This window comes from Stappia sp. TSB10GB4 (assembly GCF_900185745.1).
GTDB lineage: Bacteria > Pseudomonadota > Alphaproteobacteria > Rhizobiales > Stappiaceae > Stappia.
Genome location: NZ_FYAV01000044.1, coordinates 1 through 54,229, shown reverse-complemented (window position 1 = coordinate 54,229; position 54,229 = coordinate 1). Strand labels below are relative to the sequence as shown.

General features: G+C 65.7%; 61 protein-coding genes and 1 tRNA gene (1 of these 62 cut by a window edge). 17 read left to right on the top strand and 45 right to left on the bottom strand.

All coding sequences use genetic code 11. The features are described from left to right. The 3 genes from kdpB to TSB10GB4_RS09655 form a co-directional block, all read right to left on the bottom strand. Window positions 1–273, bottom strand: the beginning of a protein-coding gene (gene kdpB, locus TSB10GB4_RS09665; protein ID WP_186395576.1) for a potassium-transporting ATPase subunit KdpB. It extends 1,800 nt beyond the left edge of the window; 273 of the gene's 2,073 nt are visible here — the first part of the coding sequence; the start codon lies at window positions 271–273; the stop codon falls past the left edge of the window. Between the two features lie 250 nt (window positions 274–523). Beyond that, window positions 524–613 carry a K(+)-transporting ATPase subunit F gene (kdpF, locus tag TSB10GB4_RS09660; protein WP_186395575.1) on the bottom strand — a complete coding sequence of 30 codons (90 nt, stop codon included), beginning with the start codon at window positions 611–613 and terminating at the stop codon, window positions 524–526. A 305-nt stretch (window positions 614–918) separates the two neighbouring features. Continuing rightward, a complete protein-coding gene (locus TSB10GB4_RS09655; protein ID WP_186395574.1) occupies window positions 919–1,173 on the bottom strand; it encodes a hypothetical protein in 255 nt (84 codons plus the stop codon). Between TSB10GB4_RS09655 and TSB10GB4_RS09650 the strand changes: the two genes are divergently transcribed. Beyond that, on the top strand, window positions 1,163–1,303 hold the full coding sequence (locus TSB10GB4_RS09650) for a hypothetical protein (protein WP_186395573.1): 141 nt from the start codon (window positions 1,163–1,165) through the stop codon (window positions 1,301–1,303). The two genes, TSB10GB4_RS09655 and TSB10GB4_RS09650, sit on opposite strands and share 11 nt — an antisense overlap. Window positions 1,304–1,335: 32 nt before the next feature. Here the strand turns inward: TSB10GB4_RS09650 and TSB10GB4_RS09645 are convergent, their stop codons facing one another. The 21 genes from TSB10GB4_RS09645 to TSB10GB4_RS09545 form a co-directional block, all read right to left on the bottom strand. Beyond that, window positions 1,336–2,010 (bottom strand): D-Ala-D-Ala carboxypeptidase family metallohydrolase, encoded by a 675-nt coding sequence (locus tag TSB10GB4_RS09645; protein WP_186395572.1) that lies wholly within the window; start codon window positions 2,008–2,010, stop codon window positions 1,336–1,338. 68 nt (window positions 2,011–2,078) lie between these two features. Further along, window positions 2,079–2,369 carry a DUF6127 family protein gene (locus tag TSB10GB4_RS09640; RefSeq protein ID WP_186395571.1) on the bottom strand — a complete coding sequence of 97 codons (291 nt, stop codon included), beginning with the start codon at window positions 2,367–2,369 and terminating at the stop codon, window positions 2,079–2,081. 23 nt (window positions 2,370–2,392) lie between these two features. Continuing rightward, window positions 2,393–3,691, bottom strand: coding sequence for a hypothetical protein (locus TSB10GB4_RS09635; RefSeq protein ID WP_186395570.1), 1,299 nt, complete (start codon window positions 3,689–3,691; stop codon window positions 2,393–2,395). Further along, on the bottom strand, window positions 3,691–6,990 hold the full coding sequence (locus tag TSB10GB4_RS09630) for a phage tail protein (RefSeq protein WP_186395569.1): 3,300 nt from the start codon (window positions 6,988–6,990) through the stop codon (window positions 3,691–3,693). The genes TSB10GB4_RS09635 and TSB10GB4_RS09630 overlap by 1 nt, the downstream gene beginning before the upstream one ends. Before the next feature lie 219 nt (window positions 6,991–7,209). Continuing rightward, window positions 7,210–7,644 carry a C40 family peptidase gene (locus tag TSB10GB4_RS09625; protein WP_186395568.1) on the bottom strand — a complete coding sequence of 145 codons (435 nt, stop codon included), beginning with the start codon at window positions 7,642–7,644 and terminating at the stop codon, window positions 7,210–7,212. Further along, window positions 7,634–9,214, bottom strand: a complete 1,581-nt coding sequence (locus tag TSB10GB4_RS09620) for a DUF2163 domain-containing protein (RefSeq protein ID WP_186395567.1) — start codon at window positions 9,212–9,214, stop codon at window positions 7,634–7,636. The genes TSB10GB4_RS09625 and TSB10GB4_RS09620 overlap by 11 nt, the downstream gene beginning before the upstream one ends. After that, a complete protein-coding gene (locus TSB10GB4_RS09615) occupies window positions 9,211–9,813 on the bottom strand; it encodes a DUF2460 domain-containing protein (RefSeq protein ID WP_186395566.1) in 603 nt (200 codons plus the stop codon). The genes TSB10GB4_RS09620 and TSB10GB4_RS09615 overlap by 4 nt, the downstream gene beginning before the upstream one ends. 12 nt (window positions 9,814–9,825) lie before the next feature. Continuing rightward, window positions 9,826–12,318 (bottom strand): phage tail tape measure C-terminal domain-containing protein, encoded by a 2,493-nt coding sequence (locus TSB10GB4_RS09610; protein ID WP_186395565.1) that lies wholly within the window; start codon window positions 12,316–12,318, stop codon window positions 9,826–9,828. Next, window positions 12,311–12,496: a hypothetical protein gene (locus TSB10GB4_RS09605; RefSeq protein ID WP_186395564.1), complete on the bottom strand. Its 186-nt coding sequence runs from the start codon at window positions 12,494–12,496 to the stop codon at window positions 12,311–12,313. The genes TSB10GB4_RS09610 and TSB10GB4_RS09605 overlap by 8 nt, the downstream gene beginning before the upstream one ends. Window positions 12,497–12,540: 44 nt before the next feature. After that, window positions 12,541–12,990: a hypothetical protein gene (locus TSB10GB4_RS09600; RefSeq protein ID WP_186395563.1), complete on the bottom strand. Its 450-nt coding sequence runs from the start codon at window positions 12,988–12,990 to the stop codon at window positions 12,541–12,543. 10 nt (window positions 12,991–13,000) lie between these two features. Further along, window positions 13,001–14,272, bottom strand: a complete 1,272-nt coding sequence (locus TSB10GB4_RS09595; protein ID WP_186395562.1) for a phage tail tube protein — start codon at window positions 14,270–14,272, stop codon at window positions 13,001–13,003. A 22-nt stretch (window positions 14,273–14,294) separates the two neighbouring features. After that, window positions 14,295–14,729 (bottom strand): acyl-CoA transferase, encoded by a 435-nt coding sequence (locus TSB10GB4_RS09590; RefSeq protein WP_186395561.1) that lies wholly within the window; start codon window positions 14,727–14,729, stop codon window positions 14,295–14,297. Window positions 14,730–14,823: 94 nt separating this feature from the next. After that, window positions 14,824–15,471: a DUF6441 family protein gene (locus TSB10GB4_RS09585; RefSeq protein ID WP_186395560.1), complete on the bottom strand. Its 648-nt coding sequence runs from the start codon at window positions 15,469–15,471 to the stop codon at window positions 14,824–14,826. Further along, on the bottom strand, window positions 15,468–15,782 hold the full coding sequence (locus TSB10GB4_RS09580) for a hypothetical protein (protein ID WP_186395559.1): 315 nt from the start codon (window positions 15,780–15,782) through the stop codon (window positions 15,468–15,470). Before TSB10GB4_RS09580 ends, TSB10GB4_RS09585 begins: the two co-directional genes overlap by 4 nt. Before the next feature lie 2 nt (window positions 15,783–15,784). Further along, window positions 15,785–16,807 carry a major capsid protein gene (locus TSB10GB4_RS09575; RefSeq protein ID WP_186395558.1) on the bottom strand — a complete coding sequence of 341 codons (1,023 nt, stop codon included), beginning with the start codon at window positions 16,805–16,807 and terminating at the stop codon, window positions 15,785–15,787. Between the two features lie 90 nt (window positions 16,808–16,897). Continuing rightward, entirely contained in the window at window positions 16,898–17,287 is a 390-nt protein-coding gene (locus tag TSB10GB4_RS09570) for a head decoration protein (RefSeq protein WP_186395557.1), read from the bottom strand. Between the two features lie 17 nt (window positions 17,288–17,304). Beyond that, window positions 17,305–18,624: a S49 family peptidase gene (locus tag TSB10GB4_RS09565; protein WP_186395556.1), complete on the bottom strand. Its 1,320-nt coding sequence runs from the start codon at window positions 18,622–18,624 to the stop codon at window positions 17,305–17,307. 7 nt (window positions 18,625–18,631) lie between these two features. Next, window positions 18,632–20,110 (bottom strand): phage portal protein, encoded by a 1,479-nt coding sequence (locus TSB10GB4_RS09560; RefSeq protein WP_186395555.1) that lies wholly within the window; start codon window positions 20,108–20,110, stop codon window positions 18,632–18,634. Between the two features lie 3 nt (window positions 20,111–20,113). Beyond that, window positions 20,114–20,326 carry a phage head-tail joining protein gene (locus TSB10GB4_RS09555; protein WP_041375667.1) on the bottom strand — a complete coding sequence of 71 codons (213 nt, stop codon included), beginning with the start codon at window positions 20,324–20,326 and terminating at the stop codon, window positions 20,114–20,116. A 10-nt stretch (window positions 20,327–20,336) separates the two neighbouring features. Further along, window positions 20,337–22,313 (bottom strand): phage terminase large subunit family protein, encoded by a 1,977-nt coding sequence (locus TSB10GB4_RS09550; RefSeq protein ID WP_186395554.1) that lies wholly within the window; start codon window positions 22,311–22,313, stop codon window positions 20,337–20,339. Further along, the gene (locus TSB10GB4_RS09545) at window positions 22,228–22,797 is read right to left on the bottom strand and encodes a terminase small subunit, Nu1 (protein ID WP_186395553.1); all 570 of its coding nucleotides are present in this window, start codon (window positions 22,795–22,797) and stop codon (window positions 22,228–22,230) included. The genes TSB10GB4_RS09550 and TSB10GB4_RS09545 overlap by 86 nt, the downstream gene beginning before the upstream one ends. A gap of 147 nt (window positions 22,798–22,944) precedes the next feature. Between TSB10GB4_RS09545 and TSB10GB4_RS09540 the strand changes: the two genes are divergently transcribed. The 3 genes from TSB10GB4_RS09540 (at window position 22,945) to TSB10GB4_RS09530 (ending at window position 24,064) form a co-directional block, all read left to right on the top strand. Further along, window positions 22,945–23,166, top strand: coding sequence for a hypothetical protein (locus TSB10GB4_RS09540; RefSeq protein WP_063185792.1), 222 nt, complete (start codon window positions 22,945–22,947; stop codon window positions 23,164–23,166). Between the two features lie 102 nt (window positions 23,167–23,268). Next, on the top strand, window positions 23,269–23,814 hold the full coding sequence (locus tag TSB10GB4_RS09535) for a DUF3489 domain-containing protein (RefSeq protein WP_186395552.1): 546 nt from the start codon (window positions 23,269–23,271) through the stop codon (window positions 23,812–23,814). A 4-nt stretch (window positions 23,815–23,818) separates the two neighbouring features. After that, a complete protein-coding gene (locus TSB10GB4_RS09530) occupies window positions 23,819–24,064 on the top strand; it encodes a hypothetical protein (protein ID WP_186395551.1) in 246 nt (81 codons plus the stop codon). Window positions 24,065–24,116: 52 nt separating this feature from the next. On the opposite strand, the gene TSB10GB4_RS09525 is transcribed toward TSB10GB4_RS09530, so the two are convergent. Together TSB10GB4_RS09525 and TSB10GB4_RS09520 are read right to left on the bottom strand one after the other, a co-directional pair. Then, window positions 24,117–24,338, bottom strand: a complete 222-nt coding sequence (locus TSB10GB4_RS09525) for a hypothetical protein (protein ID WP_186395550.1) — start codon at window positions 24,336–24,338, stop codon at window positions 24,117–24,119. Continuing rightward, window positions 24,335–25,657, bottom strand: coding sequence for a DNA modification methylase (locus TSB10GB4_RS09520; protein ID WP_186395549.1), 1,323 nt, complete (start codon window positions 25,655–25,657; stop codon window positions 24,335–24,337). Before TSB10GB4_RS09520 ends, TSB10GB4_RS09525 begins: the two co-directional genes overlap by 4 nt. Window positions 25,658–26,021: 364 nt before the next feature. On the opposite strand from TSB10GB4_RS09520, the gene TSB10GB4_RS09515 reads away from it, so the two are divergent. Then, window positions 26,022–26,303, top strand: coding sequence for a type II toxin-antitoxin system RelE/ParE family toxin (locus TSB10GB4_RS09515; RefSeq protein WP_186395548.1), 282 nt, complete (start codon window positions 26,022–26,024; stop codon window positions 26,301–26,303). A gap of 12 nt (window positions 26,304–26,315) precedes the next feature. After that, a complete protein-coding gene (locus TSB10GB4_RS09510) occupies window positions 26,316–26,672 on the top strand; it encodes a HigA family addiction module antitoxin (RefSeq protein ID WP_186395547.1) in 357 nt (118 codons plus the stop codon). A gap of 143 nt (window positions 26,673–26,815) precedes the next feature. Here TSB10GB4_RS09510 and TSB10GB4_RS09505 read toward each other — a convergent pair whose 3' ends face one another. The 18 genes from TSB10GB4_RS09505 to TSB10GB4_RS09420 all read right to left on the bottom strand — a co-directional run bounded on the left by TSB10GB4_RS09505 (window position 26,816) and on the right by TSB10GB4_RS09420 (window position 40,358). Continuing rightward, window positions 26,816–27,256 carry a DUF6362 family protein gene (locus tag TSB10GB4_RS09505; RefSeq protein ID WP_186395546.1) on the bottom strand — a complete coding sequence of 147 codons (441 nt, stop codon included), beginning with the start codon at window positions 27,254–27,256 and terminating at the stop codon, window positions 26,816–26,818. After that, entirely contained in the window at window positions 27,249–27,449 is a 201-nt protein-coding gene (locus tag TSB10GB4_RS09500; RefSeq protein WP_186395545.1) for a hypothetical protein, read from the bottom strand. The genes TSB10GB4_RS09505 and TSB10GB4_RS09500 overlap by 8 nt, the downstream gene beginning before the upstream one ends. Further along, window positions 27,446–27,703: a DUF6378 domain-containing protein gene (locus tag TSB10GB4_RS09495; RefSeq protein ID WP_186395544.1), complete on the bottom strand. Its 258-nt coding sequence runs from the start codon at window positions 27,701–27,703 to the stop codon at window positions 27,446–27,448. The genes TSB10GB4_RS09500 and TSB10GB4_RS09495 overlap by 4 nt, the downstream gene beginning before the upstream one ends. Beyond that, window positions 27,700–28,239: a hypothetical protein gene (locus TSB10GB4_RS09490; protein WP_186395543.1), complete on the bottom strand. Its 540-nt coding sequence runs from the start codon at window positions 28,237–28,239 to the stop codon at window positions 27,700–27,702. Before TSB10GB4_RS09490 ends, TSB10GB4_RS09495 begins: the two co-directional genes overlap by 4 nt. Window positions 28,240–28,346: 107 nt before the next feature. Continuing rightward, entirely contained in the window at window positions 28,347–31,274 is a 2,928-nt protein-coding gene (locus TSB10GB4_RS09485; RefSeq protein ID WP_186395542.1) for a toprim domain-containing protein, read from the bottom strand. Then, window positions 31,267–32,547 (bottom strand): ATP-dependent RecD-like DNA helicase, encoded by a 1,281-nt coding sequence (locus tag TSB10GB4_RS09480; protein ID WP_186395541.1) that lies wholly within the window; start codon window positions 32,545–32,547, stop codon window positions 31,267–31,269. The genes TSB10GB4_RS09485 and TSB10GB4_RS09480 overlap by 8 nt, the downstream gene beginning before the upstream one ends. Next, the gene (locus TSB10GB4_RS09475) at window positions 32,544–33,314 is read right to left on the bottom strand and encodes a hypothetical protein (RefSeq protein WP_186395540.1); all 771 of its coding nucleotides are present in this window, start codon (window positions 33,312–33,314) and stop codon (window positions 32,544–32,546) included. Before TSB10GB4_RS09475 ends, TSB10GB4_RS09480 begins: the two co-directional genes overlap by 4 nt. Window positions 33,315–33,322: 8 nt before the next feature. After that, window positions 33,323–33,538, bottom strand: coding sequence for a DUF6511 domain-containing protein (locus tag TSB10GB4_RS09470; RefSeq protein WP_206771947.1), 216 nt, complete (start codon window positions 33,536–33,538; stop codon window positions 33,323–33,325). 140 nt (window positions 33,539–33,678) lie between these two features. Further along, window positions 33,679–33,906: a hypothetical protein gene (locus tag TSB10GB4_RS09465; RefSeq protein WP_186395539.1), complete on the bottom strand. Its 228-nt coding sequence runs from the start codon at window positions 33,904–33,906 to the stop codon at window positions 33,679–33,681. 5 nt (window positions 33,907–33,911) lie between these two features. Further along, a complete protein-coding gene (locus tag TSB10GB4_RS09460) occupies window positions 33,912–34,655 on the bottom strand; it encodes a hypothetical protein (RefSeq protein WP_186395538.1) in 744 nt (247 codons plus the stop codon). 6 nt (window positions 34,656–34,661) lie between these two features. Beyond that, window positions 34,662–35,495, bottom strand: a complete 834-nt coding sequence (locus TSB10GB4_RS09455; RefSeq protein WP_186395537.1) for an ATP-binding protein — start codon at window positions 35,493–35,495, stop codon at window positions 34,662–34,664. After that, on the bottom strand, window positions 35,495–35,794 hold the full coding sequence (locus TSB10GB4_RS09450) for a hypothetical protein (protein WP_063185816.1): 300 nt from the start codon (window positions 35,792–35,794) through the stop codon (window positions 35,495–35,497). Before TSB10GB4_RS09450 ends, TSB10GB4_RS09455 begins: the two co-directional genes overlap by 1 nt. Continuing rightward, window positions 35,791–36,285: a hypothetical protein gene (locus TSB10GB4_RS09445; RefSeq protein WP_186395536.1), complete on the bottom strand. Its 495-nt coding sequence runs from the start codon at window positions 36,283–36,285 to the stop codon at window positions 35,791–35,793. Before TSB10GB4_RS09445 ends, TSB10GB4_RS09450 begins: the two co-directional genes overlap by 4 nt. Further along, window positions 36,285–36,626: a hypothetical protein gene (locus TSB10GB4_RS09440; protein WP_186395535.1), complete on the bottom strand. Its 342-nt coding sequence runs from the start codon at window positions 36,624–36,626 to the stop codon at window positions 36,285–36,287. Before TSB10GB4_RS09440 ends, TSB10GB4_RS09445 begins: the two co-directional genes overlap by 1 nt. A gap of 34 nt (window positions 36,627–36,660) precedes the next feature. Next, the gene (locus TSB10GB4_RS09435; protein WP_186395534.1) at window positions 36,661–37,236 is read right to left on the bottom strand and encodes a sigma factor; all 576 of its coding nucleotides are present in this window, start codon (window positions 37,234–37,236) and stop codon (window positions 36,661–36,663) included. Between the two features lie 192 nt (window positions 37,237–37,428). Further along, window positions 37,429–38,142 carry a hypothetical protein gene (locus tag TSB10GB4_RS09430; RefSeq protein ID WP_186395533.1) on the bottom strand — a complete coding sequence of 238 codons (714 nt, stop codon included), beginning with the start codon at window positions 38,140–38,142 and terminating at the stop codon, window positions 37,429–37,431. A 28-nt stretch (window positions 38,143–38,170) separates the two neighbouring features. Then, the gene (locus TSB10GB4_RS09425; protein ID WP_186395532.1) at window positions 38,171–39,151 is read right to left on the bottom strand and encodes a winged helix-turn-helix domain-containing protein; all 981 of its coding nucleotides are present in this window, start codon (window positions 39,149–39,151) and stop codon (window positions 38,171–38,173) included. Then, complete coding sequence (locus tag TSB10GB4_RS09420) at window positions 39,111–40,358, bottom strand: hypothetical protein (RefSeq protein WP_186395531.1); 1,248 nt, start codon at window positions 40,356–40,358, stop codon at window positions 39,111–39,113. Before TSB10GB4_RS09420 ends, TSB10GB4_RS09425 begins: the two co-directional genes overlap by 41 nt. A gap of 351 nt (window positions 40,359–40,709) precedes the next feature. Between TSB10GB4_RS09420 and TSB10GB4_RS09415 the strand changes: the two genes are divergently transcribed. From TSB10GB4_RS09415 to TSB10GB4_RS09375, 9 genes are all read left to right on the top strand, one after another. Beyond that, a complete protein-coding gene (locus TSB10GB4_RS09415; protein WP_186395530.1) occupies window positions 40,710–41,162 on the top strand; it encodes a DUF2924 domain-containing protein in 453 nt (150 codons plus the stop codon). Beyond that, a complete protein-coding gene (locus TSB10GB4_RS09410) occupies window positions 41,159–42,490 on the top strand; it encodes a recombinase family protein (protein ID WP_186395529.1) in 1,332 nt (443 codons plus the stop codon). The genes TSB10GB4_RS09415 and TSB10GB4_RS09410 overlap by 4 nt, the downstream gene beginning before the upstream one ends. Beyond that, window positions 42,487–42,894, top strand: a complete 408-nt coding sequence (locus TSB10GB4_RS09405; RefSeq protein WP_186395528.1) for a hypothetical protein — start codon at window positions 42,487–42,489, stop codon at window positions 42,892–42,894. The genes TSB10GB4_RS09410 and TSB10GB4_RS09405 overlap by 4 nt, the downstream gene beginning before the upstream one ends. A gap of 86 nt (window positions 42,895–42,980) precedes the next feature. Continuing rightward, on the top strand, window positions 42,981–43,169 hold the full coding sequence (locus tag TSB10GB4_RS09400) for a type II toxin-antitoxin system Phd/YefM family antitoxin (RefSeq protein ID WP_186395527.1): 189 nt from the start codon (window positions 42,981–42,983) through the stop codon (window positions 43,167–43,169). A gap of 1 nt (window position 43,170) precedes the next feature. Then, window positions 43,171–45,651 carry a class I SAM-dependent DNA methyltransferase gene (locus tag TSB10GB4_RS09395; RefSeq protein ID WP_186395526.1) on the top strand — a complete coding sequence of 827 codons (2,481 nt, stop codon included), beginning with the start codon at window positions 43,171–43,173 and terminating at the stop codon, window positions 45,649–45,651. After that, a complete protein-coding gene (locus tag TSB10GB4_RS09390) occupies window positions 45,642–46,940 on the top strand; it encodes a restriction endonuclease subunit S (protein ID WP_186395525.1) in 1,299 nt (432 codons plus the stop codon). The genes TSB10GB4_RS09395 and TSB10GB4_RS09390 overlap by 10 nt, the downstream gene beginning before the upstream one ends. Continuing rightward, window positions 46,933–50,028, top strand: coding sequence for a type I restriction endonuclease subunit R (locus tag TSB10GB4_RS09385; RefSeq protein ID WP_186395524.1), 3,096 nt, complete (start codon window positions 46,933–46,935; stop codon window positions 50,026–50,028). The genes TSB10GB4_RS09390 and TSB10GB4_RS09385 overlap by 8 nt, the downstream gene beginning before the upstream one ends. Beyond that, window positions 50,028–50,744: a M48 family metallopeptidase gene (locus TSB10GB4_RS09380; protein WP_186395523.1), complete on the top strand. Its 717-nt coding sequence runs from the start codon at window positions 50,028–50,030 to the stop codon at window positions 50,742–50,744. The genes TSB10GB4_RS09385 and TSB10GB4_RS09380 overlap by 1 nt, the downstream gene beginning before the upstream one ends. Before the next feature lie 229 nt (window positions 50,745–50,973). Then, window positions 50,974–51,942 (top strand): GIY-YIG nuclease family protein, encoded by a 969-nt coding sequence (locus TSB10GB4_RS09375; protein ID WP_186395522.1) that lies wholly within the window; start codon window positions 50,974–50,976, stop codon window positions 51,940–51,942. A gap of 268 nt (window positions 51,943–52,210) precedes the next feature. On the opposite strand, the gene TSB10GB4_RS09370 is transcribed toward TSB10GB4_RS09375, so the two are convergent. Then, window positions 52,211–52,300: transfer RNA gene (locus tag TSB10GB4_RS09370), tRNA-Ser, on the bottom strand. Window positions 52,301–52,794: 494 nt separating this feature from the next. Here TSB10GB4_RS09370 and TSB10GB4_RS09365 point away from each other — a divergent pair. Beyond that, window positions 52,795–53,118, top strand: a complete 324-nt coding sequence (locus TSB10GB4_RS09365) for a hypothetical protein (protein ID WP_186395521.1) — start codon at window positions 52,795–52,797, stop codon at window positions 53,116–53,118. Window positions 53,119–53,186: 68 nt separating this feature from the next. Further along, the gene (gene msrA, locus TSB10GB4_RS09360) at window positions 53,187–53,849 is read left to right on the top strand and encodes a peptide-methionine (S)-S-oxide reductase MsrA (RefSeq protein ID WP_186395520.1); all 663 of its coding nucleotides are present in this window, start codon (window positions 53,187–53,189) and stop codon (window positions 53,847–53,849) included. The last annotated feature ends 380 nt before the right edge of the window (window positions 53,850–54,229 follow it).

Here is a 54,229-nt window from a genome sequence, read left to right as displayed (position 1 = left end):
CTTGCCGCGCCCTTCGGCGACTGCTTCGGCGAAGTTCGCGAACAAGACCGTGAACCATAGCCAAAGGATGATCTGGAAGGAAAAGCCGAGATCGCCTGCGCTGGTTGCGACGTCCTTGAGAAAGAGGACGGTCGTCAGCACAGAGACGACGGCGACGACGAACATCACCGGGTTCTTCACCAGCGTACCCGGATCGAGTTTTCTGAATGCGCCCCCAATGGCGGGAACGAGGATGCGAGTATCGAAGATGCTCGCCGACTTAGACTGGCTCATGAGAGACTCCAGCGTTGATATTCTCAATGTCGACCAAAGCTTGTTCGCCCCGAGGGAAGAACTGAGTCAGTAGCCAGACGACGAGTACGATCGACAGCATCACCAGCGTCATGGCGAGGAGAATGTCCGACGCTCGAAGAGGCCTTGCGGCCGTCATGTGCTCTGACATGAAGCCGGAGGACTTGCGGAGTTCACCAATGCGCCGACAGAGGGCCCACACCGAATTCCATCGGACCGACCCTTGGCCACTTCAGAAGCGCTCAGGGCGCAGCAGCGCGTAGATGAGGTAGGCCGCGATGAACAACGTCACCGTACCGCCCAGCACGTAGTCGATGGTCATTTCCGCACCTCTTGTTTCCCAGGAAGGCTCCAGATCAGCCCCATCCTGTGCCCGTTCGCCCGTCGTATGTTCAAGTAAATGGCAAGGATCACGCCCGTCTGTCCTCGAAGTGTTTCGGGAACGGTTACTGATGTGACCAAGAATATGACGCTAAACCGCATAAAGGTTCGAGAGAGGCGGGAAGGCAAAGAAATAAAAATCCTATATAGATTTTGCCTTGGGGATGAGCGGCAGGCATCTCCGCCTCGGGCGGCGCCCGGTTGGCCCGCGCGCAGTTCAAGAATTCTTGCCGATCCGGCAACAGATCATGAAACGCAGAGCCGAGCCTGATCGCGCATGACGCTGTAGTCGGCGAGCATTTCGGCAATGGCCGATCTCTCCGGAAGCATCCCAAGTTCCTCGGCCGCGCGCGCCTCGAATTTTTGGTTGTATTCCGCCACGGCGGGACAAGCGGCAACGATGCGTGGCTCAGAACCGACCGTCGCGCAGCCGGTCAGCGAGATCGTCGCGATCGCGAGGGCGGCGAGCCGCAGCGTCGAGCATCTGGCGTTGGACATCATTGACATTCTCCGTGGTTTCAAGGCGTTCGGCGAGGCGGCCAGCGCGCTCGCCGGAACGCCGGAGCGCGAGCAGGAACAGAAGCACCGCAAGTGCGATGGCGCCGTAGCGCAGGGCGGCTCGGCTCCATGAGCTAGCGGCGATCCCGGTGAACAGAGCGGCGATCATCGCTGCCCCCTCTTCCAGTCATCGATGCGGGCGTAGATCGCGACCGCGATGCCGGCGAGGGCCACGGCGATGAACACCCAGCGCAGCGTGTCGAGGTATGGCACGAGCGGCAGGACAGCGGACTGGGTCTCGGCCAGGACGTTCTGCGCGACCTCGGTTCCAGCCGCGCCCACAGTCGCAACACCGGCTGCACCGCTGCCCTTTAACGTGCGACTCTCAGACAGCACCTCGCGCGCGGGCGGCGTCTCCATGGCGAAGGCCGCCTCGCGGACTGGGAACCGCTCACCCCACTGCCGAGCGGGCCCAAGGTCGATATGCATGAAGCCTGACCGCGGATAGAAGCCGAAGCCCCTGAAGCCGACCGCACGGGCCGCCTCTTCGAAGGCGGCCGGGTCATGGTTGGTCATGGCGATGTCGAAGGCCATGCCGTCGAGATGCTTCGAGTGCGGCGCGCCGCCGACGGCGCGGTTGTGCGCCGGGCTGCGGTAGGCCGAGCGAACGATCAGCGGCTTGCCCAGCCGATCGCGAAGGGCTTGCAGCTTGTCGAGCGCCTCCTCGTGGATGCGCAAGCTACCGCTGCCCCGACAGGCGATCTCCGCCGGAGAGAAGTTCTTCCAGCGCCAGGCGCCCTCGGGCACGTCGCGCCAGTGGTTGAAGGTGGTTGTCGTCATAAGTGATCTCCGGGCACAAAAAAACCCGCCGAACGGCGGGTTGGTGGGTTGAGAATCGGAAGCGGCGGTCAGGGACCGTTGCCAAACAGCTTCAGCTTGATGGCGATGCCGGCCATGAGGGCGAGCAGGACGCCGGTGGTGATGATGCGAACGGCAGTCTGCACGGCCGTCTGCCTGGCCAGCCGAAACCCGGCCAGTAGCGATCGCAGATCGCGGATGTCCTCGGCGGCGTCCGTCCCGTCGAGCCCGACCTCATGCAGAGCGCGACGCGCGCCGGTCTCGGCGGCACGTTCGAGCAGCGCCTCGAACTCGTCGCTCGGTAGGCTGATCAGTCTGCCGATGTCGCGTTTTCGGTCCATGGGTGCGGTCCTCGGCTGGTGCTTCAGACGACCAGCGTGCCGGCAAGCGTAAAGCCGATATCGGCAAGGGTTGCGTCCGGCGTTGCGGGGGCGACGACGCTGAGAACGTCACCCGGCTCCAGCACGGTTTCGGTGGCGGCAATGAGATCGGCGACGGTTCCTGCCGCGGCGAAGCGCATGGTGGCGAAGCTCGTTCCGTTGCGCCGGATGTCGAAGTCCGTCTGCGCAGTGGCCGCCACTCCCGCGACGCCCTGACTGCCGGCAAGATCGACCTTCATCCGCGTGCGCCGGGCGATCGGTACCCGCATGAGGATCTCATCGGCGCTCGGCTGACCCATCTTGAACCCGGTCAGATCGGCTGGTGGGTCGGCGGCATCCTGGGTTTCGACCACCTCAATGGCGAACCAGGTACGCGCCCCGGCGAGGATGGAGTTCCAGTTGTTGTTGGTGAAGTTCACCCGAAGCTGGAAATAGTCTCCTTCGACCACGGGCAGGACCGCGGAGAAGGTCGAGAAGTCGTTGTTGGTGTAGCCGGACGAGCCCTGGCGCACGGTGTAGGGCGCGGCTCCGATCGGCTCTCCGGCGCCGTTCTTGTCGAAGGTCAGATAAACGCCACCGGTGGTGGCGCTCGCCTTCATGGCGATAGAGCCGAGAAGCCTAACCTTGGTGATGCCGGAGCCAGCGGGGATCGTCAGACGCTCGGGCGTCCCTCCGGCCCAGAAGCCTTCGCTGTCATAGACGGCCGCCTGCCACGGGATCTGGATCGGCGGGCTGACAGTGGCGATGTCGGTCGTGCGCTGCACGAGAGCGCCCCGAAACGGCAACAGCGCCCGCTGGAAGATGCCGACGCCCGTCGCACCCCAGAGCGCGCCATCGAACTGGAGAACGTCGCTGGCGACAGCGCCGCCGGCGGCCACATCGGTCAGGTCATTAAGTGCGCCAGCGCCGCCGCCGACCCCGAAGAGATCGCTGCCATTGCCCTGCACCAGCACGGTGGCGCCGGGCACGATGATGACCTCCGCGCCCGAACCCGGGTACTTGGCCCGGACCTCCTGACCGCCGCCGGTCGCGTTCCTGATCGCGAGCCGGCGATGGTTGGCCGGCAGCGTCAGGACGCGCGCCGCCGTCAGAGTGCCGGTGAGTGCGATCAGGCCGTTGCGGTTCGCCTGCGTGCTGGTCAGCGCCACGTTGGCGTCGGCCATGGCCAGCGACAGAGCCCGGTTCATGGCATTGTCGAGGGCATCGACCGCATCGTTGATCGTGACTTCTTTCTGGTTCTGGGCGGCGGCGACATGGGTCACGGCCAGATTGGGGCTGGGCATCAGGCAATCTCCGAGGTGACAGCGCGCGGGAAGCCACGACCCGCGACCGCGCTCAGTTGATAGACGGCTACGGACAGAGCAGCCGGCACGACGCCGAAGTCGGCCAGGATGTCGGCATTGGCGTAGACGACGCTGGGGCTCGCCGAGGCGAGCGTACGCTTCACCGCACCGCCGGGACCATCGAGGATGTCGACCTCATAGGCCTCGCTCGCCTCACCGAGGGGAACAAGACCGGTCCCGTCCTTCAGCTCACCGCCAATGCGCGTGCGGCGAACCCAGGACAGGGTGATGTTCGCTGGGGCGCCGCTCGGGGTCGCGCGCACATTCCACGGCGCATAGGGTTTGAGGTCGCGGCCGCCGTGGCTCTGGACGAGCGTCTCGGCATCCTCGAACAGTGTGCCGAAGCCGACGGCGCGCCAGGATCGCGGCAGCCCAAGATCACCGAGCGCCGTGACCAGCGTCTCGACATCGTCGGGATCAAGCAGCGCGAAGACCTCACCTGCCGCATGGCCATCGACGAAGACGTCCGTGCCGCGTCGGCCGCGCAGCAAGCCGGTGAGCGTGTAGGAGCCATCAGGGTTCAGCGTGACCTGGCGGAACTGGATGATCTCCGGCTCGCCATTGGTTTTCAGCACGAGGGCCGCGTTGGCGCCGTTGACGAGGGCCTCCTGCGTGACGCTCTCCAGCCGCTCGCCGCCGGTGGTCATGAAGACGGTGAGGCTATTTTCCTCATCGGTGCTGAAGGACGAGCGCGGCGCTCCCAGCGCATTCGCCGTGGCGCCCCAGGCGGCCTCGCTCAAGGCCCGCCCGGCTTGCGCCCAGGCCGATCCGTCAGCGCTGCGATAGAGGGCAGCGCCCGGCCAGCCCGGACCGCCGAACCCCGCCATCAGATAGTAAACCCGCGAGCCCGCACCGCCCGCATCATCGACATCGCGCAGAAGCGGCAGGTCGGGCAGGATAAGCCGCGTGGCGGCGTTCGCGCCCACCAGCTGGGCGGGTTTGCCCGAGCCGCCATCGGCGATGACAGACGATACATAGGTGGCGGCGGTCTCCGAGACGCCCTTCACCGCGAGCGAGAAATCCGCGCCGACATCGAGCCGGTTGATCCGCGTCCGGAAGGTCGAACCAGTGGCGAACACCACATCCACCACATCGGTCGGATCGAGCCGGAGCCAGTCTGGCGGCAGCTCTGCTTCGTAGGCGCTGCGCTCGATCCAGGCGCTGTAGAGCGTCTTGGCGGCGATGCGCTTGGCCGTTGTGGCGTCGATGGCGAGCGCCAGCTCGAGGCTCGCCTGATTGCGCGAATGCATGGTGGGCAGCGGCAGTGATCCGCGTTTCTCGCTCTGCGTGCCCTGTTGATAGTCGGCGTCCCGGTCCATGTAGATGACGGCGACGCGCTCGGGCAGCTCGACCTCCTGCGTGCGGCGCTCGCGCCAGCTTTCGCCCGTCTGGCTGTCGAGCGGCACGAGATATTCGGCCGGGATCGTTGCGACCGGCGTGCGCCCGCGGTTGCGGAACTGCAGGGTGTCATCGCTCTCGGCCGCATCGAAGAAATAGGCCTGCGCCAGAGGCTCGATCGATCCGCGCACGGTGGTCTGCCGGCCAATCACATAGCCGGGCACGGATGGCGTGAGCTCGGCGACGTCAATGTCGGCGAGCCCGAGGCCGGCGCGTCCGCAGAGATCGGCGACGATGGATGACAGCGCCTCGCCCTCGCCACCGCCGCGATTGAGGAACAGCCGGGCCCAGCCGCTACTGCCGCGCACCAGATGGGTGTCGGTGACGGCGTCGTAGACCTGTGCGCCCTGTTCACTGACCGCACCCGGCCAGATTTCATTGAGCACGATGGCGCCCGTCGCCGTGTCGAGCTGGACGACGCGCGTCGAGCGCATCAGCGTCCAGCGCTGGCCCCGCAAGCGGCTCTGGCCGAAGAACGGGCCCTCGTAGTTGATCTTGTGCGGGACGGCCGTCTTCCAGACGATGCCGGTGTCGGCGCGCCACTTGATCGCATAGATCGTACCGGCCGAGCTGCCGTTCGACATCGTGATCTGGAAGATGACGCTGTCGTCGGTGGCGTCGTAGGTCAGTCCGCCCGCATCGCTGTAGAACCCGGTCGCGCCAGCTTCGATCTGCGCAGGCGTGAAGCTCGCCACTTTTTCAAACGTGACGCCGAGCGATTGGCCGGTGAGACTGTCATACTGCGCGAAGGCCGAAACCCGGATGCGGTAGAGCCCGAGGCTGGTGTGGTTCAGACTGCTCGACGTCGCGCTCGCCAGGATCCAGCCATCGCCGTAACCCTCGCCGACGGCGCCGCCGATTGCGCCCCGAACGCGAGATTCCGTCACCGTCTGGCCGGCGCCCCAGACGTAGCCCATGCTGTCGGCGCGCAAGAGTCCGATGTCGTTGAACAGCGAGCCGGTCAGCAGGAAATCGACGCGACCGGACGGCCCATAGGCCGAGATCATTCCCAGCCAGGTCGTCGTCACGAAGCGGGTCGTGGTGTTGGACAGGCCGGTGCTGGTGAAGCCGAAGCGGCCGACTTCCTTCAGCGCGTTCGGCTCGACCCGGATGATCGGCCGCGAGTTGCCTGAGCCGACGGTCAGGTAGAGGTGACCGTCCTCGCCGCAGAACAGCGTGCTCGGGAAATTGTTGGGCGTGACGGCGGCAACGTCCGTCATCCGCGCCTGACGGTCCTCCGCCATGGTGCGCAGATTGAAACGCCGGATGCCGGCGGCTTCGGCGTTGCTGCTCGACGAGACGAAGTAGCCGTAGCCGCGTCGCCAATCGATCGCGAGGTCGCTGATCTGGTAGGACCCGAAATAGCCGCCTTCGCCCGTCGTGATGAAGTCCAGGAGCTGATAGGGCTGCTGCGCGGCGCGCCGATAGGTGATCTCCGCCGTGATGTTCGGGATGCGATTGCCGAAGTCTGCGAGCGCCAGATCCTCGAAGACGATGACGCAGAGCCCGCGATGGGCCGGTGCGCGACCGGCGCCCACATCAGCTTCGATCAGCGGATCCGGCAATTGGCTCTCGCTGCCGCGATGAAAACGGAAGCGCAGGTTTTGCTTGGCGACGTCCGGGCTCGATCCAGTCTTGTCGTAGATCAGCTTGCCGTCGGCCCAGATGCGCAGCACGTCCTCGGCCGGGCCCTCGCCGAAGCTGAGCGCGAAAGACGCGAAATAGGAATAGCTGATCGAGGTCTGGGTGCTGCGCCCGCCGCCGCCTTTGCCGCCGGAGCGAGTGCGGGTGACGTTCTGCTGTTCGCGGATCCCGGACGACCAGATCATGTTGCCGGCCATGCGCAGCGTGCCGAAGCCGATCGGGATCGATGCGCCATAGGCGGAGGACGAGACGGTCAGATCGCCGAGCCGCGGACCCTCGGTGGTGACGTTCTGGCCCTTGGCGGGAAACAAGAGGCTGCCTACGACGGAGCCCACCAGCCAGCCGGCCTGCCAGCCGAGACCGACGGCGGAGCCGAGCGCGGCGCCACCTACTGCGACGAGGATGGCCATGAGAAATCAGGATCCGGATTGGCGAAAGCGAAAGGCGAATTTGATTTTTGCCGGCCATTCGCCGGCATAGGGCTCTTCGATCACCTGCCTGCGGGTCGCATGGGCGTGCAGCAGATGAGGATGGCCGAGCCGCTCGGTCAGGAAGCCGCAGTGACAGGGATAGGCCTGATCGGCGAAGACGAGCACGTCACCGGGCTGGGCCTCAGGGATGGAGACGCCGTCCATGTTGCCCCGGAAATGTTCGACGAAACCCTGTCCCTGAGCGCGGCGGCTGTAGCCGGTACTGTCATAGTCAGACAGGTGCAGCGCATGTGCGACGCAAACCACCAACCCGACGCAGTCGATGCCGGAGTGCGTCCGCCCCTGATGCCGCCAGGGCACGCCGAGCCAGCCGCGCGCTTCTGCGATGATCCTCTCGGGCGTGATGATCTCAACGGGCATCGGGATAGCTCATCATGGCGTCCTGCCCCGGCACGTAAGGCTCGCCGCGGAAGTTGAGGACGTTGGCAAAGCGGGCGATGCAGGTGTCGAGGCGCTTGTCGCAGCCGGGATGGATGCGGAAGAGGTCGCCGACCCGGATCGCATAGCCCATGGGCAGGAACAGCTCGACGCGGCCCGTCGCTTGGGTCCACGCCTTCACCTCGATCGAGCGTGCGGCATTGGGCCCGCTCTCCCAGGTCAGCACGCCGCCGGCGAACCAGCCGTCACTCGCGCGCGGCTCGTCGATCGTAGCCGTGAACACCGCCCGGTCGACGACATCGGTGACGATGCCGGCCCGACTCCAGGACTCCATGGCCTCAAACACGGCCGTTCCGTCGGTGGTCTGCTGGCCGACGGAAGTGTCATAGGCTGTCTGGTCAGCAGCCGTCGTACCCGCACCGACGCAGCGGTAGACGCGATTCTCAAACACGGTCGCTGTGCCGACGCCTGTCGTCGTGTCGGTGAAGAAGCCGCTGACGGCGTCGAGCGCGACATTGCACACCGAGCCGCTGACCCTCGTACCGTTGAAGATCACGCGCAGCTGCCGCGTGCCCGAGGGAACCAGCGCGTCGGCGACCTGGCGGAGCGTCCAGACGCCGGTCATCGCCTCATTGCCGGTGTCGAGCGGTGTGGCCAGCACAGCGCCCAATTCATCGAGCAACTGCACGCGCAGCCGTCCCTGATCGACGGTGTTGCCGCCGCCATTGGCCCGCCAGCCGCCCACGGTCAGGCGGTAGTCGCCGGCATCGAGGATGGGCTCATCGAGAACATGGGAGAGATCGACGGTCTGACGCAGCTCGAAGCCGGCGACATTGCCGCCTTCAAGAAAATGCGTGCCGGTCTTCGGCCCGAGCGCGCCGCTCGTGGTCTTGGCGGCTGCCGAACCGGAGGCGACGGTCCAGCCGGAGAGATTGCCTGCGTCGAAGCCAGGATTGACGAAGGGAATGCCGATCGTCGTGAGCGCCGATGAGGTTCGTACTCGGACGGTATCGCCGACGGCGTAGGACGTCGATCGCTGGATCTCGGGCGGGTGGATCGGCACCTTGCAACGCGGGTCGCCGAGATCGGCGCGGCATTCCGGGCTGTAAAGCTCGCCGAGGCGCTGGGAGAGCGCCTGCGTCATGCCGCGCAGCTCTGTGCGGAAAACGCCTTGCTCGGTCAGCACCACCTCGCCAAACCAGCCGCGGCGCATGCGAAGCGCCCCCATCGACGGATCGGCCCAGTTGACGAGGAAGATGCGCACCTCCGCCTGATCAAAGAGACCCGCGCGCAGCTCCTCCTCGGTGATGGCCTCGTCATCGAACACGCCCTCTACGTCGAGATTGTCGACGCTGAGGCTCGCATCATTGGCGATCGCCGTGCGCGAATAGCCGGAGCTCGCCTTATAAACATCGCCATCGAAGACGAGGTCGCGGTCGTGATCGGTAAAGAAGAACTCGCGCCCGTCGATGCGCGTGATGCGCCAGCAGGTGGCGAGCGTGGTCACCGGCCCCGCCAGGTGGGTGGCGAGCGCTGTCGATGTTGACTTCATGGGCGGATCTCCAGCACCGGGATCTGGCCCCAGCTGCCGAGCTGATAGGTCTCGATGGTGATGTCCATCTGATCGCTGTCGAAGCGAACCGGCACGTCGAACTCGAAATCCGCCGTCACCTGAACGCCGGACGCCGGCGCGGTCGTGAAGGTCACGAGCCCTGTCGCCGTGTTCACCGTCCAGCCCGTGACCGCCTCGACGCCGTCGCGGTAGATCTTGACCGTGCCAGGAACCGGCTTGGCGATGATGCGGCTCTCGATCTCGCCGCCGCTCGCATAGCGCCTGACGAGCTGGAAGGTCTTGTTGGCGCCATCGCCGATGCCCAGCACCTGCGCGAACGCCTGGTAGTCGGTCCAGTCCTTGAAGCGGAAGCCATAGGCGCGGCCCTTGCGGGCGCGGAAGAAGGCGATCAGCGCCGCGACCTGCTCGCGCTTCTTGAGGCCATGCGCGACGTTCCATTTGCCTCGCGCGGCGGCCCAGTTGGCATTGCGGCGCTCGTGCCCCGACACGGTCGTCACCACGGTCGTCGAATATCCCGGTCCGCCCGACGCCCCGTAGGAGATGTCGGGCGGGAACTGCACCTCGTGAAATCCGCTCATCGCTCATGTCCGTCAAAGATTGCGCCGCGCCCGTTCCATGGCGCGGGCGGCGTCGGCGGCGATCTGGCCTTGCGCATAGCGGAAGCTGTTGGCGTCAGGCGTCGAGATGTTCATCACCACATTGACGGGCGGGCGCGTCTCGCGGGCCGAACCCATCGCTGCGAGCTGGGAGCGCGACAGCACCATCTCGCCCCGCTGCAGGATGGCGGGCACCTCGTCGGGACGAAGACCCGCCATGCCGCCGCCATGCAGGCGCGGCGCACCGGCAAAAGCGAACGCCGGGACGAGCCGCTGCGGCGCAGGAGCGCCGACGATGCCGCCCGCGTGGAAGATGCCCGACAGGATGCCGCCGCCCCCGCCGAACAGATTGCCGAAGAGCCCGCCGCCGCTCCCCATGCCGCCGAGCGCGTTGGCGAGGGGCCCAAGGATCGCCGAGCGCAGCGCAATGCGCGTGATATCGGCCAGAATGCTGTCGGCGAGCGCCTTGAAGTCGAACTTGCCGGTGGTCACGAACTTGGCGACGGCGTCCTCGGCCGACCGGAAAGCGCTGGTGAGCGCATTGCCGAGGCCCTTGCCCCAGTTCGCGGCTTCTTCTGCATAGCGTGCGAGCTCGTCCCTGACGGCGGCCCAGCCCGTTGCAGCTTCGTCAGCCGCCGCCTTGATTTCCCGGCCGGCCTCGCGACTTGCCGCGGCGGCGCGCCCTGCCGAGCCTCTGCCGCCCGCTCCATCACCTGCCTCATCGCCACTGTCACCAATCGCGCCGAACGCCGTGTCAAGCCGCTCCGTCGCCGCAGCAGCCTCATCGATCTCGGAGTTCGCCCCGGCCATCGCCTCGCGGAGCGCAGCGACCGACTCCAGCGGCGCACCGGCAAGTTCACCAAGTGCACTCGCGGTTTCACGGGCGCTTGTCGCGGCGCGACGGGCATCCTCCGCGAAGGCGGAAAATCCGAGATCCGGAACGCGAAATGCATCGGTCTCGAAGGCGGCCGCGAAGGCGTCGCGCGCAGCCGCGCCAGCGCCTTCGGCCGCGCCCGCAAATTGGTTTTCGATCCGGCCGAGATCGATATCCGGAACGAGTCTGATTTCGGTCTCGATGCCGATCGCTGAAAGCGCGGCGCCAATTCCCTGCACCAGGCCGTTGATGCCGCGCGTGGCTCCGTTCAGCATCCATTCGACGGCGGCGATCAGCGCATTGGCCGCCCGGATGGCAAAGTCGCCGATCGCTGCCGGGAGTCGGCTCCAGATCGCCACCATGGCGTCGAACGCGCCCTGGAAGACGTTGACGGTCCGATTGCCGAATGCGACGACGGCATCGAGGGCGCCTTGCAGCGCGTCGGCGACGTTCGCCTGAATGCCGAGCCAGGCTGCGGCGATCCGGTTCTTCAGCACCTCGACGAGCAGACCGATCCGGTCCCACACTTCACGCGCCACATCGCCCAGCAGATTGAGCGCCGCGCCGAAGCCGCCAGTCGCCTGCACGAGCCGCCCGAACTGATAGATCAGCTCACCCGCCGCCACGACCAGCACGCCGATGCCGGTGCGAATGATCGCGCCGCGCAGGAAAACGAGCGCAGTGGCAAGACCACGCACCGAGACGGCGGCCACCACCATGCTGGCGACGAAGCGCCCCGCCATGAGCCCGACGAAGGCGGCGGCGATCGAGGCTAGCCGTCCAAGATTGTCGAACAGAAGCCGAATGGCCTGCCCGAGCGGCCCGGTGGCGCGCGCCATGGCAGCGAGCGCGTCGGCGACGGCTTCGAGCGCCGGGGCCGCCGCCACCGCGAGCTGGTTGGACACCCCGCGCCAGATCAGACCGAGGCGAGAGATAGCGTCATTGGTGCGCTCGATCTGGGCCGCGTCCTGTTGCGACACCACGACCCCGAAGTCCCGCACGTCCTGCGTCGCCGTCCTGAGCGTCGCCGTGTCGATGCGCAGGAAGGTGAGCGCGGCGCGATCGCCGAAGAGCTGGGAGGCGACCGCCGCACGCTCGGCCTCGGGCACGTAGCGGGCGAGAGCCTCCTGGATGGCGGCGATGCGCTGGTCGAGGGGAAGGCGCTGCAGTTCCTGAGAGGTGAGCCTCAGACGTTCGAGCGCGCCGACCGCGGCTCCGGTTCCGGCTGCTGCCTGGCTCAGGCGCCGGGTCAGTTGGATGGTCGCCTGTTCGATCTCGCCCATGGAGACGCCGGCAAGATCACCGGCGCGCTCCAGCACCTGGATACTCTCGACCGTCGTGCCGAGTGAGGCGGCAAGCTTGGCCTGATTGTCGATGACCTGCAGGCCGGGGCGGATCATCGCCGCTGCGCCCGCTGCAAACGCTGCTGCAGCCGCAGCGGCGGCGATCTGTACCCGCCGATAGAAAGCAGCGACCCGCGTGTTCGCCGCATCCATCTCGCGCGACAGGCGCCGCATGCCCTGTTCGCCCGCATCGCCGATGCCCTGCAGCTCGGCGCGCACCTCGCGGCCGCCGACGACGGCAAGGCGCACGGACACCCTTTTCTCAGCCATCGTGTTCAGCCTTCAATTGCGCATTGAGGCCGCGCACCATCATTGCCTCGATGTCCGGCAAGAGCTCCGCGCAGATAAGTGTGTTGAGCCCGAGCGCCTCGGCCATCGCGAGGGCGGCGCTCATGTCGAGCCCCAGGACCGCGCCGGGTATGGCGCGCAGCTGGCCGGTGAGCCGCAAGGCGAGATCCCAGACCTGCCAGCCCTCGATCGTGACGGGGCGGTTCAGGACGGCTGGGCACTCGCCGCAGGTGCGTCCGCGGCTGACATGGCAGGATCGGCAATACTGGTCACCCCCGCTGAAATGCCATTCGGCAAGGGCGCGGAGCCGTTTTTTTCTTCATCCAGCAGCAGACCCTTCGAGACGTAGCGCAGCTGGAAGGCTTCAAAGAGCGGCAGGATATCAAGCAGCGCATCGATCCCTTCCGGATTGACCGGAACGGGATTTCCGTCTGCATCGCCGACGCCCTCCCAGTCTTCGACAACAAGCCGCGCGAGCGCCTTGGCCATCACAACCGCGATGGTTTCGTTCGATGCCCCCTCCGGCAGGCTGGTGACGGCCGGATCGCTGCGTGCGGCCGCCATGAGTGCGGTGGTCAGTGGCCCCACGCGCAGGCGCACGCCGTGGCCGAGGTCGAGCCAGCGCGGCTCGCGCGAGAGATCAAGACGGATCATGGGATTTTCCTCATGCGTAGCTAGTGACGTCGTTAAGGAGATGCGCGCGCAGCATCGTGCCCTCGCTGTCGTCGAAGGCGGCGCGCCAGTCGAAACTCGCCTCGACCCCGCCGGGGCCGGAGACGGCGTATTTGGGTTTGGGCAGGAAGACGCGCGGCAGCTCGAAGCGGAGCGCATAGTCCTCGGGGAAAGTGAAGCCGTAATCGAGTGTGACGGGATCGCCATTGGCGGCCTCGGCGACCAGCGTCGCGCCGTCGAAGCGCACCGACATCGAGCCTTCGGCGGACGCGAAGGTCGGATCGGCCGCCTCGATCTTGCCGTCCTCGCGGATCACCCGCACCCGTTCGAGATTATTCGAGAAGGTGAGACTGCCGCCGGTGACACCCGCCAGCGCAGATCCGCCACGCCGGATGAACCCACGCCCCTGACTGAAGCGGCGCAGCGAGAAAGCGTCAGGACTACCGTCGACCGTCGCGGAGAAACGCTCCTCGCCCTGCGCCACCAGCTGCAGACGGGCATTGGCCGGTCCCTCCTGGCCCATCTCGAAATTGAGGCTCTCCATCACCGTGCCGAGATGGCGGAAGAAGACCGGGGTCGTCAGCTTCGGGTGGCCGATCTCGATCGTGTAGCTCGGGATGTCGTCGGCGCCGCTCTCCCAGACATGGGCATAGCCGCCACCGGTCAGCGTCGGGCCGGACACGCTCGCCGCGGATGCTGCAAAGGTGAAGCTGTTGCCAGTCGGGCCGGCCGTGTCGAACACGATCACGAGCGTCTGGGTGCTCGTCGGCCGGGACCAGGTGCATTTGGCGATCTCGGCATCGGCCGAGGCGTTGAGATCGTCGACCAGTTGATCGAGGGTCTGAGTGACCGTCGTCTGGATTTCCGTCTCGTCGCCCGATGGCGTCCCGGAGACGAAAGTCCAGACGGTACTATTGAGCGTGATCGTGTCGCCGGGCGACGGATTGGCCGCGAAGGAAATCGAGCCAGAGGCATTGACCGGCGTCGTCACGGGGTCGCCGAACATGCCGGTCAGCCAGAAGCCGGTGCCGCGCAGGTCGAACGGGATATCGATCTGCCCCTCGTCGGTGATGAGGCCGCGATAAGGATCCTGCGCGTTTCGCCCCCGTCCCAGCAGCGGGTCGTCACCGAGCGGCTGGGCCGAGGAGAGATCGGTCGATTTGAAGTCGAGGCTTCGATAGCCGGTAAGCGGCGCCACCCCATAGCTTGCCTCCCGGCAAGCCTTGAGCGTGGCGTCCGCGCCGTAAGCGCGTACCTTGGGCATGGATAACTCCTGTTCCTGAAGATCAGTCGCTGAGCGGATCGCTCACCAGGTATTCGACCGTGACGACGAGCCGGGCGGTCAGGACCGGGGCCGCCCCCTCGATCGCCAGCGCTCCGGTTTCCGGCGCCGACGGCGTCAGGTTCTCGGCGAAACCGCCGAGGGAGGGATCGATCCTGAGCGCCGCACCGATCGATCCGAGCAACGTGTCGAGCGCCGCTTCGCCTCCGCCCGTCGGATCGCGGGGCACATAGACCTCGATCTCGACCCGGTGGGCGTAGAACTCCGTGCGCGGATTGAGCGTCACGTCCGGCTCGCCCGGATCGCCGTCGCGCAGGATGACGAGACCGGCTGCCAGCACCTTCTCGGGAAGGACCTCATTTCGACGCACGTTCCCGGCCAACGCGTTGTCGAGCGTCTGGAAGAGGGCTCCGAGGATGGCTTCACGGCGGCTGGACACTGGTTCTCCTCAGGCTTGCGGGCAATGCATGTGATCGCTCCGCACGCGGTGCGGCGCGCACATGCACCGGGATGCGAAGAAGGCGAAGACGGGGCTACCGCCCGTCGACCCAGTTGCGGACGACCAGGCCGGGCAGCCGCTCCTGCCAGGTGTTCGCTGCGGAGGCGACATCGAGCCGCTTCCTGAATGTCACCTGCGGCACCAGAATGAAGATCGGCACGGTCACCAAACCGCGCCCGCTGCGCACAGCGGCGGCACTGGCTCTGGCGTATCCGCCCCGCTTGCCTGTTCGCGCCCGCATGTTGTCGGCGACGAGCAGAGACGCAGCGTTGCGCCGGTAGACAAAGCGTAGCCGCTGCCCGGTACGCCGTTCCCATCCGCCGGGCGTAATCTTGAGGCCACCGTCGCCGAAGCGTCCGGCAGCAGCGGTCGGAATGGCCAGGAAGAAACCCTTGGTCGACCGGATGGTGGCGCCGTCTTCGTAAATGCGAATGATGCCCGGCGCCTTCGACCAGACGAGCCCCGCCGCCCGGATGCTGTTCTGGCCCTTTGGGAAGGTCTCGGACCGCCAGGTGCGCGCCAGCCGAGGGCCGAGCCCCGCATTGGTGATCTGCGTTCTGAGCTCGGTCTTGAGTCCCTCCGCCGCCTCACCGACACCGGCCGTGACAGCCTTTTCGGCCGCCTTGACCTCCTCGGCCATGATGCGGCCGAGGTCGCCGATGATGGTCGCGGACAGCCTCATGCCGGTCTCAGCTCCACGGTCCAGACAAGGCGTTCGCTGTCGCGCACGGGCTCTCCCTGGACGACGTAGATCGCGCCGTCGATTTCGAACCCATCCGCTTCCGCCAGGCTCAGGGCGTCGCGCGTTCGTACATCACCAATGACGCTTTCGCTCCAGATGCGCGTCTCGCCGAAGCTCTCGACACGATCCGGCTGTCGCAAGACAATCCGGACGGTCACCGGCGCGCCCGTGCCACCTGCCCGCCAGATGGCATCCCGCGCGAGATTGGGATCGGCGAAGAGGTCGTCGATCGCCTCTGCGAAGATGCTCATGCTCAGTTGCTGGAGAAGATGCGCACGGCGAGACGCGGACGCTTGTTGATCGGCAGGATCGAGGCCTCGGTCTTGACCTCGATGGCGCTGCCGTCGGGTCGGGCGATCTGCCGCGCGTAGATCGGAAGTCCGACCGTGTTGACCGTCTCGATCAGGTTAGCAGGCGCGCCGTGGGTGACGAAGGTGTCGAGCGTGCCCAGCGGGAAGGCGATACCCTCGCCGGAGGGGATCAGCGTTTCCGTTGCGCCGGTCGAGAGCGTGACGGTGGCGTTGTACTCCTCGAACAGGATGCCGGCGAAGGGGAAGCGCCGGCGGGTGTCCTCGCGCAGCGGCTGCGCCCCGGTCGAGGAATAGTACTTGTAGGCCTCCTCGACCTTGGCGTGGCCGATCAGCTTGTCGAAGAACTCCGGGCTCACCATCGCCAGCACACCGGTCATGGTCTCGCCCTTGAGCTCGGTCTCAACCTTGCGGAGCACGTCGCGCACCTTGCCCTGGACCTGGGTGCCGGCAGTGCCGAGCACGAAGTCCGTTTCGAGCTGCGTGAGGCCGAACTCGGTGAAGTAGTTGTAGAGCGTGGTGCCGGCGCCGTCCTTGACGATGCCGCGCAGCGCGTTGACCTCCATGTACTCGCGCGTCTGGGCGTGCTTGACCCGCATGCGGGTGAGCTTGCGCTCCATGACGGTGGCGAGCGGGTCGGCGGCGTCGGCCACGCCGAAGCCGCGCACGCCCTGGATGTCCTGAGGCGTGATCACGTCGTCGTGGGGGATCCACGGCACCGTGAAGGAGCGCATGGAGCGCGCATCGCGGTTGGCGACAGTGGCCGGGCCGCCGAGCGGCACGGTCGGCAGGAGGTTCAGAACGCCCTCCGCCTGCTCGATGACGACGGAGCGCTGGGTCACGCCCTCGAAGCGGAAGAGGCCCATCTCGCCGAGGCGCGTATAGACGTTGGGCAGGATGTTGATGGCTTGGGTCATCTCGGCGAGCGAGTAGCCGCCCGCATCGAACGGATTGATCATGGCGACCATGGGGTCGGGTCTCCTTGGGCTGGAACGGGCATCAAAAAGGCCCCGAAAGCGGACGCCTCGGAGCCGGTCGTGGGTTGGCAGAAGCTAGGATCAGGCGGTGTCGCGCGGCACGATGCCCGCAGAGCTGAGCTCGGCGTGCTTGGCGGCCGTCTTGGCCGCGTCATCGACGGAGGCGTCGAAGACGAGCGCCGCCTTGGACACGATCGCGGGCCCGCGGGCGACGACGAGGCCAGTCCTGTCGCCGGCCGTAGCGTCGACCGCTTCGATCAGAACGGCCGTCGCGACCTCCGCACCCTCGTCTCCGACGATCTCGCCGTCCGGCGACAGGCGGTACTTGCCCGACGCGGTGATCCGGCCGAGGACGGAGCCGAGCGCGTAGCTCGTTCCCGCCTTGAGCGTGACGGTCTCGCGGGAGTAGCTCGCATTGAGCTCGTATTTGAGCAGGTCGCCGAGGGTCGGCGACATGGTGAGAACAGTCATGATGATCCTCCTTGTCGTCAGCTGCGGTTGGCCGAGGCGCGCTCACGCGCACGACGCACGATGGGGCTTTCGCCGCCGTTCGAGGCCGGCGAGCCGGCCGGTGACGGCGCCACGGCGACGACAGAGCTCGCCTCGGCGCGTGCCGCGAGGGCGTCGAGGATGGAGCTTCGCAGCGCATGCGGCGCAACCCCCTTCGCCATGGCGTCGGCGGCATCGATGGCGACGCCCAGCCGGGCCCCTTGGGCGGCGATGGCGGCGATCTCCGCATATTCGGCGCGCAGCCGCTCGGCCGCTTGATCGGTATTGGGCGTGTCGGTTGCTTCCGGTGCGCCAGCAGGCGGTGCCGACAGCCGAGCCTCGGGCGTTTCCGGATCGGGTGCGCAGGTCTCGCTGACGGCGGCGTCTTCGGCAGCCGGGTTGAGGTCGGGTTCTACTGTCATTGCGGTCTTTCTCCTTGAAGGTTGATGAGTGCGGGCACGTTGCGATGCGCCCGTAATGAGGCGTGGCGGGTCCAGCGCCCGGGCGAGATCCACAAGAGCGAGATCGACAGTGCCGAGCTTGTCGGCCAGGCCGGCGTCTATGCCGCGCTGACCCCGATAGATCGCGGCTTCGGTGGCGCGCACGGCGTCGGGACTCATGTTCCGATTGCGCGCCACCAGGGTGACAAGGTCGGCATGGAGCGCGTCGACATCCGCCTGGATCGCCGACAACGCCGTATCCGAGAGCGGCTCGTGGGCATTGCCATCTATCTTGCGGTCGCCCGCGTGAACGAGCGTCCATTTGAGGCCGGCCATGACGTCGGCGACGCTCTCGTCGATATGGATGGCCACGACGCCGATGGATCCGACCTCCGCCGTCCGGGTGACGTAGAGGCGGTCCGCCACGCTGGCGATGGCAAAGGCAGCCGACAGCGCGCTTTCGCTCGCGACAGCCCAGAGCGGCTTCTGCGCGGCTTCGCGCAACGACACGAGGCGATCGACCAGGTCGAAGAGACTGCCGACCTCGCCGCCCGGCGAGTCGATCTCCAACAACACGGCCCGCACAGAAGGATCGGCCAGCGCGGCTTCCACGGCGGAGGCGACCTCGCCATAGTCGCTGGCGCCCAGAAGACTGGTGAGCCAGTCGCCACGCGTCACCAACGGTCCGAGGATCGGCACCACGGCTATGCCGGGACCGGTAACGGAATGGCTCGCCACCGGCGGCGCATCGCGGGCCGGAAGCATGGCTTGGCGTGTATCGAGCATTGGGCCGGCGGCGAGCAGGCCGTCGAGCGCCCGCGGGGCGATCGCCAAGGGCCGGCCGCCGAGCCGGGTAAGCAGCGGATTCAATCGTGTCATGGAAACCTCAGTCGGCGGCGACGTTCGCCTGGTTGTCCGCTGGTGCTGCCTCTTGAGCATCGGTCAGCAGCCTCGGGTCGGATGAGGCGCTGCCGAAGGAGAGGCCAAGCTGACGCTCTCGCGCACGGTCCGCAGCAATCTCGGCATCGACCTGATCGGCGTCATAGCCGCGCTCGGCGAGCGCCTGCGTCCGGCTCTTCAGCCCCGCCTCGATCTGTTCGATCTCGGCGCGGGCGTCCTTCAGCGGATCGACCCAGTCCCATTTGGGCGGCAGCCAGGAACAGCCGAGATAAACGCGCCTCTGCTGTTCGTAATCGGGCAAGGCAATCGCGCCCGCCATGACCGCCGTATCGAGCCATCGCGCCCAGACCCGTCGACAGATTTGCCAGACCATGACCGAGTGCTGATAGGCCTCAATGCGGCGGCGAAACTCAAGGAGCGCGAGCCGCGAGTTCGAGTAGTTTGCCTTCAGCATGTCATTCGACAGATACGCATACGGGATGCCGAGCGCCGCCGAGACCTGCAGCAACGTGCGGTACTGGAACGGCTCGTAGGTCTGGCCGACATCGGCAGGCGCCGAGGTCTGCACCTCCTCGCCCGGCTCCAGCATCACGATCTGGCCGGGCTGCAGATCCATCGTCCGCTCGCCCGCCTCGTCGCTCTCGGCAATGTCGAAGGGCTCCGCCGGCGCCGGTGTGGTGATGAAGAGCGCGTGCATCGCCGCGACCTTCTTCCGGTCGAGCTCGGCATCGTCGTATTGGTCGAGCAGGAACAGCTTCACGATGCCCGGTGCAAAGCGGGAAATCCCGCGCAACTGCCCCGCATCGACCGGATCGATCACGTGGATGACCTCGGACGCCGGCACCCGCACCGTCTCGCCGGAGAGGCCCGGATCGGTCACGTCGCCCGGATGGCGGCGCAGGAAGTGGTAGGCGACACGCCTGCCGATACGGTCGAATTCGATGCCCTGGCGAATGACATTGCCGCCCGCCACCTGCTCATTGCGCGAGAGCGGCAGCATCTCGGAGGGGATCATCTGCAGCTGCAGCGGCACCATGAGCCCGTCCTCGGGCCGGCGCGGACGGAAGCGGAAGAACACCTCGCCGGCGATGAACACCTCGCGCGCGGCGCGCCGCTGCTGACCATAGAAATCGGTAAAGCCTTCGGCGTCGCTGTCGTCGGTCCAGTCGAGCCAGAGGCGCTGCACGCGCGCCTTGAGATCGGCATCGGCGATCAGGGACGACGGCTTGATGCCGTCGCCCACCACATTGCCGGCCCAACTCTCGATGGCGTTCGCCGCATAGCCGTTGTTGCGCACGAGCCAGCGGGCGCGCGCGGTGATGTCGGCGCCGGCAGCGGCAATCAGCGTGTTGAGATGCGCCCGGCTCGGCTGGAAGTGCCGCAGCCTTCGGCTTCCCTGTCCCGCTTCAAAGCCGCCCACCAGAGCGCCGATGCGGCGGCGCCACCGTGTGATCGATTCCAGCACGGGTCAGAGTCCCTTGCTTGCGGTCGTGCGAACGATGCGGCGGCGCGCGCCGGTTTGCTCCTCGGCGATCCGCCGTTCGAGGTCGCCGAGGGCGGCCGCCATTTCGGCATCGCTCGCATAGGTGATGCGGCGCCCCTCGACCTCGACGGTGCGCACGCCGCGCCATCGGGCTGCGAGCAGCGCATCGCGGCGCGCGATCATGTCCTCAAGCGTCATGGTCTTGGTCTCAACTCAGATAGCTGGGCGTGAACACCCGTCGGCCGCGCCCGGCTGGTGCTCGGCGCACCAGACCCGCGGAGGCGATCTCTGGCGTGCCGGGGTCAGAGGCCGTCGTCTCTGGCGCCGCTGTGTCGCGTCGATCGAGCGAGCCGACCTGGCGTTCGAGATCACGCCATTTCTCCTCGCCCCAGCGGTCGGCGCCGGCGATCCAGGCGGCGGCACGGGCATAGACCCGGCAATCCAGCGCCTCGTTACGCTCGCGCAGCTTCTGCCATTCGAGCCGCTGAAACCCGCGCCTGGTCTTCACCGTTACCAGCTGCTCGGCGACGAACTGCTTGCACCACTCGCTGTCGGCCCAAGCCGGCAGGTGGATGGTCCCTGCGGGGAAGCGCGCGCCTCCGGCACGCTTCTCGTCGGTCGGCCGTTCGAGCCGGAGGAAGCGATAGGTCTCGGCCTTGAAGGTCGACACCGCCACCGTCCATAGCCGCGCGCCGCGCCGCAATCGCTTGCCGCCGGCGGTCGCATCGACATAGGTCGGGCCGGAGACCGGGCTCGCCCGATTGAAACCCTCGACGCCTTTGACCGGCGCCACCTGCGCGAAGCCGGCGCGCCGGGCCCAGCCGTAGACCGACGGCGCCTCGAAACCGGTATCGATCGCGAGGCGCGACAGGCCCATCGCCACCCCAGAGGCGTGCGGCCAGCTGCGGCCCAAGAGACCGTCCAACGCGGACCAGGCGGCGGCATGTTCGGGGCCGCCCTCGATGACAATGTGGTCGACGAGCCAGCTCTCCAGCCCGCGCCCCCATGCCCAGACATCGACTTCGATGCGATCCTTCTGGACGTCGGCGCCGGCGGTGAGAAACAAGCCGCCCATCGGCACCGTGCCGGCCGGCCAGCTCTCCCTGCGATCGTAGAGCCGCTGCCAGTCCGGCGCTTCGCCCGTCTCGACCCATGTCTCGCCCAGCGATGTATTGACGAAGGTCTTCATCGCCTCGTCGCCGTGATCCTTCGCCGACAGAAAGGTGCGCACCATGGCTTCCAGGCGGACCCAGGAGGAATAGACCTCGTTCAGATGGAAGCCGGCGATGCCGTCGAACGGGGCCTCGGCCCGCCATTCGCCCCGGCGCACGGCCGCCCAGCGTTCGGCGTCGCTCCAAAGCGCACCACAATGGCGGCATTGGTATCGCGCGGTCTCCGGCCGGTGGGCGCCGTCCGCCTCGCGGTCCCAGCGAACCTGCTCCCAGACCAGCGTCTGATGCTCGCCGCATTCCGGGCACGGCACGAAGAAGCGGCGCCTGTCGCTTTCGGCATAGGCGGTCTCGATCCGGCTCGCGCCACGGATGGTCGGCGTCGAGACCAGCACGATCTTGCGGTTCCAGAAGGTGACGGTGCGCTTCTTCGCCAGATTGACCGGATCGCCCTCGGCGCCGGCGCTGAACGGATAGCGGTCGACCTCGTCGCACAGGAGGATGCGGATCGGCCGGCTGGCCAGGCCCGAGGGTGCATTGGCGCCGACGATGGTCAGATGCCCGCCGGGAAACTTCTTGTGCAGGATCTTGTTCGACCCGTCCCGCGACTTCGGATCCGAGATTCGCCCATGCAGACAGGGCGTATCGCGCGCCATCGGCGAGAAACGGTCCTTCGACCAGGTCTCCGCATCGCGTTCCGTCGGCATCACCACCATCACCGGCGCCGGGTCCTGGTCGATGTGGAATGCAACGGTGTTGAGCAGCACCTCCGTTTTGCCGGTCTGGCTCGACGACATCACGACGACGCTTTCGACCGCCGGATCGGAGATCGCGTCCATGATGCCGCGCTGGTAGATGGCCCGCTCGGTGCGCCAGCGGCCGGGCTCGGCGCTGGCTTCGGAACTCAGGCGGCGCTTGGCGTCGGCCCACTCACTGATCGTCAGGGTCGGCGGCGGCGCCAGGATCGTCAGCGCCTTGCGCGTCGCCTGCGCCAGCCGCGCCGGCCCCTTCAGCATCAACGGCGATGGCCGGGAGGCTGGCGAGTTCCGCGAGCGCTTCGGTGATCGCGTCGCGGATCTGCGCGCGCGTGCCGGCAATGGTGGACTCCTCATGGACCAGCGGCGCCAGCCTGTCGGGCAGGACCAGCAAACGCGCGCGCAGGCGAGCCAGCACGGCGATCCACGCCTCCTCGACCTGAGCGGCCGGCAAGAGATCGCCGCGCCGGACAGCTGCGTCCATTTCGGCGAGATCGGCCTTGGCCTTGATCAGCCGGGCGCGCTCGACACCGAAGTCCGCGGCGCCCGTCTGCGACCGCGTCGCCAGCTCGCGCAGGTAGCGCACATAGCCGCGCACCGTGCCGACGAGGTCGTAGCGCCCGCGTTCGGGGCCGGTGCGAGCTGACGCCGGGATGATCCCGTCGCGCGCCAGCTGCTGGACCCGCCTTTCGGTCAGGTCCAGGAGCCGGGCGATGACCGCGATGGGTTGGGTATTGGTCGCCATGAACGGGGGCCGCTCCCGGGCAAGATCAGGTCATGTCGGGAGCCTCGCCATCACTGCAGAAAAAGCAATGAAATGATGCACTTATCGACTTGATGAGGGTGTCGATCAGAGCCTGTATGGGGTCACCATCAAGCGCTGGAGACCGCCATGACCAAGTCCCGAAACACCGCTTCCGCCCTCGACGCATTCATCGCCAAGAAGGCGGAAATCGACACGATGCTGGAGCGCATCAAGGTGCTGAGCGACGACCATTTCGACACCAACCCCGACGAGATCAACTGGGGCCACGTTGGAACCCTCGCGCACTACGCCGAACTCCTGAAGCGCATCACCGACGCAGCCTTCAAGGAGGGCGAGCACGCCGATTAGGCGCGCCGCTTCCCGCCTTCGCCCCGATGGGCTCGCCCTCGGGGCTCGGGGCAGTAGAAGGTCCGCGATGGTCGCGCGCCTCTCCTGAAGAAGGATTGCCCCATGACCAAACTCTCCGACACACAGACGATCGTCCTCAGCGCCGCCGCGCAGCGCGCGAACATGCTGGCTCTACCGCTCCCGAAGAACCTCAAGGGCGGCGCAGCGCAGAAAGTGATCGCTTCGCTCCTCAAGCAGGGCCTGCTCGAAGAGATCGATGCCGACACGCGCATCGGCGAACACGTCTGGCGCGAGACCGGCGACGGCCACGGCGTCACACTCGCGATCACCGAGCATGGGCTCGCCGCCATCGGCATCGAGCCGGAGGCCTCGCGCGACGCTGCGGAGCCGACGCAAAGCGATCACGCTGCCGTCAAGACGCCAACGAAGCCAAATGCCCGCGAAGGCAGCAAGCAGGCCCAGCTGATCGCCATGCTGCAGGGCGCCGACGGAGCAACCGTCGCCGAGATCGCCGCCGCATTCGGGTGGCAGCCGCACACCGTGCGCGGCGCCATCGCCGGGGCGCTCAAGAAGAAGCTCGGGCTCGACGTGACCTCCGAGAAGGTCGACGGACGCGGTCGGGTCTACCGCCTCAGCCGGGAGGGCTGAGGCTATGGCGAGGATCACCATCCACGACCGTCTCGTCGCCGCCCTGCAGCACCGAGGCGAAGCGACCATCGCTGATGCACGCTCGACCCGCTACACGGTCCTCACGCGAACGCGCCGGGAAACCGGCGAGCAGGTCGGCTTCTATTTCGTCGGCCGTGCCGGCGCGCTCCGTGCCGGCCGCACCGTGGGCGAGAGCCGGCCGGTGGGCGTCGACTTCCGGGCGAAGCTGCTCGGCATAACGACCAGCTGACACGTCATCCTCACTGAGCCGCCGCTGCCCGCCATGGGCGGCGGCGTTTCGCTTATGCAGTCCAAGAGCGCATCCTCTCGAACATGCGCCGCACGGCATAGCTGCGCGCCACGGATACCAGCGTGAATAGAGCGCCGATCAACAGATTGTCGCTCAGGGGCACCTGCAGACCGAACAGCGGGAAGACCGCGATCTGGGTCAGCACGGCCACGCCGTAACCGATCGCGACATTGCTCAACGCCTCGATCAGGGACATTCGGCGCGACTGCATCATGCGGCATCCTGATCGCTGTCACGAGCGCCGACGCGCTCGGTCTTCACCTCGTCGAAGCTACGATTCTCGCCCTCCAGCCTTGCCGATTTCCCGGTGAAGGCCTGCCAGCGGTTGACGATCACGTCACAAAAGGTCTCGGAGAGCTCAAGCCCGAAGACGCGTCTCCCCGTCCGCTCACCTGCGATGAGTTGCGAGCCTGAGCCGGAGAACGGCTCGTAGCAGATTTCGCCTGGCACCGTGTGCAGTTCCATCGGCAGTGTGAATACGCGGACCGGTTTCGAGGTCGGGTGCTCGCGCGTCTCGATCTCGCTCGACGGGATGGACCACACCGTCGTCGGCCAGTTCTCGAAGCCTTCGCGGTTGACGCGCGGCTTGTTGCCCGAGCGCCAGCCAAACAGGCAGGGCTCGTGCGCCCACAGCATGATCGAGCGCGTGAGCACCGGACGGCTCTTGGCCCAGATGATCTGCTGGTGATGCAGAACATCGAACTTCGACCAGCAGGCTTCCAGCATCGCCTGGCGCCGCGAGGCATGCCAACAATACCAGGCCGCGTCCTCCTTGATGGCGCAGTCGATGGCGACCTGCATGAAGGCCTCATAGAACTGCGGCCCCTGGGATGAATCGTCCCAGTGCTTCTGCTCGATGTAGTCGTCGGACCAGTCCTTGTTTGCGATCTTCTTGGCGCGAGCGGACGCGTTCTTCTTCGTCGGATGGTTGGTGCCGTCATAGTCGACGAGATAGGGCGGATCGGTCGCGAACAGTGCGGCGCGTTCGCCGTTCATCAGGCGGGTGACGTCCTCGGCCGAGGTCGAGTCTCCGCAGAGCAGGCGGTGGTCCCCGAGGATCCAGAGATCGCCGCGGCGGGTGACGGGCGTGGCGGGCGGCTCCGGAACCTCGTCTTCGTCCACCAGCCCCTCGACGGGCGCCTCGGCCAGGAGACGGGCCAGTTCATCGTCCTCGAAACCGGTCAGCGCCAGGTCGAACTCGTCGAGCTTCAGATCGGCCAGTTCGAGCTTGAGCAGCTCGTCGTCCCAGCTCGCGTTCTGATGCGAGCGGTTGTCCATCAGCCGGTAGGCGCGCAGCTGCGCCGGCGTCAGGCCATGCGCGATATGCACCGGCACGCTCGTCATGCCGAGGCGCTTGGCCGCCTCGTAGCGGGTGTGGCCGACGACGATCACCATGTCCTCGTCGACGACGATCGGCTGACGCCAGCCGAACTCGGCCAGCGAGGCGGCGACCGTGGCGACAGCCTCCTCGTTGCGGCGCGGGTTGCGCGCATAGGGCACAAGCTTGTCGATCGGCGTTTCGACGACGTCCATGGTCGGTCCGGTGCAGTGGGTGAAGGATCTGATCAGGCGCTCGCGAAGCCCGCCGACGCGCTGCGCCGGCGAAACCAGTGCCGCTTCGCCAATGCGCTCGAAACGAAACGCCCCCGAATGGCGGCTTCGCCCTCGCCGAGGCACGCAGACGCCTAAGTATTTGAAATCACGAAGCCAAGAATGCGGGCGAAACGAAATGGCCTATTTCGGCGCCGTCACTGGGCAAGCATCGCGCCATTGCCGCCAGCATACGATTTCGGCCAGGGAGGAACCGCTATCTCTCTGAGTTCGTTGATATTCAGGCCGTACCGTGAGACGAAGCGTCCCGCTTGACAGGACGTCCCGTTTTGCGTTACGCTTCGCCGTGATCAAGAGCTTTGCCGACAAACGCACAGCGGCGATCTTCGCTGGCTACGCCGTCCGCGACCTGCCGCAGCAAATCCAGCGGCGGGCTCGCGCCAAGCTGCTGGCGATCGAAGCGGCCACACTGCTGGACGATCTGCGGGTGCCGCCCGGCAATCGCCTGGAAGCGCTTCACGGTGACCGGCAGGGTCAACACAGCATCCGCGTCAACGACCAGTGGCGGATCTGTTTTGTCTGGCGCGACAACGAGGCGTGGGACGTCGAGATTGTCGACTACCACTGAGGAGTAATGACCATGACTATCAAGCGTGAGGATCTCGACAGGCGCATCGTTGATTTCTCGGAGGTGACGACGGGCCGTCGTCTGCCGCCGGTCCATCCTGGAGAAATCCTGCGTGACGAGTTCCTGACTCCGTTGGGGATGAGCGCCTACGAACTCGCCAACGCGATCAAGGCGCCACGCTCGCGGGTCAACGATATCGTGCTTGGGCGGCGTGCGATCACGACCGACACGGCCATGCGCCTCGCGCGCTATTTCGGCACATCCCCGGAGTTCTGGATCAATCTGCAGGCCCGGTATGATCTGGATGTCGCCGACCGCACCACGCGACGCAAGATCGAGCAGGAGGTCGCTCCCCGCAACGCCGCGTGAATGGGTGTAAATGGATGTCCTTTCGGGTGTGGGAATCTGGAAACCGCGTCCGCGCGCGGCTCGCCCGAGCATGACCACGAACTAACCCAAATCGCCGATCTGTGTCTCGCCGGGAAATGTCTCAGCGAAAATTGTCTCACGCATCAGAATGAACTTGACGAGCGAACGCGGTCGACGAGGAAAGCGCGCGAACGCTTCGCCGGCACTTTCTGTCCGTTGAGCTTCCAGGTGATGACGCTGAGGCCGTACTCCCAGCGGCGGCACGCCGTGGCGCGGGAGATCCCGAAGCGCCAGCAGATCGGCTTCCACGGCGTGCCCTCGGCGCGCGCCCAGACAAGCCGCGCATCGTCGGGTTCCAGCCATCTGAGCCAGGGCAGCGTCGCCTCCATGCGGCTGATGGCGTCGGGCAAGGGCGGCGGACGCTTCATGCGCGGCGGCTCCTGACCGACGAGATCAGCGAATTCATGCACGATCTTCGGCCACACCGAGAAATAGCCCTGCACCCGAACGTCGGGGAGGCGCTTCATGACGTCGGCAGCTTCGATCAGCCGCTCCTCGACCTGTTCGCGAGTCCATTCAGCCATGCCGATGCTCCGTCGGCTGACGCCGTCCGCCATAGAGCTTCTCGCCGAGCTGGCGAACGAGCTCTCGCTCGGGCCAGGTGAGGCGCGGATCGGTGGGGCTGACGACGAGGAGGCCCTGCTCGCGCCAGCCCTCCCGCTTGACCTCTTCGGCCGACCGGCGTTCGCCGCCATATCCTTTCGGCAGCCATCTCATCGTCCGACCTCCTGCAGCACCGCTGCATAGCCGGCGATGTCGAGGATCGAATCCTGATGCTTCGGATCGTGCCCGAGCCGCGCCAGCTTCAGATCGATGAGGCAGAGCACGACCTCCGCCGGCGTGATGGGCCGGCCGAGCGTGATCGACCAGCGTCTGGCGACCACGGCCATCGCGGCGGCCGGATCGCCATATATCTTGCGGCGCTCGGCGACGACCGACGCGGCATGCCTGAGCATCGTCTCCCCGCTCATCGCACACCTCCCTCGGTCTCGATGGCCCAGAGCAGGATGGCGATGGCGTCGGCTTCATTATCGTCCGCGGGTGAGAAGCCGCGGGCGCGAACGGCGGCCATGACGGCGGCCTTGTCGGCGTTGCCCTTGGCGGCGACGTGCCGCTTGATCGTGCCGACGGGAACGCCCTGATAGGCGATCGCGTGGCTCTCGCACCAGGCGCTCAATGTCGCCAGAAAGCCGCCATAGAGATGGGCCGCGTCAGTGCCGATATGGCGCCGGACCTCCTCGAAATAAATCGCCGCGAGACCGCCGGAATCGGCGGCGATCTGGTCCAGCCAGCTGCGGAAGCGCAGGTAGCGCATGCCGCCACCGTCATAGCGGCTCGGCCGGAACGAGACCGTGCCGCTCGTGATCAGGCCCTCATGGCTGTGCAGTGCCCAGCCGGTCGTGGTGCCGAGATCGAGGCTGAGAATGGCGCGATGCGCATGAGCCGGATGCGGACGGAATGCGATGGCCCCTGCTGCGGCGGGGCCGGTTTCGATGGTCGAGATCATGATTGTCTCCAAGGAGCGCGAGCAAGGGTCGGGTTTCCGATCGAAGACCCATCGCGGCGGACCGGTCGCTGCCGCCTGGAGACGACCGAGTTGACGGAGCATGCCCATCAGAGCACCTCCTTGAGCCAGTCCGGCGCAGCGCCGTTCGGGGAACGTGATGAGGGACGTTCCCCCGCATGTTCCCCGGTGCAAGCCGTTGAGGAGCAAGCGCTTTGGGAAGGTGACGAAGGTGGGGAACGTTTTTCCCTATCCTCCATCGCGTGGGCGCAGCCGCGCACATGCGTTAGTGTCGAAAAACGTTCCCCATGTTCCCCACGTTCCCCGGAGCTTTTTGTTTCAAGGGGTTGTGCCGGGGAACGTTGGTTTTCGACGTTCCCCTTTTCGGCGCAACGTTCCCCGCCGGATGCCGCGACACCTTGCGGAAAACGTTCCCCACGTTCCCCTTCGATCGTCAGCTGCCAGCGCTTGGCCTGATGGGAGACGCCCAGCGTGCGCACGCGCATCTTGCGGCCATCGATATCGAAGACCCGGTCGCGCATGCGGGCGAGCGCCTTGCCGAGCCGTGTGCGCTGTGACCGGTCGCCCCCGGTGCCGAGCGGCAGCGGCGGCTCGCAGGCCAACGCCACCTCATAGAGATCGCCGGTGCCGACCTCCGCCGTCCCGAAGCGGTCCCACCAGGCGCCGATGAAGCTGCGCCAGATCGCGCCCTCGCCATCGGCGGCGGCCAGCATCTCATCGAGGTTGGCGAGAAACCCTTCGATCCCGGCCACCTCGAGGACGCCGCCCATGATGCGCGACCAGCTCTCGTAGCTCCCGATCATGCGCGCGCCCCGTGGCCTGCCGGCGGCCAGCCAGGCCCGGCAGAGCGTGAGGCAGGCCGCGACGAGGCGGGGCCGGTTGGCGCGAACCCAGCTCATGAGATCGGGGTGGCGGAACCCCTCGCGCCGCCAGGGTTGATCGACCCGGGCGTCGAGGCGAATGCGCACGATGCGGCGCGCCATCTCGTTGGAGAATTCGGGATTGTTGCCGGTCGCGATCCAGACGCAGCGGATCGGCAATCGTGTCATCTCGGACGCACCGAGAATGCGGTCCTCCCAGAAGGGGGCGGTCAGAGCTGCCGCAAGCGCCGAGGAGTCGAGCGGGTGACGCAGATTGTCGATGAGCACGATCGAGGGGATCTGGCGCAGCTTGGCGGTCAGCCGCTTGCGCCACTCTTCGTCGTCGCGGCCCTCGGTCATCACGGAGGCGCTGACGCCGGTGAGGACGGTCGCGATCGCGTCGACCATCAGGGTCGCGCCGGTGCCGGGTGTCGGCTTCTCGATCAGATGGAGCGGCGTCGGCGCGTCGATCATGGCGCGAAGAAAGCCGAGCAGCATCAAGGCAACAGCATGCGCCCGCTCCGCGTGGCCGGTGAAGGGGAACTCGCCCAGCATGTCATCGATGATGAGACTGCGCGCGGTCGCGATCTCCGCCGGCGACGGGCGCTCCGGCACCTGCGGCACGGCAAAGCCTGGTGTCGGCTGATAGAGCAGCCGCGCATCGGGGTGGTAGCCGGGCTCGGTCAGGAGGGCGCCATTGCGGCCGAAGACCGGCGTGGTGACGATCCCCGCCAGGACCGGCAGGCCGGGATCGGGCGTCGCCAGCAGTGACTTGATGAGCGGCGTTGGCGGATGCGCCGGAACGAGATCGCCGTTGCGCGCCAGACGCCGCCAATCGGCGAGCTTGGCCAGCATGTGCCGCAAGCGCTCTTCCGTGACCGGCCGGGCCATGGGCAGGCCGTCATCGTCATGCACGGCCCATGTCGGCATGCCGCCGCTGCGAAAGAGCCAGGGCGTGTTGTTCGAGGCGAGCAGCAAACCCCAGCTGCGTGCATGAGCCCGGGCGAGATCGCCCTCATCGGCGCGCAGTTGCGGCAAGCGCCCCTGGGGCTCGACGAAGCCGATCGGGCGGTTTCGGGCGCCATCCTGCGCATCGACGGCATCCGCCACTGCACACGGCTCGGCCGCGTCGATGATCTGACGGACCGCGTCCGCGCCGTCGCGCAACAGGACGTCGTTGAAGTCATCGCCTTCCGCCCGCGGCAGGGCGATGGCGACGCTGCGGCCTTCGGCGCGGAGACGTTGCGCCGCCGCTTCGGCTGCACGAAGGCCAGCGCCCGACGCATCGTGGTCGGCGAGCAGAACGACACGCCGGGCCTCCGGCGGCAGGACGACCTGTTCGAGGTTGGTGGCCGAGAGCGTCGCCCATACCGCCATGCCCGGGCGAGCCGTCATCACGGCGAGCGCCGTCTCGATGCCTTCGCTGAGACCAAGGACAGCATCGTCGCCGATCGAGGCCAGGCGCACCGCGCCGCCGCCAACCCGGCCCAGCATCTTCTTCGGCTTTTCGACCTCGGCTTTCGCCGCCCCATCCGGCCGCAGGTAGATGCGGTGCAGGGCCACCACGCTGCCGGCGCAATCGCGAACCAGGCCGACGATGGCCGGGAACCCGGTCCTCGTATCCCAATGCGCGAGATCCGGATGGAACAGGAGGTCGGACGGTGGCGGGACCGCCAGTCCTCGTGCGCGCAGATAGGCCTCGCCCGGTGTGCCGGCGATCGGGAGGGCCCGCGAGAGGATGATCTCGATTTCTCGGGCAGGGTCCTTATCCGGTTTCGCAGGAGCCGCCGAGGGTTCGCGCCGCGCTGGCGCCGCGGCCGACCATCCGACCAGATCGGCGGCATAGGCGAAGAGGTCGCGGCCCTTGAGGCCGGTCGCCTGTTCCAGCGTGCTGAGCGGTCCGCCGCCCTGGCCGCCGTCGAAGTCGATCCAGTCGCCGGCGTGCTCGCCTCTGAGCGTGATCACGCAGGAGCCGTTCTTTCGCGGCGCAGCGCCATTGATATTGGCGAGGCGCCATTCGTCGCCGTTGCGCCGGCCGTTCGGGAAGTGCTGCGGCACCCAGGCGCCGGTCCTGTCACGCAGGCCGGCCACGATGGCGTCGAGATCGTAATGGACCGCAGGCGTTCTGGCGGGTGCGATATCGTTGAAGTCAATCAAGGATCACCAGCCCTTGCTCCGCGCGCGTGATGGCGGTGTAGAGCCAGCGGGCGCGGTCCTCGGCGGTCCGCCCAAGGCCGTCGTCGTAGACGATCACGTTCTCCCACTGCGACCCTTGGGCCTTGTGGCAGGTGATGGCGTAGCCCCAGACGCTCTCGACAAGCCCCCGCATGTCACGCCAATCGCGGCGCAGGCGCTCGGCGTCGTAGGCGACGTGGTCGTCGAAATGCCCCTTGTAGAACCACTGGCGGCCGGGAACGCTCGTCCCGTCTTCGGTGCGCACCGAGGCACTGAACGCGAGCGGGCTTTCGTCGCGGATGTCCGAAAGGTCGAGGAACATGCCGTTGACGAGACCGAGATCGTGCCGGTTCTTGAGGCAGATGATCTTCTCACCGCGCCCTCGCGGGTAAGCGTCGGGAAAGCCGGCCGCCTGTTTCATCGCGGTGTTCAGAAACAGCCGCGTCGCATTGCGGCCGCAGATCACTTGGCCGCCCTTGAGGAATTGATGTGGGCCGATGTCGGAGCGCCGCATCTTCCAGACGAAGTCGTCGTGCTCGCCGTAGGGAATGGGCACGCTCTGCCGCGCGAGCGTGGCGAGACGGATGATCGCGCTGGTCTCGGCCTGGCGATGGATATCGGTCAGCATCACGTCGGGATCGGCGTCGGTGAAGGCGCCGTCGCCCTTGATCGGCGGCAACTGGCCGGGGTCGCCGAGCACCAGGATCGGCTTGCCGAAGGCGAGCAGATCGCTCGCCATTTCGGCGCCGACCATGGAGACCTCGTCGAGCACGATCAGGTCGGCGTCGCGGACCAGCGACTGCTCGTTCAGAATGAAACGGGGCTGATGGATGTCGGCGAGCCGGAGCTCGAGGCGGCGGATCTGGGTCTCGGCGAAGGAGCGCTCAGCCGGTCCCATGCTCCGCAAGCCTTTGCGCAGCGTCTCCAACTCACGGGTGACGCGCTCGATTTCTTCCGGTGTCGCCTCGGAGACCTTGTAGATCAGGCTGTGGATCGTCGAGGCTGGCGTTCCCTTCCGGGTCATCACCAGGGCCGCCTTGCCGGTGAAGGCGGCATAGAGCACGCCGCCCGAGCCGCCCGTGCGATCCATCGGTTCGAGACCGAGCTCGCCGATCGCATGCCGGGTGATGGTGGTCTTGCCCGTTCCTGCGTAACCGAACAGGCGGAACACCTGCTGATCGCGCGTGCGGCGCCGAAACCAGTCCTCGATCGCGGCGATTGCCGCCGCCTGCTGCTGAGACGGGATGAAGCTCATCGCTCGCCCTCCCAGCAGCGCTCCGCATAGGCGCACATGCGGCAGAGATAGAAATCTCGGGCTGCGGCGATGCGCGTTGGAAGTTCGCCGGCTTCCGCGGCGCGCAGGATATCGACGGCCTTGTCGGACACCGCCTGCGCGCAGGGCGGATCGAACCCGACCACCTCGTGGTGGAGCGCCTCGGTGTCCTTGTTGAGCGCCGTGACGAGGGCGGTCTCCAGCTCCAGATAGCCCATGTAGAGCTGGACCTGCGCGAAGTAGACCGGCTTGGAGGCGCGCAAGCCACGCTTGACCAGGTCGTTCCAGGATTTGGCGTTGAGCGCCTTGTGCTCCCAGAGCACGGGCCAGCGCAGACCGACATCGGGGCCGGCGACGATCACGCCGTCGATGTGGCCACGCAGTCTGCCGCCCGCCGTCTCGAACCCAAATTGTCCGCCGTCCGCGCGCTCGGTGCGAAGGTCGAAGCCCGCGCCGCGCAGCCAGCGGATGGAGAGCGTCTCAAACTGGTGGCCGGCGTCGAAGATGCGCAGGATCGCGCCGTCAAAGTCCCGTCCCTCATCCTTGGGCGTATGGGTCACCTCGTAGACGAGCTTGCGCGCGCAGGGCTCGCCGATCCGGCTGCCCCCGAGATAAGCGCGCGGCGTCTGCCGGCGATTGCGTGCCACCAGCGCCGCATCGATCAGGGCATTGACCCGATCGGACACGCTGATCGCGTGGCCGATGCGGCCATAGATGAAGCCGGAGCCGTGGTTGAGATCGATTCCCATGCGCCACCTCAAAAGGGAATCGGATCGTCGAGCGGGTCGCGGGCGGCTGCCTGGCGCTGCATCGACTCCTGGAACCCGTCGACGCAGGCCTCGATGATGCGATCGATCTCTTCCGGCTTCCGGTCGTAGAACGGCGCCATCAGGTCGAGCTCGGTGAGCGTCTCGGCGAGAAACCGGCGCGCCTCCTTGATCGCTCGGGTCTCCATGTCGGTCTTGTCGATCATCCCGTTGTTCCTGTTGGCGAGCGCCGCGCCAACATCGAGGCAGCGCATCGAGCAGAAGCGGTGGTAAGGAAAGAGGTCCCAGCGCAGCTGGTGGACGTAGCCGAAGCCGCGCGCCTGACGCCCGCAGACGGCGCAGACGCCTACCCGAGCAAGAGCCGGGTCAGGTCCTCTGCGTCGTCCGGCTGATCCTTGATCCGGTGTGAGGCCAGGACGATGAACCGCGCGATCGCGTTCGCCGCCATGGCTTCCAGTTCGGGGAGCGTGAGAGCGGCGATGGGCTGGTGAAGCCTTCCGCGTCCTTCGAGCCATTGTCCCATCGCCTTCGCTGCCTCGCGCGTGACGTGCGTCTGCCACTCATCGGCCGTCATGACGGTCAGGTGTTGAGCCAGGCCGGACCACTCGGGGTCGGCGTCGCTGCGGGTGCGGCTGCCGGGGCTGTTGCCGGAGCCGTGCCCGGCTGTGCCGGCCGGCTCCAGGCCGGGGCAGCGCTCGCGGGCGGCGATGCGGCGGGCTGCCCCCAGGCCGGAGCTGCGGGCGATGCGGGCGATACAGCCTTGGGCCGCGCGCGGGTGCTGGGGCTCGGCGCCAGGACCTCGCCGTCCATTACCTTCCGCCATTCCGGTTCGCTCGGCAGAACCACACGGTCGAGCTTGTTGCTGTCGCCGTAGCGCGGGTCGTCGCTGGGCTCGACCTTGATCTTGGCGACAAAGGTGATGCCGCTGAGGTCGGCCAGACCGCGCAGGATCCGCTTCGACTTCGCCGCCTCGCCCATGTCCTGCGGATCGAGCCCGAGCGCGCTGTCGATCATCGCGCGGAAGCTCCCCTTCGAGATTTTCCAGCCGATCGAGACGCCGTGCTCGTCGACCTTGCCGCCGGAGACGGTGAACATCTGCCAGAACTTGCGCCGGACGTGAGGGCCCCCGGCGACGGTGAACTCGGCATCCACCATCAGCACGTCGCTGCCGGGCGCGTTCGAGGCCTTGAGCAACCCCCGGTCGATCTCGCTCTGGCCGTCGGTCCCGCCCGGCCGGATGGTCATGGTGACCTTGGCGAAGGTGCCGTCGGGGATCAGTTCGCCGCTCTTCTGCGGCTCGGCGTCGTTCATGTCGAAGCTCATGGCTCGTCATCCTTTCGGTGTTGCGTTGATCTTGGAGAGCAGTGCGCCGAGATCGGGCGGCTCGGTGACATCGAGACGGCCGCTGCGATCCTTCGCCGGCAGGCCGAAGGGATTGCCGGCGCGGCAGACGAGGCGGCGGTCTTCGCCGCGCTCGGGCTCATGCCGCCAGCCGTCCCCGTCGCGCGCGAACAGGCTCATGGTGATGACCTGATCGACGATGCCGGGAAGCTCGCGGCCGGCCTTGCCGCCTTCCATCTGCGGCTGCCAGGTCGTGCGGTTGAACTCGTCGGTGACGCGTTCGAGGATGCCGACGAAGATCACGGTCTTCGCCTGCGCGTGCTGCAGGTGCTTGAGCAGACCGATGACCTCGCGGGCGAGCAGCCCGTAGGCGCCGCGGGTGTCGGGTTTGCCGGTCTTGTCGGAGAAGGCCTCGGGCCGCGTCTTCGCCCAGGCCATGGCTTGGCGCGTGAGGTCGGTGATCGAGTCGACGAAGATGATGCGCTTGCCCGCGATCATCTGAACGAGATCGGGATAGCTTTCCCTGAGATGCTGGTAATGCGCCTCTGAGAAGAAGCCGCTCGGGTCGGCCGACGGATTGACCCCGCCGACGAGACAGCCAATGTCGAGGGCGTCGGCGAAGGTGCGCACCGGGATGCTGTCGCCGGGCCAGTCCTGGACCGACTTCATGCCTGCCTCGAGGTCGATGCAGAGGGTCTCGGCCGGCGGCAACGATTTCAGCAAGGATGTCTTGCCGACGCCGCTCGGGCCGAAAATCGCCATGGTGGTCTTGGCGCCGGCCGCGGACAGCCGTTCGTCGGCGCTGACGATGCGCAGCGCCATCAGCGGCCTCCCGCGTTGCGTGATGCGACATCGAGCGCGCACTCACTCCCGCGCGCGCCGGCCTGCCGGGCGAGACCATAGAGTTTGCGCAAGGCGTGCAGGCGGTCGCCGACGGCGCTGAACTCGGCTTCGACACCCAGCAAGGCGAAGGCGATATCGTCGAGCGTGGCGTCCTCGATCGGCTTGACGACCTGTTCGCGGCGGATTTCGCCGAGCACCGGAATGACGATGGTGTCGGGCAGCGCTTCGAGCGCGTAGTGGCGCTTGCGAATCTCGGTCAGGGCAGCAGAGCTGGTCATCGGGCATCCTCGGACTTGATGGTGAGACGGAAGGTCGGCTTGGCGGTCCGCACCGTGCGGGCGGCGGCGAAGGCCTCGCGGATGGCAGTGGGCCAGGCGGTGTATTTGCGCTCGGGGACCTTGAAGCCGATGTCGACGTAATCGGCCGGGTTCTCCCCGCCCGCACGGATCCGCTCGACGAGTGCGGCGAGCAGCGACTGGTCCCAGTCCACCTTCTTCGGGAGATCGGCCGCGACGACGACGGCGCCGTCCTCGAAACGAACGAGGCCAGTGTCCTTGCCCTCGGCCCGGCGCACCGTCGCTGCCGCGTCGGCGTAGCGAAGCGCGATCGCACCTTCCAGCCACTCCTTGAGCCGCTTGGCGGCATCCAGGGCAGCATCGGCATCCTCCTGGAGCAGCGCCAGATGCTCCGCCCGAAGCGTGGCGATCTCGCCGACCGGCATGGTGCGGATGTCGTCGAGACTGGGGCGGTTGTTGCGATCAGATGCCATCACGCCACCTCCGCCAGCAGGAGGGTGGACAGCGATACTGAGGCCTGCTTCGGCTTCGGGCGGGCGATGGCGAGATAGCTGTAGTCGTCCGACCGGTGGCGACGCTGCACGAGATGGATCAGTCCGCGCTCGGCCGCCCACCAGGCGCGGCGCGCGACGCGGGCGAGTTCCGCCCGCTCCCGCTCGGCGAGGCGCGTGCCCTGCGGCATGGTGTCGAGCGCGAGGAAGCCACGGTGATATTCGAGGATGTCGCCGGGCGCGGCCTGGCCGACCCAACCACAAAGTTCGATCTCGGTGAGCGGCTTCCGGACAGCGGGGAATCTGGATGCAATGACGTTCATGATGGGCTCCTACTCACGCGCTCGCCGAACCGTCTCACGCGGTCCGGACGCCGATCGCCGTCAGGGCAAGGCGGATGTCCTTGACGCGGCGGTAGAGGCTGCTGCGGGCGCCATGGCCACTCGCGGCAAGGCGATCGACGGTGGTGCGGGAAAGGGCTGCACAGAGAGCGCCATCGGCGGGTTCGAGCGAGCCAAGACCGCGCTCGACATCGAGACGCTCCTCGGCGGTGGCGAACGCATCGACGGGCTGGCCGAAGAGCGCCGACAGCCCGTCGGCTTCGGCGATGAGGTCGCCGCGGGTCAGCCCGTCGCTCTCGGGAATGACCTCATCGAGCGAGATCGGCGTCGCGCCATACATCCGGCGCTCCCGCTGCACCTTGTTGGCGATGCGCGTCGCCCTGTTGGTGAGGATGGCGCCGGCAAAGGCGCCGAGCGTGCCGCGATCTGAGTCGTAGGCGGGAAGCCGGGCTATCAGATCAACGAGCAGGTCCTGGCGGACATCGTCGAGATCGGCGCGAGGAAGCCGCAGCTGGCGGACGAGGCGGCGGGCGGCGACGTCCGCCTCATGAAGAAGGATCTGAAGGTCATCCCGGGAAATAGAAGAACGCATCGGTCAACGCCTCGGTCATCGTTTGTGATGTCCGCAGGTTGCCGATGCGCCGGCCAGAATAGGTGGGCACGACGTGGTGATGATGTGGGCGAAGTGTGGGTATGCTTGGCCCGCGATCACCAGAGACTTCCTGCGATTGGCCGATATCCATCGGCGCCGCAGGTTTGACTGACCGGTTAGGTGTTGCGCAGCTTATTTCGTTTGCAACGGTCGTCGGGTGATGTCCGAGAGGCTTCGCATCTGGCCGTTCTCGTCGAACCAGGTGGATACCCGCGCAATCTCCTCTTCGAACTCGCCATCCGGGAACCAGCGCATGACGGTAGTGGGAGAAACCTTGAGAATCTTGGCGAGCATTCTGAAGCTTGGCTCGATCCCCCGTGCCTTGAGTTGACCACCGACGATGATCGCGGACCATCGCTTCTGGTGAGCAGCGGACGCCTGTTCGTATTCGAGGTTGGATCCGCCCAAGCGCTCGCGGATCAGGACGATAAGATCCCTTGGGATATAAAGCTCGTCAGTCCAGCTCAAGGAATCCAGCATGCATGCGATTAGCCAATTGATCAGCTTGTCAGGGACGACCAAACCGCGTCTCGTCAGGTGGGTCTGACCTGATCGGGCGAGATCCCGAGCTTCAATCGTTCTTTCCAGGATCTGCAACGAGAGTGCACTTATCGCCTCAGGGTCTGCATCCAAGACGCCGGCAACCATCTGAGGGTCGAAGCCGAACTTTCTGAGTTCAGGCTCCATGAACATCAGTTGGTCCATCCCGCCGACAACAGACACCTCGATTTCGGCGTCCGGGTTTTCGCGCCGCAGCTTTACATAGTGCTCAATTGTCGGATCGTTCTTGTAGGATCGGCTAATGGCGTTGAAACCACCGCCTTCGTCGGTACCGAAATCGGCCACGCTTCCCTCCTGCTGCGTTCACCAGCTGCTACTTGATCAATTCGATTTCCTCCGGAGGCAGAGCCAGCCGGTAGCCGTTCGGATTTCGCCGATTCTCGATCAATGCGCGTACGGACGTGGCATCCGCACTTCCGCGAGCCAGCGCATCCCGAAGTGCGCGCACAGGCTCGCGCACCTGCGACGAAATTTTATGGATGCTCGCTCCCCAGATGTGCGCCTCGATCGCACGATTCTCGACGATGGCGGGCGACTTCAACGCATGTTCCGCTAGAAGGACCAGCAGCTGGAATTCCTGATCGGAAAGGGTTTTGGGCGTTCCGTCGAGCGATACCGTCTTGGCGCCGCGTTGAATCACCAATCGGGGCGCCAAGCTCGGTTGCGATTCCAGTTTGGACTGATCGATCGACAACCCAGGTGCAGTCCCATCGCAAGCAATGCAGTGCGATCCAGCGACAACATGAAGCCCTGCGTCGACCAAGCGCGCCCAGTCATCTGCAGCCATCGCCGGCGCGATCACCGTGATGGGTGATGACCGGGCGACCGAACGCATCAGGCCGATCAATCCCGGTTGAAGCACCGCATCCTGCGACAGTGCGAGAAACAGCGCCCGCTGGTTCGATGTTTCCCCCAGATGCCAGACACCGGTCGCGACCGGCGCCGGCTTGCCTCCGAACCCAGACGCCATGGCGATTTCGCGGACCAGCGCGGAGGGATGAATCCGAAAGCTCCGCAGATCGTCAGCGCCGAGAACGACGTCGCTGCGCCGGTCCGTCGGACAAACCGCGATGTGTCGCCCGTTGACCTGATGGATGGGCCGCGCGTCGAGACCGCAATCACACGCGGGGCACACATCCCATTCCGTTGCCGGGGCCTGCTCGACCAGGACGCCCCGATCGAGCAGCCGCTCGAAATCGCGCCCGGCATGAGGCGCCGCCTGTCGTCCCCATAGAATTGCGGGATCGCCCGCCTCACTCAGCCGCAACAGCAGCCTGGGCAGCGTCTCGGTCATTGAGCAGTCCGTTGCGGCGAAGAAGCGTCATGATCCGGCCCTCGAACTGCTGACGCTTGAACATGGCGTGGGCCGGCGGCTTCAGCTTAATGGTCACCTTCTTCGCCGACTTGCCGCCGGTCGCGAAATGAACGCGGATGACGATGTGGTTGAGGCGCCAATCCGACCCGAGACGAGCGCCCCGCATCATCTCGCCCAGCCTGGCCAGGGCATTGTCGCGTCCGTCGCGCGCAACATAGGAGTAGAAGGTTCGTGTCTCGCCGGTCTTCGGATCGGCGCCGACGCGGTCGACCTGGACCTCGGTGATCTGGACCCGCTGGATGCCCGGATCGAAGTCATGGTTGAACGCGAAGCCGAAGCCCGCGCGCTGCACCGGGTCGAGCGTGTAGAGGTTCTGGGCGTCGTCGCCGGCGAAGAATTCGGGTTTTCCGAGAATCTTGTCTGCGAATAGCTCCGCGAGATCGGCACGGCGCGCCTTGGCCACGCCGCCGATCTTCAACAGGCCCGTCGTGGAGTTGTATGAAAGCACCGCGTGTTCGGCGGCGCGGAAGCTGATCACGCGCTTCTGGTCCTTTTGCAGGACATCGGTCGTGGTGATCGGCGAGCCGTGCTCGATCACCAGAACGAGCTCGTCGGCATCGTCATACCAGCCGGCGCGGCAATAGTTGCTGCGGAGATCCTGTTCGAACATCGCGGCGGCGGCGGTTTCAAACTCGGCCTTTGCGCGATCATCCATGATCGCCTCGACGCCTTCGTCGCGGCCCACGAACTCGGCGAGCGACGTGCGCGCCATGAGCGCCATCATGTCCGACGCGGCGTCAAAGACGTCGGGATGATCGAGGAAGACGCGCAGGGCGACGTGCTTGGGATTCTGGTGAACCTCCGGCTCGTCATCCTTCGCTTCGGGTGTCACGCGGATCCCCAGCCGCGCGGCCTGCTGAAGAATAATGTCGAGGCCTGCCGCGTTGCCGATCTCGGCGATCCGGTGCAGGTCGGCGACGAGCCCTTCCGGATAGTTCTCTTCCGGCCCCGCGAAGAAATCCTGGACGGCGCTGCGTGCCTCGTCCTGCGCGGCCTCGCCCCTGAAGACCCCAAGGTCCAGCCCGTTCAGGGCATCGCCGTGGCGCTCGAACAGGCGGCCCAGCAGGCCGAGATCGACGGTTCGGGTAAACTTGGGATTGACGAATTTCTTCAGGTTCTTAGCCATCTCAGCCGCCCATAATTGCCTCGCATTTGTTCATCTTATGTTCTTATCGCAAATGCCTGCCGGAGTCGATTCAAAAGCCATCGCCTTGGGACGGATCGTCTGCACCGTGAGTAGAGGCCAAGGGAATCCAATCCCTTAGGTGGTCTCTGCCATGGACATGCCGAACTCGATCCACCCCGGCCACATGACGCCGGACGAGCGAATCGGGGAGGTCTGCCGGATTCTCGCGCGCGGGCTGGTTCGGCTCAAGGCACGCCAGTCAAGGCAAGTATCTGGCGACCGCGGAGAAAGTTGCCTTCACTTCCCGCCCGACCGGAGCGGTCATGGAACTCCAAATTGCAAAGGAGACGCATGACCATGACAGAAAACATCCTGTCCCGGCTGGCCGCGCTGAAGACCACGCCGACGCCTGACCTCAAGAAGCAGTGGCGCGAACTCTTCGACACGGAGGCACCGCCTTACAATCGGCGCTTCCTCGAAAGCCGGCTCGCCTATCGGATCCAGGAATTGGCTTATGGCGGTTTGAAGCCCGCGACAGTCGAGCGCCTCGAGGCCCTGGGTGAGCAACTCGATGGTGGCAACATCGTGCTGCGCCGGATCCGCGCCGACGACAAGCCGATCGCCGGCACGCGGCTGATCCGCGAATGGCAGGGCGTCGAGCACACCGTCACGGTGCTGATCGACGGTTATGAATGGCAGGAGCGGTCCTACCGCTCGCTCTCCGCCATCGCGCGCGCCATCACCGGGACGCGCTGGAACGGCTGGGTCTTCTTCGGCCTCAAGAACCGGCGAGGCCAAGCATGACGAAATCACCCGCATCCGCCAAATCCATCCGAAAGCTGCGCTGCGCGGTCTATACGCGCAAGTCGACGGAAGAAGGGCTGGAGATGGAGTTCAACAGCCTCGACGCCCAGCGCGAGGCTTGTGAGGCCTATATCGCCAGCCAGAAGCCCGAAGGCTGGCTGCTCTATCCTGAGTCCTATGATGACGGCGGCTTCTCGGGCGGGACGCTCGACCGGCCGGCGCTGAAGCGCCTGCTCGCCGACATCGAGGACGGCCGGATCGACGTGGTCGTCGTCTACAAGATCGATCGGCTCAGCCGCTCGCTGATGGATTTCGCCAAGCTGGTCGAGGTGTTCGATCGCGGCGGGGTCACCTTCGTCAGCGTGACCCAGTCGTTCAACACCACGACGTCCATGGGGCGGCTTACGCTCAACATCCTGCTCAGCTTCGCCCAGTTCGAGCGCGAGGTGATCGGCGAGCGCATCCGGGACAAGATCGCCGCCTCGCGCAAACGCGGCATGTGGATGGGCGGGTTCGTGCCGCTCGGCTACGAGGTCAGGAACCGCAAGCTGGTGATCAATGATGCCGAGGCCGCGATGGTCCGGATGATCTTCGAGCGCTTCGTCGAGGTCGGTTCGGCGACCGCGTTGGCCCGGGCGCTCGCGGCCGAGGGCGTGCGGACGCGGCGCGGACGACTCGTCGACAAGGGCTTCCTCTACAAGCTGCTCAACAACCGGGTCTATATCGGTGGCGCCGTGCACAAGGGGACGGCCTATCCCGGCGAGCACGATGCCATCATCACGCGCGCCTTGTGGGACAAGGTGCACGGAATCCTGCGCGAGAGCCCGAGGATGCGCGCGGGCCGGACACGCGCCGCGACACCCGCATTGCTCAAGGGCCTCATCTTCGGGCCGACCGGCTGCGCCATGACGCCGACGCACACGCGACGCGGCGACAAGCTCTACCGCTACTATGTCAGCCAGTCGGTCCTGAAGCGCGGCGCCGATGCCTGCCCGGTGGGGCGCGTGCCCGCCGCCGAGATCGAGGGCGCGGTTGTCGACCAGCTGCGCGGCCTCCTTGGCACCCCGGAGGTGATCGTCGGCACATGGCGATCGGCGCGGCGCGAGATCGATGGTCTGTCCGAGGCTGAGGTCAGGGAAGCCTTGGAAGGGCTCGACCCGCTGTGGGACGAGCTGTTTCCGGCCGAGCAGGCGCGCGTCGTCCAGCTGCTCGTCGAGCGCGTCGATGTCGGACAGGGAGGCGTCGATATCCGCCTCCGCGTCGATGGGCTGGCTCGTCTGGTTCATGAGCTTGGCGGCATGGCCGACGATCCGCGGAGGGCAGCATGAGAGCCGGTGACGCCGCCACCGATGACGGGCGCACGCTGACGGTCCGTGTTCCCCTGACCGTCCGGAAGCGCGGCGGGCGCAAGGAGGTGGTCATGCCCGACGGGGCGTGCTGGGGCCAGCCCCGCCCGCGCGTCGACAACACCATGGTGAAGGCGATCGCCCGGGCCGACCGCTGGAAGCGCCTCATGGAGAGCGGCCGATTCGCCTCGGTGACCGAACTGGCCGAAGCGGAGAAGATCAACCAGTCCTACCTGTGCCGGATTCTGCGCTTGACGCTATTGGCCCCGGACATCGTCGAGGCGATTCTCGACGGAAGGCAGCCGCCTCAATTGACACTCGCGGTGCTCATGGGACCGTTTCCATCGTCTTGGGCCGAGCAGACCCAAGCTTTCCTGCCCCGATAGCGCCGTCGTCTCGCCCATAGGCGCTTAGGCATTGCCATTTGGGCCAAATTGGCCAAAAGTGGATCGACGCATAGGCGGGGAGTCGCATGCTGACCCTGAGCGCGAAAGACGCGAAGTATGGCTTCGGCCGATTGATCGACCTTGCCCGCGCCGAACCGGTTGCGGTCGCCAAGCATGGTCGGCCGGTCGTCGTGGTGCTGTCGGTAGAGGAGTTCGAGCGGTTGAAGGCGGTCGAAGAGCAAGCGCAGTTCCCCCGAAAGAAGGGAAATATCTGAAGTGGCGATCAAGAAATCCGACCTCTACTCCTCGATCTGGGCTTCGTGCGACGAGCTCCGAGGCGGCATGGATGCCAGTCAGTACAAGGATTACGTACTGTTCATGCTGTTCATCAAGTACATCACCGACAAGTACGGGAACAGCAGTGACTTCGCTCCTCCGGTGACGATACCCAAAGGCGCGAGCTTCACGGACATGGTGGCGCTGAAGGGCAAAAGCGACATCGGGGACAAGATCAACACGCAGATCATCCAGCCCCTCATCGAGGCTAATACGCGACTCGCCCGCAGCGACTTCCCGGACTTCAACGACCCAAACAAGCTTGGCGAAGGCCAGGCGATGGTCGATCGCCTGACCAACCTGATCGGCATATTTCAGAAGCCGGAACTCGACTTCTCCGAGAACAGGGCCGACCACGACGACATCCTCGGCGATGCCTATGAATACCTGATGCGGCACTTCGCGACCCAAAGCGGCAAGAGCAAGGGGCAGTTCTACACACCGTCGGAGGTGAGCCGGGTCATCGCGCAGGTGATCGGCATCTCGCCGCACAACACCAAGGCTGCGACCACGGCTTACGATCCGACCTGCGGCTCGGGCTCGCTGCTCCTGAAGGTCGCCGCCCAGGCCGGAAAGCACATCACGCTCGAAGGACAGGAGAAGGACGTGACTACTGCGGGCCTGGCCCGCATGAACATGATCCTGCACGATTTCCCGACGGCCAACATCCTCTCCGGCAACACCCTGGCCGCGCCGAAGTTCAAGGACGGCGAGCAGCTTCGCACCTACGACTACGTCGTCGCCAATCCGCCATTCTCCGACAAGACCTGGACCGCCGGCCTCACGCCCTCGAAGGACCCCTTTCAGCGATTCGCCTGGGGCGAGCCACCCGCCAAGCAAGGCGACTACGCCTATCTGCTTCACATCATTCGCTCCATGAAGGGCACAGGCAAAGCCGCCTGCATCCTTCCGCACGGCGTGCTCTTCCGTGGGAACTCCGAGGCCAAGATCCGCCAGCAACTCGTCCGCTCCGGCTATCTCAAGGGCATCATCGGTTTGCCCCCCAACCTCTTTTACGGCACCGGCATCCCGGCCTGCATCGTGGTGCTCGACAAGGAGAACGCTGCAGCCCGCAAGGGTGTGTTCATGATCGACGCCTCCAAAGGGTTCATCAAGGACGGCGCCAAGAACCGCCTGCGCGAACAGGACATCCACCGCATCGTCGACACGTTCGCCAAACAGGCCGATGTTCCGCGCTACGCCCGGATGGTGCCGCTGGCTGAAATCGCTGATCCGAAGAACGACTTCAACCTCAATCTGCCTCGCTACATCGACAGTACCGAGCCGGAGGACATCCAGGACATCGACGGCCATCTGCGCGGCGGCATCCCGGAGCGCGATCTCGATGCGCTCGGCGCGTATTGGAAAGTGCTTCCCAGTGTCCGCGGGGTCCTGTTTGAGTCCGCGGGTCGTCCCGGCTATGCGCGCCTCAAGCTGCCGCTCGCCGAAGTGAGACCCGCCATTCTCGGTCATGCCGAGTTCGCCGCGTTCCAGCACCAGGCAGCAAGGCTCTTCGCCGACTGGCGCAATGCGGCCACGCCGCGCCTCACCGACTTCGGCCAGGAGGGTCACCCGAAGGAGCTGATCGAGACCATCGCCGAGGAACTCCTCGCCATGTTCCGAAAGGCCCCGCTGCTCGATGCCTACGACGTGTACCAGCACCTCATGGACTATTGGGCAGAGGCGATGCAGGACGACGCCTATCTGATCGCCGCCGACGGCTGGGTGAAGGGTGCGCAGCCGCGCGAGATCATTCAGGTCAAGGACAAGAACAACAAGCTCACATGGCCGGAGCCGCACGACTATCTGAAGGGCAAGCGGCGCTTCAAGTCGGACCTGGTTCCCGCGCCGATCCTCGTGGCCCGCTACTTCGCTGCCGAGCGCGATGCCATCGAAGCGCTCGACGCCCAACTCGCGTCGCTGGAGCAGCAGCTCGACGAGATGCTGGAGGAAAACAGCGGCGAGGACGGACTTCTGGCCGAGGTGATCGAGGGCGAGGGCGACAAGCAGAAGATCGTCGCGAAGGCCGTGAAGGCACGGCTGAAGGAGATCGGCAAAGACCCGCTCTACGACGACGAGCGCGCCGCGCTGGAGGCTTATGCTGATCTGCTCGACCAGCAGACCAAAGCCAAGGCCAAGCGCAAGGCCGAGCAGGAGGTCTTGGACAAGAAGATCGACGCGAAGTATCCCAAGCTCACCGAGGCGGAAATCAAGACGCTGGTGGTGGAGGACAAGTGGATGGCGCGGCTGTCGGCCACCGTGCAGGACGAGATCGACCGGGTCTCGCAAACCCTCACTGACCGAGTACGAGAGTTGGCAGAACGCTATGCCGCGCCGCTGCCAGAGCTCGAAGACGAGGTCGATGCGCTCGCCGCTCGGGTTGCGACCCATCTGAAGGCAATGGGTGCCGCATGGACGTGAGGCCAGGCTACAAACTGACCGAGATCGGCATCATTCCAGAGGATTGGGATGCAGTGCCGTTAGGTGACCTGTTCACTTTCAAGAACGGTCTGAACAAGGCGAAAAAGTACTTTGGCTACGGCACGCCAATCGTGAACTACATGGACGTGTTCGGGCGGCCCGGCCTTCGATTGGATCACATAAAAGGGCGCGTCGACGTATCGAGATCGGAGCTTGAGGGGTTCGAGGTCCGGAAGGGCGACGTGTTCTTTACCCGCACTTCCGAGACGGTTGAAGAGATTGGGGTTGCCGCTGCAATGCTAGATCCGGCGAAAGACACAGTCTTCAGCGGCTTCGTGCTACGCGCCCGCCCCACGGATGACAGCCTGGATGACCATTTCAAAGCCTACTGTTTTTCGCCGAAATACTTCCGGCAGCAGGTCATTGCGCGGGCGACGTACACGACGCGGGCGCTGACTAACGGGCGGTCATTATCTGCCACCATTCTGGCGCGTCCGCCCCGTGCAGAGCAGGAATCAATCGCGGAGGCGCTTTCGGATGTAGACGCTGCAATCGCCGCGATTCGACGACTGATCGCCAAGAAACGCGACCTGCGGACCGGCGCGATGCAGCGCCTGCTTACCGGCGAGTCCCGCCTGCCGGGCTTCACCGCCCCCTGGCAGGAGAAGCGGCTGGGCGAGTTGGGGCGGTTCCTGAAGGGCTCCGGCGTCCCGCGAGGCGCGGCGTTCTCCGGCGAACTTCCGTGCATTCGCTATGGGGAGGTCTACACGACGCATCATAACGTTGTTCGACAGTTCACATCTCGTATTTCGCGTGCTGTTGCCAACAACGCGACGCGTATTCAGTTTCGTGATCTGCTTTTCGCCGGTTCTGGAGAAACGAAGGAGGAGATCGGCAAGTGTGTCGCGCTGACCACTGATGTCGAGGCATACGCCGGTGGTGATATCATCATACTCCGACCATACGGCGGCGACCCGGTATTCTTGGGCTACTTGATGAACATCCCACAGGTCGCTCGGCAGAAAGCCAATCGTGGCCAAGGCGATGCGGTGGTTCACGTCAGTGCAAGAGCGCTCGCGTCGGTCGAGGTTCTGCTGCCTGACGAGCGCGAACAAGAGGCTATCGCCGAGGTCCTTTCCGACATGGAAGCCGAGATCGCCGCACTGGAGGCGAGGCTCGCAAAGACCCGAGATCTCAAGCAGGCCATGATGCAGGCGCTGCTGACGGGACGGGTGCGCCTGCCTGTTTCAGCGGTAGAGACATGTGAACCGGAGGCCGCCCATGGCTGAACGCCCCCGCAGTGAACGCGCGACGCAGGACCGCCTCGCCGCCCTCATCACGAGCCCTGAGGATCAGGGCGGTCTGGGCTACCGGCACCTTGGCGACTGGTCGAAGCGCGAAGGGAACCGCGCCATCGAGGCGGACCTCCTGCGCGACAATCTCGCCGCGCGCGGCTATTCGCCGGCCCACATCTCGGCGGCGCTGCAAAGGCTGGAGACCGCCGCGGACTCGACAGGCATCACGCTCTACCAGGCCAACCTGCGCACGTACCAATTGCTGCGCTACGGCGTCCCGGTGCAGATCGCAGCGGGCCAGGCGCACGAGACCGTCCACCTGATTGACTGGGAGCACCCGGAGAAGAACGACTTCGCGCTCGCGGAGGAGGTGACGCTGAAAGGCGGCCACCAGCGCCGGCCCGACATCGTGCTCTATCTCAATGGCCTTGCCGTCGCGGTGATCGAGCTGAAGCGCAGTTCGGTGGAGCTGGCCGACGGCGTGCGCCAGCTCATCACCAACCAGGAAGAAATCTTCAACAAGGGCTTCTTCAGCACCGTGCAGCTCCTGCTGGCGGGGAGCGACTCGCAGGGACTGCGCTACGGCACCACAGGGACGCCAGAGCAGTTCTTCGTGACGTGGAAGGACGAAGAGGCTTCGGGCGTGCCGCTCACTGCCGGAGCATTGCTCGACCGGCCGTTGGCTCAGATGTGCAACAAGCCCCGGCTGCTCGACCTGATCCGCAATTTCATCATCTTCGACGCCGGCCAAAAGAAGGTGCCGCGGCAACATCAGTTCTTCGGCGTCAAGGCTGCGCAGGAGCGCATCGCCAAACGCGAGGGTGGTGTCATCTGGCACACCCAGGGTAGCGGCAAGAGCATCCTGATGGTGCTGATCGCCAAATGGCTGATGGAGCACGACCCCGATGCGCGCATCCTCGTTGTCACCGACCGAGACGAGTTGGACAAGCAGATCGAAGGGGTGATGAAGAACGCCGGCGTGATCGGCGCCGAATCTCCTTCGCCGCGTATCACCACGCGGGCGGCGTTCGTGGAGAAGCTCGGAGCGGCCACGCCGCGCCTGCTGTGCGCGCTCATCCACAAATTCGACGCAGCGGACCTGAAAGGCGAGCCTCCTCCCGTGACGGGGCGCTTCTACGTGTTCGTGGATGAGTGCCACCGCACGCAGGGCGGCGACATGAACAAGCAGATGAAGCGTTGGCTGGAGGGCGCGATCTTCATCGGCTTCACCGGCACGCCACTTCTGCGCAAGGACAAGCTGATGACGCGGGACGTCTTCGGCACCTACATCCACACCTACAAATTCCATGAGGGCGTGGCCGACGGTGTCATCCTCGACCTGAAATACGAGGCCCGCGATGTGCCGCAGCGGCTTACCTCCAGGGCCGCGATCGACCAGTGGTTCGAGCAGAAGACCAAAGGCCTGAACAACTTCCAGAAGGCCGTTCTGCGCAAGCGCTGGGCGACGATGGAGGAACTGATGAGCGCTGCAGAGCGCAAGCAGCGCATCATCGCCGACATCATCGAGGACTTCAGCCTGAAGCCGCGATTGAATAACGACCGCGGCACCGCGATCCTGGTCGCACCGTCGATTTACGACGCATGCCACTACTTCCGGCTGTTTCAGAATACGAGTTTCGGCTCGTACTGTGGGATCGTCACATCCTACGAGCCGAACCACAACGCAATATCTCGCGAGCCGGCGAACAGCGACGAGCGCTACAAGTTCGACACCTATACGAAGCACGTGCTCAGGCCCGGCCAGACCACCAAGGAGTACGAGGACGAGGCCAAGCGGCGCTTTATCGAAGAGCCCGCGAACATGAAGCTGCTGATCGTCGTCAGTAAGCTGCTCACCGGATTCGATGCGCCGAGCTGCACCTACATCTACCTCGACAACGAGCTGCGCGATCACAACCTGTTCCAAGCCATCTGCCGCACCAACCGGCTGGACGGCGAGGACAAGGACTACGGCCACATCGTCGACTTCAAGGAGCTGTTCGGCGACGTGCAGCAGGCGATCGCGGTCTATAGTTCCGACGAGTTGGACATCGACGAGGGCAGCGGCGGAGAAAACAACGTCCACCTCAAGAACTGGCTGGAGGAAGGTAAAAGGAAACTCGACGAAGCCCGCGAGGCGCTGCGCTACTTGTGCGAACCGGTACCCCTGCCGCGTGAGATGGAGCAGTTCCTTCACTATTTCTGCGGGGACGCCGCAAATCCGAACGCGCTGAGCGAGACCGAGGCGCTGCGGATTTCGTTCTACAAGGCGGTCGCCGTCTTTGTCCGCGCGTTCGCGGCTATCGCTCAGGATCTCACGGAGGCAGGATATTCCGATGCTGACGCGGCCGCCTTGCAGAAGGAAGCCGAGTTCTACGGCGAGATCCGTTCTGCCATCAAAAAGCACTCGGGCGAGGAACTCGACATCAAGCCCTACGAAGCGGACATGCGACACCTGCTCAATACCTATGTCCAGGCCGATCCGGCGGCCGACCTGGGGGAGCTAGACCAAATTCCGCTAACCGAGCTTATCATCGAGACGGGCATTCACGACGCCATTGCACGAAAGCTCAACGAGAAGGGCAAGCTCACCAGGAACGCCATCGCCGAGGGCATCATCAACAACGTCCGGAAGACTATCATCCGCGACCAGCTCACCGATCCTCGATTCTACGAGGAGATGTCGAAGCTGCTGGACGATCTCATCAAGCAGAGCCGGGCAGACGCGGCGGCCTATGAGGAGTTCCTGCGCAAGGCGGAAGAGTTGGTGAAACGACTGGCCGCGAAGCAACCCGATGCAGGCATCCCTTCGGCGCTGCATGGCAAACGAGAGGCGACGGTCATCTTTAACAACCTCGCATCGATCTCCGCGTCGACCTTCCAGTGCCCTGCGAATGACGACGACAAGGCCGCGCTGGCCCTGCGGATCGATCTGGCCGTCCGTGAACGCGCTCCCGCGGGATGGAAGGGCGACCAGGCACGCGAGGCGCAGGTACTCAATGCCCTGTTTCCCATTCTCGACCGCGATCGCGAGGCCACGTTGGCTGTTTTCGAGATTATCAAGAATCAGCCGGGGTACTGATGACGGAAACGATCCAGCTCGGCGATATCACCATCGCGATGACCCGGAAGGACATCAAAAATGTCCATCTATCGGTACATCCGCCGAGCGGGCGCGTCACCCTTGTCGCTCCTTTGGCGACCCGCCCCGAAGTGGCCCGCGCCTATGCGGCATCCAAGATCGGCTGGATCCGGGACCAGCAGGCGAAATTGCTCGGCCAGGCGCGGGAGACTCCGCGCCAATTTGTCGAGCGAGAGAGCCATTATCTATGGGGACGGCGCTATCTGCTTTCCCTTGTTGAGAAGGACGTGAAGCCTTTCGTTCGGCTGGACCATCGCAGGATCACACTCACTGTCCGTCCCGGAAGCTCGCCCGCAAAGCGGGAAGAGATCATGCAGGAGTGGCATCGGTCACTGCTACATGAAGCTGTCCCTCCGCTGATACGAAAATGGGAGGCGAAGCTCGGCGTAGAGGTTGCCAGCTACTTCCTCCAGCGCATGAAGACGAAATGGGGCGGGTGCAACCCTCGACAGCGAAATATTCGTCTTAACACCGAGCTGGTGAAGAAGCCGAAAGACCTGCTGGAATATGTCGTCCTGCACGAGATGATTCACCTCATCGAACCAAAACACAATGAGCGCTTTCTCGCCCTGATGACAAAATACTATCCGACGTGGCGGGAGGCGCGCGCAGAGCTCAATGAGCTGCCCCTGGCTGCCGAGGTGTGGAGAGAATGATCAGCTCGCGCCGCTCTGGACCCGGGCAAGGATGTTTCGCGCAAGATGGTTGCATCGCTCTCCTTCGCCTGCCGCTGCTCGCCGGGCAACACAGCATGATACCGATGCTCATAGCGACAATAGCCCACTGCGACCGGGCTGGATTTGCTCTCAGGAAGACCGGCACGAACTACGTCAGCCCCCTCCATCAGGTGTTTTGCTCCACCGTCGCAGAGATGCAGGGGGCGGCATGAACAAACCCCGTTCGATAAACATCTTCCTTCTCGATGGGGATCCGAACGGCATTCGGGTAGCACAAATCTCGATGTCGACGATCCAGGCCATTGCCTTCCGCCGTAATCAGCTTCGGCGGGTTCGCGAAGCTTTCCCCGAGATCGAGCGGCCCGGCGTATACATCCTGATCGGTGCCGATGAGGATGCGCAGGACCGGCAGCTTGCGTATGTCGGCGAGTCCGAAGGCATCGGCGCTCGTTTGTCGTATCACAATTCAAATGAGGCAGGGCGCGACGCCAAGGGTTTCTGGACCGATACGGTCGTGCTGATCAGCAAGGACGAGAATCTTACCAAGAGCCACGCCCGCTACGTCGAGGCCTGTCTGATCCGCAGCGTCGTGAGCAATCCTCGCTGGAGCCTTCCGAACACCCGGACACCCTCCGACGACGCTGGCAAGCTGCCCTTACCTGACCGTGCAGCTATGGACGAGTTCGTGGATCAGACTAAGACGCTGGTCGGTGCGCTTGGCTGGGACTTGTTTCGGCAAATTCGTGGGCGAGTGGCTGAGGCCATGCCGATAGACCATGCTCTTTCCGAAGCTCCGCCTGTCGGGAGCCCTCGCTTCTTCTTTCGGGGAGAGGGTTTCGCAGCTGAAATGGAGCTCGGGCCGTCCGGGGATTTCGTGGTCAGGTCTGGCTCGAAGGCACGGGTCCGGACCACGACGACGATCCCACGCGGCACAACCGCTCTGCGTAGTACCCTGGTCGATAAGGGAGTGTTGCGGCAGGAAGGCGATTTCCTAGTTTTCACCAGCGACTACAGCTTTTCTTCTGCCTCGGCCGCAGCTGCGACCGTAATCGGAGCGAGCGCGAACGGGCGGATACTGTGGAAACTCCCTGATGGCCGGACGTATGCCGACTGGGAGGCCAACCAGGACAACGCTCCGGTCGTCGACGGTGAGATGGGTAACGCAGGCGCAGAATAGTTGGACTGCAGCTGTTTTACCCGAGCGGCTATCGAAGGGGATCCCAAAGCGATCTGAGGCGGGCGGGAACAATCTTATTGGCCTTCAATGGCTTAAGAATCCGTACTGGTGCCGGTTCAGTCCAGAGGTCGAGAGAAAAACGGCAGAGAGAGAACGCTCAGAGCCGAGTGTGCCGGCGTCGCAGTCCACAGGTTTGCACCCGAACCGCGCGGCTCCTTGGCGTTTCAGCCCCGCATCCGCGCGCGGAGAACGTTCGACAGGGTAGTAATGGCGGAGAGAGAGGGATTCGAACCCTCGATACGGTTTCCCGTATACACGCGTTCCAGGCGTGCGCCTTAAACCACTCGGCCACCTCTCCGCAGCCGGCCCGTCCGAAGGGGCCTGCGCAGCAGGCGTTTCGGCGGTCCTCGTGCGGGAGAAAGACCGCAGCCGGCGCAGGTGCCGAAGCGGCACGGGGCCGGACCGATCCGGCCCGCAAGTCGCGCAATATACTGACGGCGCGGCCAAGTTCAAGCCTTCATCCATGTCCCTGAGCGCTTTTCAACACGGGCACGCGGAGGGCCGCAAGACGCCGGCCGGACGACGGGGCCCGGCGGCACGCCCACCTGCGCATTGTCGCCGTTTTCGCGTGCTTTGCTGTCGCCTGGACGCGTCCGGCGGGCTATGGTCCGGATCGCGCCTGCGCGCGTATCCGGGCTGACGGTCAAGGGCCGGGACGGACCCCATTTGGGGGCGGCGACACCCGGTTGGCGCGGGACAGGTGCGTCAGGCGGGCGTGACAGGCAGGCGCGTCAGGCAACCCCGGCCTGGCGGGCCGCGGGCTTTCGTGGTGGATGGATCCGGAACGGGACGATGGTCAGACTTTTCCTGCGGCTTCTCGGGCTCTGGTTCGTCGCCCTGGCGCTGGTGGCGCTCGTCGTCGACGGCACCGCCACCATCGCCGCCGGGGCCTGGTCGGCGACGCCCTTCGGCCAGTACTGGTTCGATTTCGCGCCCGGCAGCCTTGCCGCCGCCCAGGCCTTCGTCCAGAGCGAGATCAACCCGCTCGTCTGGGATCCGGTGGTGCTGACGCTGCTGGTGCAGCCGGCCTGGGTGATCGTCGGCCCGCTCGGCTTCCTGCTGCTGTGGATCGGCGACCTCGGCCGCGGCCGCCGCAGGCGGGCAGGCATCGCCTGACCTGACGCCGTCCCGGCGTCTTGCCTGACCTGACGCCGTCCCGGCGTCTCGCCCAAAAGGAGGCATCCATGTCGTTCATGACCATGCTCAGCAACAAGTTTTCCCTGGTCGACCCGGCGATGGCGCTGCCCGGCCGCAGCGAGCCGATCATGACCCCGGGCATCCATACCGTGCTCGGCCGCCCGCTCGATCTTGCCCCCGGCGCCGGCGAGGACGAGGTGCTGCTCGGCCTCGGCTGCTTCTGGGGCGCCGAGCGGCTGTTCTGGACCCTGCCGGGCGTTCTCGTCACCGCCGTCGGCTATGCCGGCGGCCACACGCCGAACCCGACCTATCACGAGGTCTGCACCGGGCGCACCGGCCATGCCGAGGTGGTGCGGGTGGTCTTCGACACCGCGCGGCTGTCGCGCGAGGCGCTGCTCAAGGCGTTCTGGGAGGGCCACGACCCGACGCAAGGGATGCGCCAGGGCAACGACACCGGCACCCAGTACCGCTCGGCGATCTATTGCGCGGCAGGAAGCGAGATGGCGGCGGCGGTGGAGGCCTCGCGCGCGGCCTATGCGGCGGCGCTGAAGGCGGCCGGCCATTCGCGCGCGATCACCACCGAGGTGAAGCCGGTCGGCGCGTTCTACTTCGCCGAGGACTATCACCAGCAATATCTCGACAAGAATCCCGGCGGCTATTGCGGCCTCAGCGGCACCGGCGTCGCCTGCCCGGCCGGGCTGGACGTTTAGGGTCAGGACCCATTTATATGGCCGCAATGGTCGTCCTGACGTGTGCGGATACGCGAAGCAAGGCCGCAGGAAGACCTTACGTCTTTCACGGACTTGCGACAAAGTAGCCCGTGCAAGTCAGGACGATCCGTGGACGTCCGATAGACCGGCGACCTGCCGCGTCGAAGCCCTTGACCGGGGGGGCGGCCCCGCTGCTGCGGGCTTCTTCTCGCAGGTCTTGGTCTATCGAACGCCATTGCTGTCATATTAGGGCCCGGACCCATAAAAGGGGTTCCTCTGACGGCGGGATTGTGATTCAGGGTCTCTGAGGGGGACCCGTCATGGATCGCGACTATTTCTGGCTCAGCGATGAGCAGTTTGGGCTGCTTGAACCGCATCTG

Coding starts and splice junctions, on each gene's coding strand:
- TSB10GB4_RS09635 (WP_186395570.1), bottom strand. CDS start 3,691: ATGCCCAGCCCCAATCTGGCCGTGACCCATGTCGCCGCCGCCCAGAAC.
- TSB10GB4_RS09615 (WP_186395566.1), bottom strand. CDS start 9,813: ATGAGCGGATTTCACGAGGTGCAGTTCCCGCCCGACATCTCCTACGGG.
- TSB10GB4_RS09555 (WP_041375667.1), bottom strand. CDS start 20,326: ATGACGCTTGAGGACATGATCGCGCGCCGCGATGCGCTGCTCGCAGCC.
- TSB10GB4_RS09500 (WP_186395545.1), bottom strand. CDS start 27,449: ATGAGATGGCTGCCGAAAGGATATGGCGGCGAACGCCGGTCGGCCGAA.
- TSB10GB4_RS09405 (WP_186395528.1), top strand. CDS start 42,487: ATGAGAGCCGGTGACGCCGCCACCGATGACGGGCGCACGCTGACGGTC.
- TSB10GB4_RS09530 (WP_186395551.1), top strand. CDS start 23,819: ATGGCGAGGATCACCATCCACGACCGTCTCGTCGCCGCCCTGCAGCAC.
- msrA (WP_186395520.1), top strand. CDS start 53,187: ATGTCGTTCATGACCATGCTCAGCAACAAGTTTTCCCTGGTCGACCCG.
- TSB10GB4_RS09585 (WP_186395560.1), bottom strand. CDS start 15,471: ATGAGGCTGTCCGCGACCATCATCGGCGACCTCGGCCGCATCATGGCC.
- TSB10GB4_RS09470 (WP_206771947.1), bottom strand. CDS start 33,538: ATGATCGACAAGACCGACATGGAGACCCGAGCGATCAAGGAGGCGCGC.
- TSB10GB4_RS09465 (WP_186395539.1), bottom strand. CDS start 33,906: ATGACGGCCGATGAGTGGCAGACGCACGTCACGCGCGAGGCAGCGAAG.
- TSB10GB4_RS09565 (WP_186395556.1), bottom strand. CDS start 18,624: ATGACACGATTGAATCCGCTGCTTACCCGGCTCGGCGGCCGGCCCTTG.
- TSB10GB4_RS09495 (WP_186395544.1), bottom strand. CDS start 27,703: ATGAGCGGGGAGACGATGCTCAGGCATGCCGCGTCGGTCGTCGCCGAG.
- TSB10GB4_RS09570 (WP_186395557.1), bottom strand. CDS start 17,287: ATGACTGTTCTCACCATGTCGCCGACCCTCGGCGACCTGCTCAAATAC.
- TSB10GB4_RS09620 (WP_186395567.1), bottom strand. CDS start 9,214: ATGAAGTCAACATCGACAGCGCTCGCCACCCACCTGGCGGGGCCGGTG.
- TSB10GB4_RS09575 (WP_186395558.1), bottom strand. CDS start 16,807: ATGGTCGCCATGATCAATCCGTTCGATGCGGGCGGCTACTCGCTCGCC.
- TSB10GB4_RS09545 (WP_186395553.1), bottom strand. CDS start 22,797: ATGGCGACCAATACCCAACCCATCGCGGTCATCGCCCGGCTCCTGGAC.
- TSB10GB4_RS09550 (WP_186395554.1), bottom strand. CDS start 22,313: ATGCTGAAGGGGCCGGCGCGGCTGGCGCAGGCGACGCGCAAGGCGCTG.
- TSB10GB4_RS09520 (WP_186395549.1), bottom strand. CDS start 25,657: ATGGACGTCGTCGAAACGCCGATCGACAAGCTTGTGCCCTATGCGCGC.
- TSB10GB4_RS09595 (WP_186395562.1), bottom strand. CDS start 14,272: ATGCCCAAGGTACGCGCTTACGGCGCGGACGCCACGCTCAAGGCTTGC.
- TSB10GB4_RS09625 (WP_186395568.1), bottom strand. CDS start 7,644: ATGCCCGTTGAGATCATCACGCCCGAGAGGATCATCGCAGAAGCGCGC.
- TSB10GB4_RS09525 (WP_186395550.1), bottom strand. CDS start 24,338: ATGATGCAGTCGCGCCGAATGTCCCTGATCGAGGCGTTGAGCAATGTC.
- TSB10GB4_RS09510 (WP_186395547.1), top strand. CDS start 26,316: ATGACTATCAAGCGTGAGGATCTCGACAGGCGCATCGTTGATTTCTCG.
- TSB10GB4_RS09455 (WP_186395537.1), bottom strand. CDS start 35,495: ATGGCGCTGCGCATCGTCAGCGCCGACGAACGGCTGTCCGCGGCCGGC.
- TSB10GB4_RS09475 (WP_186395540.1), bottom strand. CDS start 33,314: ATGGGAATCGATCTCAACCACGGCTCCGGCTTCATCTATGGCCGCATC.
- TSB10GB4_RS09410 (WP_186395529.1), top strand. CDS start 41,159: ATGACGAAATCACCCGCATCCGCCAAATCCATCCGAAAGCTGCGCTGC.
- TSB10GB4_RS09435 (WP_186395534.1), bottom strand. CDS start 37,236: ATGCGTTCTTCTATTTCCCGGGATGACCTTCAGATCCTTCTTCATGAG.
- TSB10GB4_RS09630 (WP_186395569.1), bottom strand. CDS start 6,990: ATGGCCGGCAACATGATCTGGTCGTCCGGGATCCGCGAACAGCAGAAC.
- TSB10GB4_RS09600 (WP_186395563.1), bottom strand. CDS start 12,990: ATGATCCGTCTTGATCTCTCGCGCGAGCCGCGCTGGCTCGACCTCGGC.
- TSB10GB4_RS09425 (WP_186395532.1), bottom strand. CDS start 39,151: ATGACCGAGACGCTGCCCAGGCTGCTGTTGCGGCTGAGTGAGGCGGGC.
- TSB10GB4_RS09540 (WP_063185792.1), top strand. CDS start 22,945: ATGACCAAGTCCCGAAACACCGCTTCCGCCCTCGACGCATTCATCGCC.
- TSB10GB4_RS09450 (WP_063185816.1), bottom strand. CDS start 35,794: ATGACCAGCTCTGCTGCCCTGACCGAGATTCGCAAGCGCCACTACGCG.
- TSB10GB4_RS09535 (WP_186395552.1), top strand. CDS start 23,269: ATGACCAAACTCTCCGACACACAGACGATCGTCCTCAGCGCCGCCGCG.
- TSB10GB4_RS09365 (WP_186395521.1), top strand. CDS start 52,795: ATGGTCAGACTTTTCCTGCGGCTTCTCGGGCTCTGGTTCGTCGCCCTG.
- TSB10GB4_RS09445 (WP_186395536.1), bottom strand. CDS start 36,285: ATGGCATCTGATCGCAACAACCGCCCCAGTCTCGACGACATCCGCACC.
- TSB10GB4_RS09655 (WP_186395574.1), bottom strand. CDS start 1,173: ATGATGTCCAACGCCAGATGCTCGACGCTGCGGCTCGCCGCCCTCGCG.
- TSB10GB4_RS09415 (WP_186395530.1), top strand. CDS start 40,710: ATGACCATGACAGAAAACATCCTGTCCCGGCTGGCCGCGCTGAAGACC.
- TSB10GB4_RS09420 (WP_186395531.1), bottom strand. CDS start 40,358: ATGGCTAAGAACCTGAAGAAATTCGTCAATCCCAAGTTTACCCGAACC.
- TSB10GB4_RS09460 (WP_186395538.1), bottom strand. CDS start 34,655: ATGAGCTTCGACATGAACGACGCCGAGCCGCAGAAGAGCGGCGAACTG.
- TSB10GB4_RS09490 (WP_186395543.1), bottom strand. CDS start 28,239: ATGATCTCGACCATCGAAACCGGCCCCGCCGCAGCAGGGGCCATCGCA.
- TSB10GB4_RS09580 (WP_186395559.1), bottom strand. CDS start 15,782: ATGAGCATCTTCGCAGAGGCGATCGACGACCTCTTCGCCGATCCCAAT.
- TSB10GB4_RS09480 (WP_186395541.1), bottom strand. CDS start 32,547: ATGAGCTTCATCCCGTCTCAGCAGCAGGCGGCGGCAATCGCCGCGATC.
- TSB10GB4_RS09645 (WP_186395572.1), bottom strand. CDS start 2,010: ATGACGACAACCACCTTCAACCACTGGCGCGACGTGCCCGAGGGCGCC.
- TSB10GB4_RS09610 (WP_186395565.1), bottom strand. CDS start 12,318: ATGGCTGAGAAAAGGGTGTCCGTGCGCCTTGCCGTCGTCGGCGGCCGC.
- TSB10GB4_RS09385 (WP_186395524.1), top strand. CDS start 46,933: ATGGCTGAACGCCCCCGCAGTGAACGCGCGACGCAGGACCGCCTCGCC.
- TSB10GB4_RS09390 (WP_186395525.1), top strand. CDS start 45,642: ATGGACGTGAGGCCAGGCTACAAACTGACCGAGATCGGCATCATTCCA.
- TSB10GB4_RS09400 (WP_186395527.1), top strand. CDS start 42,981: ATGCTGACCCTGAGCGCGAAAGACGCGAAGTATGGCTTCGGCCGATTG.
- TSB10GB4_RS09380 (WP_186395523.1), top strand. CDS start 50,028: ATGACGGAAACGATCCAGCTCGGCGATATCACCATCGCGATGACCCGG.
- TSB10GB4_RS09505 (WP_186395546.1), bottom strand. CDS start 27,256: ATGGCTGAATGGACTCGCGAACAGGTCGAGGAGCGGCTGATCGAAGCT.
- TSB10GB4_RS09440 (WP_186395535.1), bottom strand. CDS start 36,626: ATGAACGTCATTGCATCCAGATTCCCCGCTGTCCGGAAGCCGCTCACC.
- TSB10GB4_RS09640 (WP_186395571.1), bottom strand. CDS start 2,369: ATGGACCGAAAACGCGACATCGGCAGACTGATCAGCCTACCGAGCGAC.
- kdpF (WP_186395575.1), bottom strand. CDS start 613: ATGACCATCGACTACGTGCTGGGCGGTACGGTGACGTTGTTCATCGCG.
- TSB10GB4_RS09375 (WP_186395522.1), top strand. CDS start 50,974: ATGAACAAACCCCGTTCGATAAACATCTTCCTTCTCGATGGGGATCCG.